At 70.0% G+C, this 57,213-nt stretch carries 46 protein-coding genes and 2 pseudogenes (1 of these 48 only partly in view); 23 read left to right on the top strand and 25 right to left on the bottom strand.

Annotated elements, in window-relative coordinates; genetic code table 11:
- Nucleotides 1–1,040, top strand: the 3' portion of a protein-coding gene (locus AC5Y7V_RS26315; RefSeq protein ID WP_499882984.1) for a glucose-6-phosphate dehydrogenase. Its footprint begins 370 nt before the window's first position; 1,040 of the gene's 1,410 nt are visible here — the last part of the coding sequence; its start codon lies beyond the left edge, outside the window; the stop codon is at nt 1,038–1,040.
- Between the two features lie 13 nt (nt 1,041–1,053).
- Entirely contained in the window at nt 1,054–2,076 is a 1,023-nt protein-coding gene (gene gnd, locus AC5Y7V_RS26310; protein WP_499882983.1) for a phosphogluconate dehydrogenase (NAD(+)-dependent, decarboxylating), read from the top strand.
- On the opposite strand, the gene AC5Y7V_RS26305 is transcribed toward gnd, so the two are convergent.
- Entirely contained in the window at nt 2,069–2,932 is an 864-nt protein-coding gene (locus AC5Y7V_RS26305; protein WP_499882982.1) for an alpha/beta fold hydrolase, read from the bottom strand. The genes gnd and AC5Y7V_RS26305 overlap by 8 nt on opposite strands.
- 143 nt (nt 2,933–3,075) lie before the next feature.
- On the opposite strand from AC5Y7V_RS26305, the gene AC5Y7V_RS26300 reads away from it, so the two are divergent.
- From AC5Y7V_RS26300 to AC5Y7V_RS26290, 3 genes are all read left to right on the top strand, one after another.
- Complete coding sequence (locus tag AC5Y7V_RS26300) at nt 3,076–3,558, top strand: VOC family protein (RefSeq protein ID WP_499882981.1); 483 nt, start codon at nt 3,076–3,078, stop codon at nt 3,556–3,558.
- Nucleotides 3,559–3,663: 105 nt separating this feature from the next.
- Entirely contained in the window at nt 3,664–4,569 is a 906-nt protein-coding gene (locus tag AC5Y7V_RS26295) for an alpha/beta fold hydrolase (protein ID WP_499882980.1), read from the top strand.
- Between the two features lie 4 nt (nt 4,570–4,573).
- A complete protein-coding gene (locus tag AC5Y7V_RS26290; RefSeq protein WP_499882979.1) occupies nt 4,574–5,812 on the top strand; it encodes a WS/DGAT domain-containing protein in 1,239 nt (412 codons plus the stop codon).
- Nucleotides 5,813–5,815: 3 nt separating this feature from the next.
- Here the strand turns inward: AC5Y7V_RS26290 and AC5Y7V_RS26285 are convergent, their stop codons facing one another.
- From AC5Y7V_RS26285 to AC5Y7V_RS26275, 3 genes are all read right to left on the bottom strand, one after another.
- Entirely contained in the window at nt 5,816–6,421 is a 606-nt protein-coding gene (locus AC5Y7V_RS26285) for a winged helix DNA-binding protein (RefSeq protein WP_499882978.1), read from the bottom strand.
- Nucleotides 6,418–7,986, bottom strand: a complete 1,569-nt coding sequence (locus AC5Y7V_RS26280) for a pyruvate, phosphate dikinase (RefSeq protein ID WP_499882977.1) — start codon at nt 7,984–7,986, stop codon at nt 6,418–6,420. The genes AC5Y7V_RS26285 and AC5Y7V_RS26280 overlap by 4 nt, the downstream gene beginning before the upstream one ends.
- An 83-nt stretch (nt 7,987–8,069) precedes the next feature.
- Nucleotides 8,070–8,678 (bottom strand): NADPH-dependent F420 reductase, encoded by a 609-nt coding sequence (locus tag AC5Y7V_RS26275; RefSeq protein WP_499883066.1) that lies wholly within the window; start codon nt 8,676–8,678, stop codon nt 8,070–8,072.
- 54 nt (nt 8,679–8,732) lie between these two features.
- Between AC5Y7V_RS26275 and AC5Y7V_RS26270 the strand changes: the two genes are divergently transcribed.
- Nucleotides 8,733–9,242: a DoxX family protein gene (locus AC5Y7V_RS26270; RefSeq protein ID WP_499882976.1), complete on the top strand. Its 510-nt coding sequence runs from the start codon at nt 8,733–8,735 to the stop codon at nt 9,240–9,242.
- A 1,204-nt stretch (nt 9,243–10,446) separates the two neighbouring features.
- Here the strand turns inward: AC5Y7V_RS26270 and AC5Y7V_RS26265 are convergent.
- From AC5Y7V_RS26265 to AC5Y7V_RS26255, 3 genes and pseudogenes are all read right to left on the bottom strand, one after another.
- A pseudogene (locus AC5Y7V_RS26265) lies at nt 10,447–10,542 on the bottom strand (hypothetical protein); the annotation flags it as partial.
- Nucleotides 10,543–11,592: 1,050 nt separating this feature from the next.
- A pseudogene (locus AC5Y7V_RS26260) lies at nt 11,593–12,102 on the bottom strand (PE family protein); the annotation flags it as partial.
- Between the two features lie 154 nt (nt 12,103–12,256).
- Nucleotides 12,257–15,487: a LuxR C-terminal-related transcriptional regulator gene (locus AC5Y7V_RS26255; RefSeq protein WP_499882975.1), complete on the bottom strand. Its 3,231-nt coding sequence runs from the start codon at nt 15,485–15,487 to the stop codon at nt 12,257–12,259.
- 372 nt (nt 15,488–15,859) lie between these two features.
- Between AC5Y7V_RS26255 and AC5Y7V_RS26250 the strand changes: the two genes are divergently transcribed.
- The 5 genes from AC5Y7V_RS26250 (at nt 15,860) to AC5Y7V_RS26230 (ending at nt 20,932) form a co-directional block, all read left to right on the top strand.
- Complete coding sequence (locus AC5Y7V_RS26250; protein ID WP_499882974.1) at nt 15,860–17,407, top strand: PE domain-containing protein; 1,548 nt, start codon at nt 15,860–15,862, stop codon at nt 17,405–17,407.
- 9 nt (nt 17,408–17,416) lie between these two features.
- Nucleotides 17,417–19,066: a PPE family protein gene (locus tag AC5Y7V_RS26245; RefSeq protein ID WP_499882973.1), complete on the top strand. Its 1,650-nt coding sequence runs from the start codon at nt 17,417–17,419 to the stop codon at nt 19,064–19,066.
- Between the two features lie 94 nt (nt 19,067–19,160).
- Complete coding sequence (locus tag AC5Y7V_RS26240; protein WP_499882972.1) at nt 19,161–20,273, top strand: PPE family protein; 1,113 nt, start codon at nt 19,161–19,163, stop codon at nt 20,271–20,273.
- Between the two features lie 66 nt (nt 20,274–20,339).
- The gene (locus AC5Y7V_RS26235; RefSeq protein WP_499882971.1) at nt 20,340–20,636 is read left to right on the top strand and encodes a WXG100 family type VII secretion target; all 297 of its coding nucleotides are present in this window, start codon (nt 20,340–20,342) and stop codon (nt 20,634–20,636) included.
- An 11-nt stretch (nt 20,637–20,647) separates the two neighbouring features.
- Nucleotides 20,648–20,932 (top strand): WXG100 family type VII secretion target, encoded by a 285-nt coding sequence (locus tag AC5Y7V_RS26230; RefSeq protein WP_068108167.1) that lies wholly within the window; start codon nt 20,648–20,650, stop codon nt 20,930–20,932.
- Nucleotides 20,933–20,996: 64 nt separating this feature from the next.
- Here the strand turns inward: AC5Y7V_RS26230 and AC5Y7V_RS26225 are convergent, their stop codons facing one another.
- From AC5Y7V_RS26225 to AC5Y7V_RS26190, 8 genes are all read right to left on the bottom strand, one after another.
- Nucleotides 20,997–22,367 (bottom strand): flavin monoamine oxidase family protein, encoded by a 1,371-nt coding sequence (locus AC5Y7V_RS26225; RefSeq protein ID WP_499882970.1) that lies wholly within the window; start codon nt 22,365–22,367, stop codon nt 20,997–20,999.
- 124 nt (nt 22,368–22,491) lie between these two features.
- Nucleotides 22,492–23,553 (bottom strand): GGDEF domain-containing protein, encoded by a 1,062-nt coding sequence (locus AC5Y7V_RS26220; protein WP_499882969.1) that lies wholly within the window; start codon nt 23,551–23,553, stop codon nt 22,492–22,494.
- Between the two features lie 83 nt (nt 23,554–23,636).
- Complete coding sequence (locus AC5Y7V_RS26215) at nt 23,637–26,243, bottom strand: LuxR C-terminal-related transcriptional regulator (protein WP_499882968.1); 2,607 nt, start codon at nt 26,241–26,243, stop codon at nt 23,637–23,639.
- A gap of 21 nt (nt 26,244–26,264) precedes the next feature.
- A complete protein-coding gene (locus AC5Y7V_RS26210) occupies nt 26,265–28,886 on the bottom strand; it encodes a LuxR C-terminal-related transcriptional regulator (RefSeq protein ID WP_499882967.1) in 2,622 nt (873 codons plus the stop codon).
- Nucleotides 28,887–28,971: 85 nt separating this feature from the next.
- Entirely contained in the window at nt 28,972–29,484 is a 513-nt protein-coding gene (locus AC5Y7V_RS26205) for a PE family protein (RefSeq protein WP_499882966.1), read from the bottom strand.
- A 2-nt stretch (nt 29,485–29,486) separates the two neighbouring features.
- Nucleotides 29,487–29,921: an ester cyclase gene (locus tag AC5Y7V_RS26200; RefSeq protein ID WP_499882965.1), complete on the bottom strand. Its 435-nt coding sequence runs from the start codon at nt 29,919–29,921 to the stop codon at nt 29,487–29,489.
- Nucleotides 29,918–31,345, bottom strand: a complete 1,428-nt coding sequence (locus AC5Y7V_RS26195; protein WP_499882964.1) for an FAD-dependent oxidoreductase — start codon at nt 31,343–31,345, stop codon at nt 29,918–29,920. The genes AC5Y7V_RS26200 and AC5Y7V_RS26195 overlap by 4 nt, the downstream gene beginning before the upstream one ends.
- Nucleotides 31,329–31,559: a hypothetical protein gene (locus AC5Y7V_RS26190; protein WP_499882963.1), complete on the bottom strand. Its 231-nt coding sequence runs from the start codon at nt 31,557–31,559 to the stop codon at nt 31,329–31,331. The genes AC5Y7V_RS26195 and AC5Y7V_RS26190 overlap by 17 nt, the downstream gene beginning before the upstream one ends.
- Nucleotides 31,560–31,648: 89 nt before the next feature.
- On the opposite strand from AC5Y7V_RS26190, the gene prpD reads away from it, so the two are divergent.
- Nucleotides 31,649–33,148, top strand: a complete 1,500-nt coding sequence (gene prpD / locus AC5Y7V_RS26185) for a 2-methylcitrate dehydratase PrpD (protein WP_499882962.1) — start codon at nt 31,649–31,651, stop codon at nt 33,146–33,148.
- A gap of 8 nt (nt 33,149–33,156) precedes the next feature.
- Here the strand turns inward: prpD and AC5Y7V_RS26180 are convergent, their stop codons facing one another.
- Nucleotides 33,157–33,372: a hypothetical protein gene (locus AC5Y7V_RS26180; RefSeq protein ID WP_499882961.1), complete on the bottom strand. Its 216-nt coding sequence runs from the start codon at nt 33,370–33,372 to the stop codon at nt 33,157–33,159.
- 110 nt (nt 33,373–33,482) lie between these two features.
- Here AC5Y7V_RS26180 and AC5Y7V_RS26175 point away from each other — a divergent pair, with 110 nt between their 5' ends.
- The gene (locus AC5Y7V_RS26175; protein ID WP_499882960.1) at nt 33,483–35,231 is read left to right on the top strand and encodes a DUF3556 domain-containing protein; all 1,749 of its coding nucleotides are present in this window, start codon (nt 33,483–33,485) and stop codon (nt 35,229–35,231) included.
- 131 nt (nt 35,232–35,362) lie between these two features.
- Here the strand turns inward: AC5Y7V_RS26175 and metE are convergent, their stop codons facing one another.
- From metE to AC5Y7V_RS26160, 3 genes are all read right to left on the bottom strand, one after another.
- Nucleotides 35,363–37,636, bottom strand: a complete 2,274-nt coding sequence (gene metE / locus AC5Y7V_RS26170) for a 5-methyltetrahydropteroyltriglutamate--homocysteine S-methyltransferase (RefSeq protein WP_499882959.1) — start codon at nt 37,634–37,636, stop codon at nt 35,363–35,365.
- Nucleotides 37,637–37,871: 235 nt separating this feature from the next.
- A complete protein-coding gene (locus tag AC5Y7V_RS26165; protein ID WP_499882958.1) occupies nt 37,872–38,819 on the bottom strand; it encodes a cytochrome P450 in 948 nt (315 codons plus the stop codon).
- Entirely contained in the window at nt 38,816–39,496 is a 681-nt protein-coding gene (locus AC5Y7V_RS26160) for an SDR family oxidoreductase (RefSeq protein WP_499882957.1), read from the bottom strand. Before AC5Y7V_RS26160 ends, AC5Y7V_RS26165 begins: the two co-directional genes overlap by 4 nt.
- A gap of 209 nt (nt 39,497–39,705) precedes the next feature.
- Between AC5Y7V_RS26160 and AC5Y7V_RS26155 the strand changes: the two genes are divergently transcribed.
- A complete protein-coding gene (locus AC5Y7V_RS26155) occupies nt 39,706–40,032 on the top strand; it encodes a hypothetical protein (protein WP_499882956.1) in 327 nt (108 codons plus the stop codon).
- A gap of 60 nt (nt 40,033–40,092) precedes the next feature.
- Here the strand turns inward: AC5Y7V_RS26155 and AC5Y7V_RS26150 are convergent, their stop codons facing one another.
- From AC5Y7V_RS26150 to AC5Y7V_RS26125, 6 genes are all read right to left on the bottom strand, one after another.
- Nucleotides 40,093–40,935, bottom strand: coding sequence for an SDR family oxidoreductase (locus AC5Y7V_RS26150; protein WP_499882955.1), 843 nt, complete (start codon nt 40,933–40,935; stop codon nt 40,093–40,095).
- Between the two features lie 78 nt (nt 40,936–41,013).
- Complete coding sequence (locus AC5Y7V_RS26145) at nt 41,014–42,318, bottom strand: TetR/AcrR family transcriptional regulator (protein ID WP_499882954.1); 1,305 nt, start codon at nt 42,316–42,318, stop codon at nt 41,014–41,016.
- 99 nt (nt 42,319–42,417) lie between these two features.
- Nucleotides 42,418–43,065, bottom strand: coding sequence for a nitroreductase family protein (locus AC5Y7V_RS26140; RefSeq protein ID WP_499882953.1), 648 nt, complete (start codon nt 43,063–43,065; stop codon nt 42,418–42,420).
- Nucleotides 43,065–44,150: an acyl-CoA dehydrogenase family protein gene (locus AC5Y7V_RS26135; RefSeq protein WP_499882952.1), complete on the bottom strand. Its 1,086-nt coding sequence runs from the start codon at nt 44,148–44,150 to the stop codon at nt 43,065–43,067. Before AC5Y7V_RS26135 ends, AC5Y7V_RS26140 begins: the two co-directional genes overlap by 1 nt.
- The gene (locus AC5Y7V_RS26130) at nt 44,147–45,292 is read right to left on the bottom strand and encodes an acyl-CoA dehydrogenase family protein (RefSeq protein WP_499882951.1); all 1,146 of its coding nucleotides are present in this window, start codon (nt 45,290–45,292) and stop codon (nt 44,147–44,149) included. Before AC5Y7V_RS26130 ends, AC5Y7V_RS26135 begins: the two co-directional genes overlap by 4 nt.
- A 45-nt stretch (nt 45,293–45,337) precedes the next feature.
- Nucleotides 45,338–46,312: an SDR family NAD(P)-dependent oxidoreductase gene (locus AC5Y7V_RS26125; RefSeq protein ID WP_499882950.1), complete on the bottom strand. Its 975-nt coding sequence runs from the start codon at nt 46,310–46,312 to the stop codon at nt 45,338–45,340.
- Between the two features lie 113 nt (nt 46,313–46,425).
- Here AC5Y7V_RS26125 and AC5Y7V_RS26120 point away from each other — a divergent pair, with 113 nt between their 5' ends.
- The 9 genes from AC5Y7V_RS26120 to AC5Y7V_RS26080 form a co-directional block, all read left to right on the top strand.
- The gene (locus tag AC5Y7V_RS26120; RefSeq protein WP_499882949.1) at nt 46,426–48,123 is read left to right on the top strand and encodes a nitric oxide reductase activation protein NorD; all 1,698 of its coding nucleotides are present in this window, start codon (nt 46,426–46,428) and stop codon (nt 48,121–48,123) included.
- A gap of 31 nt (nt 48,124–48,154) precedes the next feature.
- Nucleotides 48,155–49,015 carry a CbbQ/NirQ/NorQ/GpvN family protein gene (locus AC5Y7V_RS26115; RefSeq protein WP_499882948.1) on the top strand — a complete coding sequence of 287 codons (861 nt, stop codon included), beginning with the start codon at nt 48,155–48,157 and terminating at the stop codon, nt 49,013–49,015.
- An 82-nt stretch (nt 49,016–49,097) separates the two neighbouring features.
- A complete protein-coding gene (locus tag AC5Y7V_RS26110; RefSeq protein ID WP_499882947.1) occupies nt 49,098–50,216 on the top strand; it encodes an ABC transporter substrate-binding protein in 1,119 nt (372 codons plus the stop codon).
- Nucleotides 50,216–51,352, top strand: coding sequence for a spirocyclase AveC family protein (locus AC5Y7V_RS26105; protein WP_499882946.1), 1,137 nt, complete (start codon nt 50,216–50,218; stop codon nt 51,350–51,352). The genes AC5Y7V_RS26110 and AC5Y7V_RS26105 overlap by 1 nt, the downstream gene beginning before the upstream one ends.
- On the top strand, nt 51,345–52,283 hold the full coding sequence (locus AC5Y7V_RS26100) for an SDR family oxidoreductase (protein ID WP_499882945.1): 939 nt from the start codon (nt 51,345–51,347) through the stop codon (nt 52,281–52,283). The genes AC5Y7V_RS26105 and AC5Y7V_RS26100 overlap by 8 nt, the downstream gene beginning before the upstream one ends.
- Nucleotides 52,283–53,500 (top strand): cytochrome P450, encoded by a 1,218-nt coding sequence (locus tag AC5Y7V_RS26095; RefSeq protein WP_499882944.1) that lies wholly within the window; start codon nt 52,283–52,285, stop codon nt 53,498–53,500. Before AC5Y7V_RS26100 ends, AC5Y7V_RS26095 begins: the two co-directional genes overlap by 1 nt.
- Nucleotides 53,501–53,591: 91 nt before the next feature.
- Nucleotides 53,592–55,076 carry an aldehyde dehydrogenase family protein gene (locus tag AC5Y7V_RS26090; protein WP_499882943.1) on the top strand — a complete coding sequence of 495 codons (1,485 nt, stop codon included), beginning with the start codon at nt 53,592–53,594 and terminating at the stop codon, nt 55,074–55,076.
- Nucleotides 55,077–55,263: 187 nt separating this feature from the next.
- Complete coding sequence (locus AC5Y7V_RS26085; protein ID WP_499882942.1) at nt 55,264–56,409, top strand: thiolase family protein; 1,146 nt, start codon at nt 55,264–55,266, stop codon at nt 56,407–56,409.
- Nucleotides 56,406–57,213 (top strand): crotonase/enoyl-CoA hydratase family protein (locus AC5Y7V_RS26080; protein WP_499882941.1); only part of this gene is annotated, 808 nt, incomplete at its 3' end. The genes AC5Y7V_RS26085 and AC5Y7V_RS26080, both read left to right, overlap by 4 nt.

Below are 57,213 nucleotides of genomic sequence, written 5' to 3'. Positions count from 1 at the left end.
TCGAGAACCTGGCAAAGGTCGACCTGCTGGAGTCCGCGCGCGTCGCGGTGGAAAAGCCGTTCGGCCACGACCTGGCCTCCGCGCGCGACCTGAACGCCCGGCTGCGCGCGGTGCTCGACGAGGACCAAATCCTGCGCGTGGACCACTTTTTGGGCAAACAGCCCGTCGAGGAGCTGCAGTACCTGCGCTTCGCGAACAACGCCCTGGCCAAGGTGTGGGATCGCGACAGCATTTCCGAAATCCACATCACCATGGCCGAGAACTTCGGGATCGAGGACCGCGGCAAGTTCTACGACGCGGTGGGCGCCTTGCGCGACGTCGTGCAGAACCACCTGCTGCAGGTGCTCGCGCTGGTCGCGATGGAACCCCCGGTCGGCCCCACCGCCGACGACCTGAACGACAAGAAGGCCGAGGTGTTCCGCGCGATGCCGGCGCTGGATCCGGAGCGCTGCGTGCGGGGCCAGTATCGCGGCTATGCCGACGTCGCCGGGGTGGCGAAGGACTCGCAAACCGAGACCTACATCGCGCTGCGGACCGAGATCGACAACTGGCGCTGGGCCGGGGTGCCGATCTTCCTGCGCGCCGGCAAGGCGCTGCCGGAAAGGGTCACCGAGGTCCGGATGTTCCTGCACCACGTTCCCGGGTTTTCCTTCCTGCCCAACCGCCGGCCGCCCGAGCCCAACCAGATCGTGCTGCGCATCGACCCCGACCCGGGGATGCGCCTGCAGTTGTCCGCCCAGGCCGGCGACTCCTGGCACGACGTCCACATGGACTCCTCGTTCGCCGAGGATCTCGGTGAAGCCGTGCGGCCCTACGAACGGCTCATCTACGCCGCATTCAACGGCGATCGCCAACTTTTCGCCCGCGAGGACGCCATCGAAGAGACGTGGCGGATCGTGCAGCCGGTGCTCGACAGGCCGGGCCGCATCCACCACTACGAACCCGGTTCCTGGGGGCCCGAGGCGGCGCGGTCGCTGCTGCACGGTCACCACAGCTGGCAGGAGCCATGGCTACCCCGCAACACGCAGGCAACCAACTAAGGAGACGGGACAGATGCAGCTAGGGATGATCGGCCTGGGCCGCATGGGCGCGAACATCGTTCGGCGCGTGGCCAAGGGAGGCCACGAATGCGTGGTGTACGACCACAGCCCCGACGCGGTGCAGGCGATGGCCGGCGAGGACAACACCACCGGGGTGTCCTCGCTGGCGGAGCTGGCCGAGAAGCTCAGCGCCCCGCGGGTGGTCTGGGTGATGGTGCCGGCCGGGACGATCACCACGGGGGTGATCGAGGAGCTGGCCAAGACGCTGGACTCCGGGGACATCGTGATCGACGGCGGCAACTCCTACTACCGCGACGACATCCGCCACGCGAAGACGTTGGGTGAGAAGGGCATTCGCTTGCTCGACTGCGGCACCAGCGGCGGCGTGTGGGGCCGCGAGCGCGGCTACTGCCTGATGATCGGTGGCGACGACGACGCGTTCGAGATTGCCGAGCCGATCTTCGCCACCGTCGCACCCGGGGTGGACGCGGCGCCGCGCACACCCGGCCGCGACGGCGCGATCGCCCAGGCGGAGAAGGGCTATCTGCACTGCGGCCCGTCCGGGGCGGGGCACTTCGTCAAGATGGTGCACAACGGCATCGAGTACGGGATGATGGCCTCGCTCGCCGAGGGGCTGAACATCCTGCGCAACGCCGACATCGGCAAGCAGATACAGCAAGGGGACGCCGAAACCGCGCCGCTGTCGAATCCCGAGTTCTACCAATACGATTTCGACATCCCGGATGTCGCCGAGGTGTGGCGCCGGGGCAGCGTCATCGGCTCGTGGCTGCTGGACCTGACCGCGATCGCGTTGCACGAATCGCCCGAGCTGAAGGAGTTCTCGGGGCGGGTCTCGGACTCGGGGGAAGGCCGGTGGACCGCCATCGCGGCGATCGACGAGGGGGTGCCGTCGCCGGTCTTGACGACGGCCCTGCAGTCCCGCTTCGCCAGCCGCCAGCTCGACGACTTCGCCAACAAGGCGCTATCGGCGATGCGCAAGCAGTTCGGCGGGCACGCGGAAAAGCCGGCTAACTAGCTCGCTCGACGAAGGCGACGACGGCGTCGCTGAAGGCGTCGTTGTCATCGCCGGCCGCGGTGTGTCCGGCGTTGGACAGTTCCACGAACTCGGCGCGGGGCACCTGGGTCAGGAAGTGCTGGACGCCCTCGGGGCTGACGACGTCGGACAGCTTGCCGCGGATCAACAGGACGGGGATCGACAGGTTGGTCGCGGCGTGCTCGAACTTCTCGGTGCGCAGTTCGGGGTCGTCGCCGGGCTTGGTCATGAACGCCGGGTCCCAGTGCCAGTACCAGCGCCCGTCGCGCAGGCGCAGGTTCTTCTTGAGCCCCTCGGGGCTGCGCGGCTTCTCGCGGTAGGGCAGGTAGGCGGCGACCGCGTCGGCGGCCTGCTCGAGCGACTCGAACCCGTCGAGGCCGCTGAACATGAAGTCGCGGATGCGGGCGCTGCCGCCCTTCTCGAATCGGGGCACCACGTCGACGAGCACCAGCTTGGTCACCCGGTCGGGGCCGGCTCGGTCGGCGGCCAGGATGCCGGTCAGCCCGCCCATGCTCGCCCCGATGATCACGACGGGCCGGCCGATGGCGTCCAGCACGTGCATCACGTCGGCCGTCAGCGTCTCCACGTCGTAGTCGGCGTCCGGTGCGCGGTCGCTGTCACCGTGGCCCCGGGAATCCAGCGCCACGACGTGAAATCCGTCGTCGGCCAGGATCTGGCCGGTGTTTTTCCACGAGAACCGGTTCTGGCCGCCGCCGTGCAACATCAGAATCGTGGGCCGGTCGGCCGCCGAGCCGCGGTTCCATTCGTCGGCGACGAGGGTGATCCCCTGGTGGCCGGTGAACTCGACCGTCTGAAAACTGCTGCTCACGGCGCTCATGGGCGTCCTCTCGGTAGATCGCCCCTCGACGTTACCTAGGCAATCTATTGACCACGGCGTTGGCCCCTCGGGACCGATGAGTTCTCGTCGTCGCCGCGGTCTATGAAGAGGACACACCTTCGACGAATGCAAGGAGAACGGCCATGCCATCGATTACGCCCTCGCTGTGGTTCGACAACAACCTGGAAGAGGCGGCGGAGTTTTACACCTCGGTGTTCCCCAACTCGCGTATCGAGGGCTTCAACCGGACCACCGAGGCCGGGCCCGGGGAGCCGGGGACGGTCCTGTCGGGCAGCTTCGTGCTGGACGGCGCCCGGTTCATCGGCATCAACGGCGGGCCCCACTTCACGTTCAGCGAGGCGGTGTCCTTCACGATCCATTGCAAGGACCAGGACGAGGTGGACTACTACTGGGAGCGGTTGACCGACGGCGGCGAGGAATCCCAGTGCGGCTGGTGCAAGGACCGGTTCGGCCTGAGCTGGCAGGTCATCCCCGACCGGCTCTACGAGCTGATCGGCGACCCGGATCGGACGCGCGCGGCGGCGGCCACTTCGGCGATGTATGGCATGCGCAAGATCATCGTCGCCGACCTCGAGCGCGCGGCGGCGGGGGCACCCGCCCGGTAGGCCGGTCGATCCCTCCCCGCCGGGCCGGCAGGCGTTAGGTTGGTCGGTGCGGACGCGCGCCGACCAGGGGAGTGAAAATGGCTGACGACACCGAGCGAGCCTGCGGTGGGTGAACCGGGCTGGATCGACGTGCCCGGACCGGCCGGGGACCTGAAGGCGCTGACCTGGGGGCCGCCGGACGCCCCGATCGCGTTGTGCCTGCACGGCTTCCCCGACACCGCCTACGGCTGGCGCAACTTCGCGCCGCGGCTGGCTGAGGCGGGGTGGCGGGTCGTCGCGCCGTTCATGCGCGGGTACGCGCCGTCGTCGATCCCGACCGACGGCGATTTTCACATCGGCGCGCTGATGGACGACGCCCTGCGGGTGCGTGCGGCCGCGGGTGGCACCGAGCGTGACGTCGTGATCGGCCACGACTGGGGGGCCATCGCCGCGACCGGCCTCGCCGCGATGCCCGACAGCCCGTTCGCCAAGGCCGTGATCATGTCGGTGCCGGTCTCGGCGGGCTTCCGTCGCCGGGGCGGGGTGGCCGAGCGGGCGCGGCTCATCGGCCACCTACCGCCGCAGCTGCTGCGCAGCTGGTACATCCTCTACTTCCAATTGCCTTGGCTGCCTGAGCGTTCCGCGTCCTGGGTGCTGCCGCTGCTGTGGCGGCGGTGGTCGCCGGGCTATCACGCCGACGAGGACCTGCGGCACGTCGACGCCGCGATCGGCACACCGGAGAGCTGGCGGGCCGCGCTGGGACCGTACCGCGCCACCATCCGCGCGCCGCGACCGCCGGCGAAGTACGCCGAATTGAACCGGTTGTGGACCGAGGCGCCGCTGCTACCGTGTTTGTACCTGCACGGCCGCGACGACGGTTGCATGACATCGGCTTTCACCCGGTGGACGGAAAAGGCCCTGCCCGCGGGCAGCGAGGCCGCCATCGTCGACCACGCGGGACATTTCCTGCAGCTCGAACAGCCGGACAAGGTCGCCAACCTGGTGCTCACCTTCATCGGCTCGCCCGGCTGAGGCCATGGCGGCGCGGCGGATGGCGGCCGTCGATGCGCAGTTCTACTGGATGTCGGCCAAGATACCCAACGACGAGTTCCTGCTGTACGCGTTCGACGGCGAGCCCGCGGATCTCGGGCGCGCGATAGAGGGGGTGTGCCGGCGGGCGCGCGAGTGCGCCGGCCTGACGGTTCGGGTCGCCGAGCGCGGGCGGCTGGCCTATCCGCGGTGGGTGCCCGCGGTGGTCGGGCCGGAATGGGTGGTCCGCCACGACGCCGTAGGCGGCTGGAGCGATTGCCTGACCGCGGTCGTCGGCCTCGCCGCCGACCAGCTGGACGCGCGCCGGATGCCGTGGCGGCTGCACGTGTTCGGCCCGGTGCACGGCATTGCGGGGGTGCCCGGGGCGGGCACCGTCGCGGTCCTGCAGGTCACGCACGCGCTGGCGGACGGCGCGCGCGCCGCGGCGATGGCGGCGTGGCTCTTCGGGCGCGATGCGCCGGTGCCGGAGGTGGCGCGGCCGCCGGCGGGTTTCTTGCCCCGGCGGGCGTTCGACGCGGCGCGCGCCCACCGCCGGCTGGTTCGCGACATCGATGCCGGGGTGGTGGCGCCGCCGCTCGGGCCGCGGCCGCTGCAGGCCACCAACGCTCGTCCGGGCGCCGCCCGATCGGTGCGCACCCTGGTGCGGCGCCGCTCGCAACTGCGCGGGCCGACGGTCACCGTCGGGGTGCTGGCCGCGGTGTCCACCGCGCTGTCCGCACTGCTCGGCGAGGAGGCCGACTCGCTGGGCGCCGAAGTGCCGATGACCAAACCCGGTGTGCCGCATGCGCATAACCACTTCGGGAACGTCGTCGTCGGGCTCTACCCGAAGCTGGGTCTGGATGCCCGGGTCGAGCGGATCGCCGAGGATCTGGCCAACGGCCGGCGCCGCTTCGAGCATCCGGCCACCCGTGCCTCCGACCGGGCGTTCGCCGCGGTTCCCGCGGCGCTATTGCGTTGGGGCATAGCGCAGTTCGACGCCGACATCCGCCCAACCCAGGTGGCCGGCAACACCGTGGTATCCAGCGTTAACCGCGGGGCCGCCGATCTGAGCTTCGGCGGCGCCCGGGTGGTGCTGACGGCCGGATACCCGGCGCTGTCCCCGGTGATGGGGCTGACTCACGGCGTGCACGGCATCGGCGACACTGTCGCGATCAGTGTGCACGCCGCCGCGTCGGCGATCCCGGACATCGACGGCTACGTCCGGCTGCTGGATGCCGCGCTGTGAGAGCTATTGCGCGTCACCGGATCGCGCCGCTTCCTCGCGGGTCATGCCCATGGCGCCGATCAGTTCCTCGTGCAGCTCGAACCACACGGTGTGATACGAGTCGATGAGCGGACGGGAGAGCCAGGCGATGTCGCCCGCTTTGACCTTGTCCAGCGCCGCGCGCAGTTTCGTCGAGTAGGCGCTCAACCGCGGCAATTGCACCGCGGCCGCCCCGATGATCGGCCGCACCCGCGCGTGCACCCGGTCGAGGCGGGCCAGCACCGCGGCGTCGTATTCGGCGTCGTCGTGGGTGTTGGGCGCGCCTTCGGCCCCGCCTTTGAGCTGCCAGTCGGTGACCAGGGCCTTGAAATCGGCGTTCACGGAGCGGAATTCGTCGTAGGCGGCGGCCATCGCGGCCGGGTCGACGCCCTTGCGCTCCTCGGCCAGCAACGCCTCCAACCGGGCGCGGCCGCTGGGGGTGAGCCGCACCGTCGCGCCGTCGACCAGCAGGCCCGACGCGGTCAGCCGCTCGACGATGTCGGCCGGGTCCCGGCCCAGGGTCGCGGCGAGTTCGGCGGGACGCACCCGACCCTTCAGCCGAACCGCTTGCAGCACCGCCAATTCGCTCACGGGGCGACCCCGGCGGTCAGCCGCAGCGCGGTCAGCATGACGACCAACGGGGTGGTCGCCACCACGTCGGTCCACCCGGCCTCGATGGCGGCGCGAACGGCGGCCTCGGAGGTGTCGTCGAGCCTGGGGTGGTCGCCGGTGGCGTGCGCGCGCAGCGGGCTGACCCGCCGCGCGATGTCGGCCAGCTCGCGCAGTTCCGGCGTATCGTTCTCCGACCACGCCGAGGTGCTCAGATCGCCTTCGCGCACTTCGCCTTCGGAGCCGTCGACGGTGATCTGCCGGCCGGCCAGGGCCGCCGCGGCGCCACGGCCGCAGCCCACCACGGCCACCCGGCCGAGTTCGCGGCTGACCACCGCGGCGTGGCTGGCGGCGCCGCCCACCTCGGTGACGATTCCCTGCGCCGCCAGCATGCCCAGGACGTCCTCGGGCCTGGTGTGATCGCGAACCAGGATGACCCGTTCGCCCCGATCGGCCGCGTCCAGCGCCTCGTCGACGTCGGTGTATGCCTTGCCCGATGCCACGCCCGGGCACGCCGGCAGGCCCGTCGCCAAAAGCTTCGCGGCCAAACGTGTTTCGGGCTGCAACGACGGCTGCAGCACAGTCTCGACGTGCGCCGGGGTGACGCGGCGAAGCGCCTCGGCGTCGTCGATGAGCCCGTCGTGGCGCAGCCGGATGGCCAGTCGCACCGCCGCCTGCGCGGAGCGCTCGGCCGCCCGCGTCTGCAGCAGCCACAGCTTGCCGTCCTCGACGGTGAATTCGATCTCCTGGACGTCGGACGCGAGCCGCTCCAGGCGCCGGGCGGCGTCCGTCAGCTCGCGGTAGACGGCCGGTTGCTCGTCGCGCAGGGCCGTGATCGGTCCCACGTCGACCAGCCCCGACACCACGTCGTCGCCCTGGCCGCCGGGCACCCACTCGCCGAACGGTTCGTCGGCGCCGGTTATCGGGTTACGCGAAAAGAATGCCCCGGCACCGGAATTGGAGCCCCGGTTGCCGAACACCATCGCCTGCACGACGACGGCGGTGCCGCCCCGATCGTCGAGCCCGTAGTGCGAGCGGTAGGCGACCGCGCGGGGCGAATCCCAGGAGGCGAACACCGCCTCGATCGCGGCGCGCAGCTGCGCGTGGGGGTCGGCGGGCACCGGCTGGCCCACGACGCGCCGGTACATGCGGGTGAAACGCCGCCGGGTGTCACCGGCGAACTGCGGGCCGCCCTCCGCGGCGAGCGCCTGCTCGACGCCGTCGGTCATCCCGACGTCCAGGATCGTGTCCATCATCCCGGGCATGGACTGCGTGGCGCCCGAGCGCACACTGACCAACAGCGGCCGCGGACTCCGCCCAAAGGTGCGTGAGGTTTCCGCTTCCAGCCAGCGCATCCGGTCGAGCACGTCGGCCCAGATCGCGTCCAGCGTCGCCGCCGGGTCCGCGAGGCAGTCGAGGCCCACCTCGGTCGTGAGGCAGAACGCGGGCGGCACGGGCAGGTTCTGCCGGCGCATCGCGTCGATGCCGTGGCCCTTGTTGCCGAGAAGCTCCCTCGGGTGACGCGCGGTGCCGTCCAGTTCGACCACGGCGGTGCTGGGAGTCGTGGTGCACCCCCCTCGTCGTGCGGCCCGCTCCGCCGGGACCGTCCCGGCGGGCCTCGACGAGTATGTCAGGACTGTCCGCGCAGCAACCCGAAGCCGAAGTTGGTGCCCAACCCGCGGCGCAGCGCCAGGTGGATCCACAGCAGCCCGTAAGGCTCGAGCAGGCGCGCCAAGGTCAGGTCGCCGACGTCGACGGTCTCGAAGCCGAGTTCGCCGACCAGCCCGGCGGTCACCGCCTTGGCGTCGTCATCGTCGCCGCAGACGAACATCACCGGCCGGCCGGGCAGTCGGGGGGCGTCCATCATTGCGGCGCCGATTTGGTTCATCGCCTTGCAGACGCGGGCGCCCGGCGCCCACTTCGCGACTTCCTCGGCCCCGGAGTTGTCGAACCCGACCTCGAGCGCCGCGACGTCGGCGGTCAGCGGGTTGGTGCAATCGATGAGGACCTTGCCCGTCAGATCGCCGCAGCCCTGCACCGCGGCCCGGGTGTTGCGCCATGGCGTGCACAGCACCACGACGTCGGCTGCGGCGGTGGCGAATTCGTTCGTCTCGACCGCGTCGAGCGACGCGTACTTGGGGTCGTCGGGGTTGCGGACCCCGAACATGACCCGGTGGCCCCGGTTGCGCCACGCGGTGCCCAAGGCGTGCCCGACATTGCCCGCCCCGATGATCGCGATCTTGATGTCGCGCTCCTTTCCGGTTCGCGAGGGCCACCCGCTAGGTTTGCACCTATGAATGTGTATGACGCCGGGTTACTGCTCCTGCGGCTGGTGCTGGGACTGACGCTCGCCGCGCATGGCTTCAACAAGTTTTTCGGCGGCGGCCGCATACCGGGCACCGCGCGCTGGTTCGAGAGCATCGGCATGAAGCCCGGCAAGTTCCATGCCACCGTGGCCGCGACCACGGAGATGGCCGCCGGGCTGGGCCTGGCGGCCGGGCTGCTCACGCCGATCCCGGCCGCGGGCTTCGTGTCGCTGATGCTGGTCGCGGCGTGGACAGTGCACCGCGCCAACGGCTTCTTCATCGTCAAGGAGGGCTGGGAGTACAACCTGGTGCTGGCCGTCAGCGCCGTCGTGGTCGCCACGCTGGGCGCCGGGCGGCTCAGCCTGGACTGGGTGATCTTCGGCAAGAACTGGTACGACGGCTGGCCCGGCCTGGCGATCTCGGCGGGGCTCGGCCTCGCCGGCGCGGTCGGCCAGCTGGTCATCTTCTACCGGCCGCCGGTCAAACAGGCGGGTTAGTCGCCGGCGCCGCGAACCGAACGCCACTGCGAGAATCGGCCCGATTTTTCGCAGCCAGGTCCGGCTCGCGCGGAGCTCGCGCAGGCTAGGGCGTCCCGTTCTTCCCGTTCTGACCCAGCAGCAGCCCGGCGTTGCCGCCGGCGCCCGCCGTGCCGGGCGGGGTCCCGGTCCCGCCGTTGCCGCCGTTACCGCCGTCGCCGATTACGACGGCGTTGCCGCCGGTCCCGCCGTTGCCGCCGGTGTTGCCCTCACCGGCGCCGCCGTTGCCGCCGTTGCCGCCGTCGCCGATCACCCCGCCGTTGCCGCCGGTCCCGCCGCGGCCGCCGGTGGTGAGCGCGCTGTCGCCGCCGTTTCCGCCGGCGCCGCCGGCTCCGCCGGAGCCGCTGAGCATGCCGGCGTTGCCGCCGGCCCCGCCGGTCGCGCCGGTTGACCCGCCGCCGCCACCCTGGCCGCCGGCGCCGCCGTCGCCGAAGAACATGCCGGCGTTGCCGCCGGCCCCGCCCGCTCCGCCGGTGCCGGTGCCGGTGTTGTTCCCGCCGCCGCCGCCGGCGCCACCGGCGCCCATGCTCAGGATGCCGGCGTTGCCCCCGTGCCCGCCGGCGCCCGCGGTGGTCTGGCTGGTTCCGCCGGTACCGCCGTTGCCGCCGCCGCCGAACAGCCCGCCGTTGCCGCCGGCCCCGCCGGCCCCGCTGGTGCCGTTGAGGTTGCCGAACCCGCCGGCGCCGCCGGCCCCGCCGTCGCCGGACAGCATGCCGCCGTTGCCGCCCGCCCCGCCGGCCCCGCTGTTCTGCCCGAACCCGCCGTCCCCGCCGATCCCACCGGTGGAGAACAAGCCGCCAGTGCCGCCGGCGCCGCCGGCCCCGCCGGTGCTGTTGGTGTTTACACCCGGTTGGAAGGCCACGCCGCCGGCGCCGCCGTTCCCGGCGGCGCCCGCCATCAGCCCGGCGTTGCCGCCCACCCCACCGGCCCCGGCGGTGGTGCCGGTGGCCGCTGTTCTTCCGCCGGCCCCGCCGGCGCCACCGGATCCGAACAGCGTCGCGGCCCCGCCGGCGCCGCCGGCACCGCCGTTGCCGGCCGCCGAGTTTCCGCCCGCCCCGCCGGCGCCGCCGGCGCCGAACAGACCGCCGCCGGCACCGCCGTTGCCGCCGGCCGCGCCGCTGCCGATCGCGGCGGCCCCGCCGGACCCGCCGTTGCCGAACAGGAGTCCGCCGGCCCCGCCGGCGGCGCCGGTTCCCGCGGCCCCGTTGGCGCCGTTGCCGATCAGCGGGTGGCCGGTCACGGCCTGGATGGGCGCGTTGATCGCGTTAAGCGTTTGCTGTTGCAGTGTGTGCAGCGGGTTGGTGCTGGCGGCCGCGTTGAAGCCGTCCAGGCCCAACAGCTGACCGGCGACGCCGCCGGTGCCCGTCGTGCCCCGCACGATGCCCAGGCCCCCGTTGCCGCCGTTACCGCCGTCGCCGATCAGCAGGCCGTTGCCGCCCGCCCCACCCGCGCCGCCGACGCCGGCGCCGGCCTCGCCGGCGCCCCCGCTGCCGCCGTTGCCGCCGTTGCCGATCAGGCCGGACCTGCCGCCGGCGCCGCCGGCCCCGCCCTGAGAGGTCGCGCCGTCACCGCCGGCGCCGCCCGCTCCCCCCGAGCCGGTCAGCATGCCGGCGACGCCACCGGCCCCGCCACGACCACCGGTCTGGGGGCCGAACCCGCCGTTGCCGCCGGCGCCGCCGTCGCCGAAGAGCAGGCCGCCGTTGCCGCCCGCCCCGCCGGCCCCGCCGATGCCTCCGACGGGGGTGATGCTTTCCCCGCCGGCCCCGCCCGCGCCGCCGGCGGCCATGCTGAGCATGCCGGCGTTGCCGCCGGCCCCGCCCGCCCCGCCGAAGGTTGAGCCGTGCCCACCGGTGCCGCCGGCCCCGCCGCCACCGAACAACCCGCCGGTCCCGCCGGCCCCGCCGAGCCCGCCGCTGCCGCCCACGGTGGCCCCGCCACCGCCGCCGGTGCCGCCGGCGCCGAACATTCCGCCGGCCCCGCCGGCCCCACCGGTGCCGCCGGTGCCGCCCTCGCTGGTCCCGCCGAGCCCGCCGGTGCCGCCGCTGGAGAACAGCCCGCCGGCCCCGCCGGCGCCGCCGTCGCCGCCCGGCAACGTGACGCTGCCGGAATGCCCGCCGGCGCCGCCGGTTCCGGCCGCGCCATAGAGCATCCCGGCGTTGCCGCCGGCCCCACCGTTCCCTGCGGAGGCAAACGCGTTCCCGCCGGCCCCGCCGGCCCCGCCGGAGCCGAACAACCCGGCGGACCCGCCGTTGCCGCCGGTCCCGCCGGTGCCGGCGAAGGCCAGGGGGGCTCCGCCGGAGCCGCCGGCCCCGCCGTTGCCGATCAGCCCGGCGGCCCCGCCGTTGCCGCCGTTGCCGCCGTTGGCACCGCCGGCGGTGCCGGATCCGCCGTTGCCGCCGTTGCCGATCAACCACCCGCCGTTCCCGCCGCTTTGTCCGGTCCCCGCGGCGCCGTTGGCGCCGTTGCCGATCAGCGGGCGCCCGGTCAGCGCCTGGACTTCGCCGTTGACCCCGTCGAACAGGGTCTGCAGCGGCGACACGTTGGCGGCTTCGGCGGCCGCGAACATCGCGCCGCTGGTGCTCATCGTCTGCGTGAATTGCTGATGAAACAGCGCCGCCTCGGCGCCGAGCGCCTGAAACGCCTGGCCGTGGCCGGAGAACAGCGTCGCCAACGCGGCCGACACCTCGTCGGCGCCGGCTGCCAGCACGGCGGTCGTCGGGCCGGCCGCCGCCGCGTGGGCGGCGCTGAGCGCGGATCCGATGTTCTCCACATCGGCAGCCGCGGCAGCCACCAACTCGGGGTCCACTATTACGAACGACATCGCTTTCCTCCCGATCGTCATCAAGCAATCGACTCAAGGATGCGAATCATCGGGGCGACGAACGTCGGTCAAAGCTCGTAAATAGCGCGCGGTAGGGGGTCGTAGATCTGCCCGTCAGCGGTGCTTAGGCATATTTGGCTATGCCGTGCGGCGCTCAGCCTCGGCCGGCCACTTCCTGGGCGAGCTGCACGCGAGAGTTGATGCCCAGCTTGGCGTACACGTGCGTGAGATGGGTTTGCACCGTGCGCCGGGAGATGAAGAGCCGCGCGGCGATCTCGTTGTTGGCCAGCCCGTCAGCGACCAGCCGCGCGACGTCGCGTTCGGTCGGGGTCAGGGAGGCCCAGCCGCTGGTCGGGCGCTTGCGCTCCCCGCGGCCGCGGCGCGCGTAGGCCACGGCCTCGTCGAGCGAGAGCCCGGCGCCCTCCGCCCACGCGCCGTCGAAGTCCTGCTCGCCCATGGCGTCGCGCAGCGCCGCGAGCGTGCGCGCGTGGTCCGCGTCGTAGACGCGGAACCGGACCGCGGCGAGCTGCCGCCGGATCGTGTCCGCGGCCCCCATGAGCCGCGCCGCGTCGCGATGGCTCATGCCGTCGGCGGCCAGCTGGCCGAGACATTCGAGGATGTCGGGGACGGCCAGGTGCGCCCCGCACTCCGCCGCGCAGCCGAGCGCCTTGTGGGCGTCGCGCTCCGCCTGATCCGGCTCGCCCTTGGCGATCGCGACGCGCGCGCGCCTGGTCAGCGCCCGGGCCAGGTGCCAGCCCGCCGACGACGCGACCTGGTGATCGGCCCAGCGTCCGGCCTCGATCAGATCGCCGCGCGCCAGGGCGACCTCGACGATCGGGTTGGCGATCGCCGCTCCCAGCTCGCCCTCCACCGTCACCCGCTGCTGCGCCGCCTCGGTGGCCGCGGCGGCGGCGTCGACATCGCCGGCGGCCAGCGCCGCGGTGGCCAGCACCGCGTAGCTGAATCCCTCGTTGTACGGCCACAAGTCGGACGCCGCCTCCAGCGACGCGGAAGCCGCGGCGGCGGCCGCCTCAACCCGGCCCTGGAACGACAGCACGAGGCTGAGGCTCAGCCGCGCGCCCCACCGGAACAGGACGTCGTGCGCCGCGTCGGCATCGGCGGTCACCGCGCCGAACTGCTCGACGGCCTCGCCCAACTCGCCCTTCATCATGTGCGCCAGACCGAGGGTCCAATGGCACGAGCGCGCATGGAACCGGTCGCCGAGCGAGGCGGCGAGCTCGCAGCCTTCGCGGGACGTCGCCTCCGCGGCGAGGGGATCCCCCGCGTAGAACGCGCCGTTCGCCTGCCAGGTCAGGATTTGGGTCAGCCGCCACTGGTCGCCCAGCGCGCGCGCGATGCCGATGGCCTCGGCCAGGTACGGCCGGGCCGCGTCGGCGCTGTAGGAAGCGATCGCCCCACAGGCGGTGAGTGCCCGCGCCAGCAGCGCGGGATCGTCGATCTCGCGTGCGATCGCCACGGCCTGTTGGGCCTGCTCGAGGTTGTCCCCGATGCTGCGCGACGCGTCCAGCGCCGCCTTGTCCGCCAGGGCGCGCCCGCGCACCACCGCCGAGATCCCCGCGCTGTCCTCGGGGAGGGTGGCGTCGAACCACGCCAGCCCCTCCTGGATGCGGCCCCGGGTCTGCCACAGCGGTTGCAGCGACGACGTCAGCTCCAGCGCCCGTTCGATGTCGCCGGTTCGGCGGCTCCACTCGAACGCCGCCCGCAGGTTGTCGATCTCGGTCTCGACCTGTTCGATGCGCCGCTGATGGTCGGGGTCCGCGGGGCTGTCCAGCAGGGCCGCCAGCGCCGCGTAGTAATCGCGGTGGCGCGCGTGCACCTCGTCGGATTCACCGGATTCGAGCAGCTTGGCCAGCGCGTAGTGGCGCACCGTGTCGAGCAGCCGGAAGCGCGTCCGGTCACTCGCGTTTTCCGCCACGACAAGCGACTTGTCCACCAACTGGGCGAGCCGATCGAAAATGTGGAGTTGCTGCGCGGGGTCGCCGTCGCCGATGACCCGCGCGGCGTCCAGGTCGAACCCGGCCCGGAACACCGCCAGCCGGCGAAACAGGATGCGCTCGGGCTCGCTCAGCAGCTCGTGGGACCAGTCGACCGATTCACCCAGCGTCCGTTTGCGACGGGTTCCGGGACGGACGCCGGTGACCAGCCGGAAGCGGTTGCGCAGCCCGTCGAGGATCTCGGTCAGCGACATCATCCGCACCCGCGCCGCCGCCAGCTCGATCCCCAGCGGCAGCCCGTCCAGGCGGTCGCAGATCTCCCGCACCGCGGCGGTGTCGTCGACGGCGATGCCGAAGTCGGGCCGGGCCAGGCGCGCACGGTCGACGAACAGTTCGATCGCCTCGTCGGCGAGCGACAGCGACGGCACCCGCCACGTCACCTCGCCGGCGACCCCGATCGGCTCGCGGCTGGTGGCCAGGATCGTCAGCTGCGGGCAGGCCCCCAGCAGCGCCACCGCCAGGTCGGCGCACGCGTCGACCAGGTGCTCGCAGTTGTCCAGCACCAGCAACACCTGGCGATCGCCGAGGAACCGCACCAGCGTGTCCGCCGCCGAGCGGCCCGGCTGGTCCGGCAGGCCGAGCGCCCGCAGCGCCGCGACCGCCACCACCTCAGGGTCGGTGACCGCCGTCAGATCGACAAACCACACGTTGCCGTCGAATTCGGCCGCCGCCTGCGCCGCGACCTGAACCGCCAGGCGGGTCTTGCCGACGCCGCCCGCGCCGGCCAGGGTCACCAGCCGGTTCTCCGACAGCGCCTTGGCGACGTCGTTGGTCAGGGTCACTCGACCCACGAACCGGGTCAGCTGCACCGGGAGGCCGTGCGGAACGACGCTGCCGGTGGTGCGCAGCGGCGGGAATTCGACGTCCAGGTCCGAGTGGCACAGCTGCGCCACCCGCTCGGGGCGCGGCAGGTCGCCGAGCTGATGCGTACCGAGATCGGTCAGCCAGGCGTCGGCCGGCAGCTGGTCGACGACCAGGTCGCGGGAGATGCCCGAGAGCAGGATCTGGCCGCCGTGGGCCAGCTCGCGCAGGCGCGCCGCCCGCTCGGGCGTCGCCCCGATGTAGTCGCCGGCGTCGTCCAGCTGGACCTCGCCCGTGTGCACGCCGACCCGCAGCCGAATCGGCGCCAGCGGCGCGCGCTGCAACTCCAGAGCACACGCCACCGCGTCGGTCGCGTGCGCGAAAGCGGCCATGAAGCTGTCGCCGGCGCCCGGCGCGATCGCCAGCACGCCGTCGTGGGCGGGGACGAGCTGCGCGGCGGCGCGATCCAGCCGCGCGAGCGCGGCCGTCATTTGCTCCGGCCGGGACTGCCACAGTCGCTCGGAGCCCTCGAAATCGGCGACAAGCAAGGTCACCGTCCCTGTGGGCATAAACTCCCTGACGCCAGGGTCACTCCTGTTCCATGACCGTATGCCCCCGCGCACATCAGTTTCGCTCATGCCACCCACCGCGTATTTCAAGGGTCCGACACCCACCGAAAACTATGGAGGTCATCGCGGCGGCGGTGCCTGACACGGCCGGCCCGCGCACACGGGCTGCCGCTTTGCCGTGGGCGGTCCTACGACCCCGGGCCTCGCCGCATTTACGACCCCTCATGTTCTGTATCTACGCGATTAGACCGACGTTAGTTCGACGCAATCCCCCGCATATTTGACTCGTTTCCAACACACGTCGGGGGCCGGGATCGCGATTCGCTGCGTTTTCACCCTTCGCCCGACGGCAAGCGAGCGGGAGGGACGGCAATGTCGTACTTGGTAGCGGCCCCGGAGATGCTGGCGGCCGCATCGGCGGATCTGGAGGGCATCCGCTCGGCGTTGAGCGCGGCAAACGCGGCGGCGGCGGCTCCGACCTCCGCGGTGGCGGCGGCCGGCGCCGACGAAATCTCGGCGGCGGTGGCGGCCCTGTTTTCCGGGCATGCCGAGCTGTATCAGGCGCTGAGCGCGCAGGCGGCAAGCTTTCATCAGCAGTTCGTACAGGCGATGAGCGCGGGCGGGGCGCTCTACGCCGAAGCCGAGGCGGCCAACGCGTCGATGATCGGGGCGCCCGCGCAGGCGGCGGCGCAGAACGTCCTGGCCAACTTGGGCATCGGCAACGTCGGCGCCGGCAATGTGGGCGGCGGCAACCACGGCAACCAGAACCTGGGCAGCGGCAACAGCGGTAACCAGAACCTGGGCAGCGGCAACATCGGCAACGGCAACGTCGGCAATGGAAACAGCGGCATCGGCAACATCGGTGACGGCAACCGGGGCAGCCAAAACCTGGGCAGCGGGAACGCCGGCAACAACAACACCGGCTTCGGGAACAACGGCGTCGGCAACCTCGGCGCCGGAAACCTCGGCAACACCAACATGGGCAACGGGAACCTGGGCGCCGGAAACATCGGCAGCGGGAACCGCGGCGACTCGAACATGGGCTTCGGGAACCGTGGCAGCAACAACGTCGGCGCCGCCAACACCGGTAACCACAACATCGGCTTCGGCAACACCGGCAACAACGACATCGGCTTCGGATTGACGGGCGACAACCAGATCGGTTTCGGCGCACTGAATTCCGGCAGCGGCAACCTGGGCTTCGGCAACTCGGGCACGGGGAACATCGGCTTCTTCAACTCGGGCACCGGAAACGTCGGCATCTTCAACTCCGGCAACCACAGCTTCGGCTTCGAGAACTCGGGCAGCCTCAACACCGGGTTCGCCAACTCCGGCCTGGGCAATACCGGCTTCCTGAACAGCGGATTCAGCAACTTCGGTGCGGGCAACGGCGGCTCCAACAACATGGGGATGTTCAACGGCGGCTCCCAGAACTTCGGGATGGGCGATTCCGGCTTCCAGAACACGGGCAACGGGAACGCCGGCTCGCTCAACACCGGCGACTTCAACGCGGGCAACATCAACACCGGGTGGGGAAACTCGGGCGCGAGCAACACCGGCGGCTTCGACTCGGGCAACCTGAACACCGGCTTCGGCAGCGCGATCACCCCGGCCGGGGTGAAGAACTCGGGCTTCGGCACCACCGGCCTGGACAGCTCCGGCTTCTTCAACTCGGGCGGCGACACGTCCGGCTTCCAGAACAGGGGCCTGGCCTTCGAATCGGGCTTCGGCAACTCGGGCAACGGCAACAACGTCGGCATCGACAACTCGGGCAGTTTCCTGGCCGGCATCGGAAACACCGGTTTCGACAACATCGGCATCGGCAACTCGAACGTCTTCAACTCCGGCATCGGCAATTCCGGCAACAGCGACTCGGGCTTCTTCAACAAGCGCGACGCGCAGTCGGGCTTCTTCAACTAAGGACATCTGATGAACTTTTTGGTATTGCCGCCGGAGATCAATTCGGCGCATTTGTACTTGAGCGGTGCGGGGCCGGGGTCGACGTTGGCGGCGGCGGCGGCGTGGGAGGGGTTGGCGGGCGAGTTGGGTTCGGCGGCTTCATCTTTCGGGTCGGTGACGGCGGGGTTGGCGGAGGCGGTGTGGCAGGGTCCGGCCGCGGTGGCGATGGCGGATGCGGCGGCGCCGTATGCGGGGTGGTTGTCGGCGGCGGCGGCCCGGGCGCAGGAGGCGGCCGGGCAGGCGCGGGCGGCGGCGTCGGCGTTTGAGGCGGCGGTGTCGGCGACGGTCCATCCGGCGGTTGTGGCGGCCAATCGGCAGCAGGTGGTGTCGTTGGTGCGCTCAAACTTGTTGGGGCTCAACGCTCCGGCGATCGCGGCGGCCGAGGCGCAGTACGAGGCGATGTGGGCGGCCGACGTGTCGGCGATGGTGGGCTATCACGGCGGGGCGTCGGCGGTGGCAGCCCAGCTCACGCAGGCCGCCGCCCTGCCGGGTATCAATCTGGGCCTGGGCAACATCGGCAACCTCAACCTGGGCGGCGGCAACGTCGGCAACGCCAACGTGGGCGCGGGCAACGTCGGCAACACCAACGTGGGCATGGGAAACCTCGGCAGCGGAAACGTGGGCAGCGGCAACGCCGGCAACAACAACTTCGGCAACGGCAATAGCGGCGCCGGAAACGTCGGCAGCGGAAACCTCGGCGGCGGAAACGTCGGCTCCGGAAATCTCGGCAGCTTCAACATGGGCTCCGGGAACCGCGGCAGCAACGACGTCGGCTTCGGCAACACGGGCAGCCATGACTTCGGCTTCGGCAACACCGGCAGCAACGACATCGGCTTCGGGCTGACGGGTGACAACCAGGTCGGCTTCGGCGCACTGAATTCCGGCAGCGGCAACCTCGGCTTCGGCAACTCGGGGACCGGCAACGTCGGCTTCTTCAACTCGGGCACCGGCAACGTGGGCTTCTTCAACTCGGGCACCGGCAATTTCGGCTTCGGCAACGCGGGCGACACCAACACCGGATTCTGGAACGCGGGCGCCACGAACACGGGATTCGGGAATGCCGGCGAAGTCAACTTCGGCTTCGGCAACGGGGCGTCCTTCAACTTCGGTGCCGGCAACGCGGGCTCCTCCAACTTCGGCTTCGGAAATTCCGGCGGCGACAACACGGGCAGCTTCAACGCGGGCGGTGACAACACGGGGGACTTCAACACCGGCATGTTGAACACCGGATGGGCGAACGGGGGGAACACCAACACGGGCGCCTTCAACACCGGCGACCTCAACACCGGCTTCTTCAGCGCGATCACTCCGGCCGGTATTACCAGCTCCGGTTTCGGTAACACCGGCGCCGGGAGTTCGGGGTTCTTCAACGGGGGTTTCGACAACTCCGGCTTCATGAACACCGGCGCGGGCTTCAACTCCGGCTTCCACAACACGGGCGGCGGGGTCGACGCGGGCATCAACAACTCGGGCGTCTTCGCCGTCGGCATCGGCAACGCGGGTTCCGACGTCACCGGCATCGGGCTCGCGGGCCTGCTCTCGTCGGGCATCCAAAACCTGGGCAACTTCAGCTCCGGCGGCTTCAACCACGGCAGCTCCCAGGCCGGGTTCTTCCACTAAGGGTGCGCCCGAATGACGATCTACGACCCCGCGCCCCGCGAATCTACGAGTTCTGGCCGACGTTGTTCGGTCCACCGCTTCGCATAGTTGGATTGTGATGTCGGACTTTTCGTTGTTGCCGCCGGAGATCAATTCGGCGCGAATGTTCACCGGCGCGGGCGCGGGCCCGCTGTTCGTGGCGGCGGCGGCCTGGGACGGCCTGGCCGCCGACCTGCACTCGTCGGCGTCGTCGTTCGAGTCGGTCGTCTCGGCGCTGATCGGCGGCCCGTGGACGGGCCCGGCGTCGGAGGCGATGGCGGGCGCGGCGGCGCCCTACGTGGCGTGGTTGGCCGGATCGGCGGCGCAGGCCGAAGGCGCGGCCGCACAGGCCCGGGCGGCCGCGACGGCGTTCGAGGCGGCGCAGGCGGCCACCGTGCACCCCGTCGCCGTCGCCGCCAACCGGGTGCAGCTGATGGCGTTGGTGGCGACCAACTTTCTCGGCCAGAACAGCCCGGCGATCGCGGCGACGGAATTCCACTACGGCCAGATGTGGGCGCAGGACGTCGCCGCGATGGCCGGCTACCACGCCGGGGCGATGTCGGTGGCGTCGTCCTTGGCGCCGTTCGCGGCGCCGCCGGTCGAATTGGCCGCCGCGGCGGCGCAGGGCGGCGGAGCCGCCGATCCTCTTTCGGCCCTGGTGGCCGTCCTGCAATCCCTGGTCTCCGGGGCGCCGCTGCAGTCGCTGTCGTCGTTGGCGCAGGTCGCGACGCTGCCCGTGAGCATGCTGATGTCGCCGATCATGTCGCTGGCGCAAGGGGCGAACGCCGGCACGGCGGGATTGGCCAACGCCGCGGCGGTGGGGGCTGATGCCCCGAAGTTAGTCGGCAGCTCCGCTCCGGCGATGACGTCGCTCGGCGGCGGAGGCCTGGGTTCTCCCGTGGCCGCGGGTTTGGGCAAGGCGCGGCTGGTGGGGTCGATGTCGGTGCCTCCCACCTGGCAGGGGTCGACGCCGGCGCGGATGGTCAGTGCGGCGATGTCGGGACTGGGCGGCGAAATGCCCGGCGGCGCCGGGGGAGTCGGCCCCGCGGCGGGCGGCATGCCGATGATGCCGATGCCGATGGGCGGCATGGGCGGCGCCGCGCCTAACGGGATGTTGGGTCGGGGCGGGGCCAGCCCGCATGTGGTGCAGTCGCGGCCCAGCGTGGTGCCGCGGGCCGGGGTCGGATAGGGCGGGGGTGATCGACTTCTACCAAGCGTTCTCGGCAACAAGAACTTTCATGAAAGGAGCAAAGTGATGACTAGTCGGTTTATGACCGATCCGTACGCGATGCGGGAAATGGCGAGCCGTTTCTCGGTGCATGCGCAGACGGTCGAGGACGAGGCGCGACGCATGTGGGCGTCGTCGCAAAGCATTTCGGGTGCGGGCTGGAGCGGGGCGGCCCAGGCGACGTCCTACGACACGATGGGACAGATGAATCAGGCGTTCCGCAACATCGTGAGCATGCTGCACGGCGTGCGCGACGGGCTGGTCCGCGACGCCAACAACTACGAGCAGCAAGAGCAGGCTTCGCAGCAAGCGTTGAGCAGCTAGGAGATTCGGCAATGACGATCAATTACCAATTCGGCGACGTGGACTCGCACGGCGCGCTGATCCGCGCCCAGGCGGCATCGCTGGAGGCCGAGCACCAGGCGATCGTGCGGGACGTGCTGGCGGCGGGCGATTTCTGGGGCGGCGCCGGGTCGGTGGCCTGCCAGGAATTCATCACCCAGTTGGGCCGCAACTTCCAGGTGATCTACGAGCAGGCCAACGCCCACGGCGCCAAGGTTCAGTCCGCGGGCAGCAACATGGCCAGCACCGATTCGGCGGTGGGTTCCGGCTGGGCCTGACCGACGTCCCGGGCGCGGGTCGCACACAACGGCGTGTCGACCCGCGCCCGTGTCATGTCAGAGGCTAAGTGACTGCGGCGGCGGCGGTTTCGGTCGCCATCACCTCGGCGGCCGCCCGCTCACCCGAGCGGATCGCGCCGTCTATCCACCCGCACATGATCGCCGAGCTCTCCGTGCCGGCCCAGTGCACGCGACCGCAGGGCTGCCGCAGGGTGTAACCGAATTCGGTCAGCACGCCGGTCGGGGCGTGGCTGATCATGCCGCCACCGGAGTAGCGCTCGGTAGTCCAGTTCTGTTCGTGGAATTCCAGCGGCGACTTGGCCTTGCTGCCGAACCGATCGACCAGTTCGGCGATGACCGCCGCCTTCCGATCGGCCTCGTCCATGTTCGTCAGCCGGCGTGCGGCCGGCCCCTCGGTGATGACGCACATGATCCCGAGGTCCGCGGTGTCCGTGCAGGCGTCGATGGTGAGTGTGGCCAGGGACCCGGGCGCGGCCGACTGGCCGCACAATCCGTCCGCGCGCCAGAACGGCTCGTCGTAGATGATCGATATCTTGAGGACGGCACCACTTGGCATGCGCTGGTGCAGCAGTGCCCGGTCCACCGGCAGCATCGGCTCGTACACAATCGAACTGGCGATGGCAAGCGGGATCGCGACGATGGCCCGCCGCGCCCGCACCGCCAGGCCGTCCGCGGCGACGGTCACGCCGTCGGCGTCCTGCGTGATCTGTCGGACGGGGCGCGAAAGGTGCAGCGCGTCACCGAGTTCGGCGGCGATCTGCCGGTAGATGGCGCCCATGCCCCCGACGGGCCGCGCGTCCTGGGCGCCGCCCTTGCCCGAGATGACGAAGGTGGGCCCGCCGCCCGACCCCATCTGGGTCAGCGCCCACAGCAGCGACGTCTCCGAGCCGGCCGAGGTGTATACGCCGGACAGCGCCATGTCCAGCATCTCGCGGGCCTGCTTGGACATGGTGTTCTTGTCGATCCATTCGCCGAGGCTGATGCGGTCCCACTCGGCCGCGTTCTTTGCCTCCCACGGGGTTTCGCGCGGGACCGCTTTGCACATGTTCTCGATCGAGAGCAAACCGACGCCGAGGTTGGCGACCGCCCACGGGCTCATCGACCAGGGGATGGTGCCGCCGTAGCGGTGCTTCTTTCCGTCGACGATCATCATCGCGTCGCCGTCGTTGTGCTGCTTGTATTCCGGCACGCCGAACTCGGCCATCATCGCGTAGATGCGATCCTGGCCCGGTCCGACCCAGGCGCCACCGCGGTCGATCCAGGTGCCGTCGTCGCGAGTGACCGTGAACGTGCGGCCGCCGACGCGCTCGCGCGCCTCCAGCAAGGCCACCGAGCGACCGGCCTGCTTGAGCCGCAGGGCGGCCGTCAAACCCGCGAACCCGGCCCCGACCACGCAGTAATCGACATCCGACACGACTGGCTCCTTCACTGGTCAAGCCCGGGCCCGCCCCAAAGCAGCAAACTACACCGATCGGGAGGCCGGTAGTAGCGTGTTCACCCCGATTTCTCGGGCGCTTCAAATCCCTTGACGCGACGGGTCAGAGGTGATGGGCCTGATTGCCGCCGCGGCGTTTGGCGGTGTACATCGCGCTGTCCGCGACGTCGATGAGTTTCTCGATGAGCCCGGGAATGTCGGACGTGCCCATCGGGGACAGTTCGGCGGTGGCCGTACCGATGCTGGCCGTCAGCCCCTGCGGCAGGGCGGCGATGGCGGAGGCCAGCCGCGCCGAGACCGCCTCGGCGTCCTGCGCGGGGCCGATGGTGGCGATGAGGAACTCTTCGCCGCCCGCGCGGCACAGCACCGCCGTCGGCGCGGCTTGCTGCTCGAGCACCTCGGCGACCGCGATCAGCGCGCGATCGCCCGCGGCGTGGCCGTGGGTGTCGTTGATGCGCTTGAACGCGTCCAGGTCGACCATGGTCATGGTCAGGTGGGTGTCGTCGGCGCGCGGATCGCGGAGTCTGCGGCTGAGGGCGGCGGCGAACGCTCGGCGGTTGAACAGCCCCGTCAGCGAGTCTTCGTCGGCGCGCTCCGCGTAAGTCCCCATGGCCCGCGACATCCCGCGCATCGCCACGGGGAACGACACGTTGAGCATCGCGATCACCCAAAACGCGGCGAGCCCGGTTCCCACGTCGACCTCACGCGCCAGGTGCACCGCGGTCGCGACGGTGACGATGCCCGCCAGGGTGGCGCTGAACGCCAGAAATCTGTTGTTGTGGAACAGCGCGACGTACCCGCTGTTCGTGGCCATGGCGCAGCAGCCGACGGCGGCCAGGGCGGCGGTCGGTTGGGTCAGGCTCCACCCCGCGATGCATGTCGCGGCGATGACTCCGAAAACTTCCGATTGGATCCGGGTCGGCCAGCGCGTCAACCAGTAGACGCTTACCGCGACGACGAAGACCGCCGCGCCCGCGTCGACGAGCACCACTTCGGCCGTCGGGCGACGCGTGCTGAGCATGGTGGCCACCGGTACCAGCGCCGATACCGAGGAGATGACGGCCAGGGTCACCTGTGCCGCGCGAAGCAGTCCGCGCTCGCGCAAGGTAGCCGTGATCCAGTCGAAATGATCGGGCTGGCCCAGCCACGACTTGACCGCGGACACGCTGCACACCTCCCTTCAGGGGATAGCTCAGCACCAAACCGCGCCCGGCGTTGCAAATCCAACGAAACGGCGATCCCGACCCGTCAACTCGGTCGATCGTGGCGCAACAGTGCCGCGAGCTCGTCGCGGCTGGTCACGCCCGTTTTGGCCATGGCCCGATAGATATGGCCCTCGACCGTACGGAGGGATAGCGTCAGCCGCTCGGCGACGGCGCGGCCGGACAACCCCTGTCCGAGCAGCATCACGATCTCGCGCTCGCGATCCGTGAACGGCACCCGTTCGGTGCCATGGCGTTGCGCCGGAGTGCGGGCGCCGCCGCACCTTTCGGCCAGCGCGTCCGCTCGGGCCGAGCACTTCAACGCCGATCCGCGCAAGGCGTCGCGGCGATAGGCGATGGCCGCGTGCGCGGCCGCGTCGACCGCGGCGACCATGTCCCCGATCTCCTCGAATTGCTCCGACACCGAGGCCAACTCGGCGCCGTCGCCAGCCTGCAGGGCCGTCGCGAACCGCGCCGCGATGCCGGCGCGCGGTCCCTCCACGATGGTGTCCAGCTCGCGCAGTCGCGGCGCGCGCGTGGTGTCACCGAACTGGGTGGCGGTCTGTAGGCACATCACTTCGGCGGCGAATTGTTTATTGGCACAGGCAGTTTCGGCCGCCGACCCCGCGATGTCGATCGCTTCGCTGATCGCCCCCTGGCACGCGGCCACCCAGGCGTGTGCCAATTGGCGCTCGTATTCGACGAATCCATAGCTGCGATGGTGTTCCGCTTCGACAGCGTTGAGCGCGGCCACCGCGTCGGCGGTCGAGCCGGACATCGCCAGCGCCGTGGTGAGCGGAACCAGGTATCGGTACCGAAAACCGTTGGAATCGCCGGCGAAGAACTCCACGACGGTCGTCAAGAGTGTCCTGGCTTGGTCTAAGCGGCCCGAGCCGAGCGCGACCCGCCCCGCGATCGCGGTGCTGATCAGCCGAGCGACGCCGGGGACGTCCACTGTCTCCGCACGCGCGCGCTGGGCCAACGAATTCGCCTCGCCCATCCGGCCGCACTGCAGCAGCGCGCCGACATGGCGGTCCACGATGAGGAGTCTCATGTGGGCGGCGACGCCGCTGCGCTGCGCGCATGCATAACCGATTGCTGCGGTGCGGTCGGCCTCGGCGGCGCGCCCCGCATCCCCGTTGGCCACGACCAGCGCCCACGCCGCCGCCGAGCTGATGACCCCGGGCAGCCGCTCCAGATCGACGCCTTCGCCGGAATCCCGTGCCCTTTCCGGCTGGCCCATCGATGCCCAGTAGACGGCCAGGTAGGCGGCGCTCCAGCTACGGGTGGAGGTCGTCGCGACGCGCGCGGCTTCGTCGAGAAGCTCCTTCGCCCCATCGGGATCGGCGAGCCCCCACAGCTTGTTGAACCCGCGGTTGCCGAGCAGGAACACCCGGTCGGCCTCGGTCAGACCCTCGGTTGGCGTCGCGGCGACCATCGCGTCGGCCTCCTCGCCACGGCCCTGCCATGCCAGCGCGAAGGAACGAATGTTGTACGCCTGCACGCCCGCGCCCGCCCGAATGGCCTCGGCCGCGAGCCGGTCGGCCAGGGGGGCGTCCGCCAGGAACATGGCCCCCTCGGCGGCCCTGACGAGCAAGTCCGGGTCTGGGCTGCGATCGGACTCAGCGGTTAACACCGCTCGCCGCACCAGGGTTCGAACCTCGTCGCGCTCCTCGGACTCGGCGAGCTGCGCGGCGACCCGGCCGCGCAACCTGCGCAGCCTGGTCGACGGGACCCGCTTCCGGCGCAGCTCGCCATAAAGGGGATGCGCGAGCCGAACTTCGAGGCGGCCGTCGACTTTGCCCAGGGTGATCAAGCCACGCACGTCGGCGTCTTCGATCGCGGCCGGGTCGACGATCCGCTCCAGCGATGCCAGTTCGATCGGCTCCCCGACCGCGAGCGCGTCCACGACGTCGCCGACCGCATCGGGCAGCATTCCTATCCGCGACTCGATCAGTTCGGCCAGGCTGGGCGGCACGATCGGATCGCCGCTCCACCTCCAATGGCCGTGCCGTTGCGCCAGCCGCCCGTCAGACACCTCCTGCTCGACGATGTTGCGGAGGTACAGCGCATTGCCGCGCGTGAGCTTCCACAAGCGCTGGACGGCGTCCGGATCCACCGGGCCCTCCAGCGCCGCCGACAACAGCGTTGTCGTTTCATCCGCCGAAAGGGGCTGCAAGTCAAGGCGTTCGAACTGTGCGCCGCGCCACACGTCCTGTACCGCGGCGGGTACGGGCTCGCCGCTGCGGATCGTCAACACCACCGTGGCCGCTTGCCGCTGGACGATCTGATGCAGGACGAAGGCCGACAGGTCGTCGAGCAGATGCGCGTCGTCGACGGCGACGGCAACCGGGATGTGCGGAGGAGCGGCGGTCACCGACTCGATCACGTCGCGGACGAGGTGAACCAACTGGCTGCCTTCGGGTGGCGGCGAGCTCATCCAGGCGGCGAACGGCCCCAGTGGCAGCGACTGCGCCGACGCGGTGCCCCCGGCCCAGCGGGTTTCCCACCCTCGCGAGGCCGCGGCCGAGAGCGCTTCGCGCGCAACGCGACTCTTTCCGACGCCGGCCGCGCCGGAGACGACGATCCCGGGCGTCGCCGGCTCGGCGATGGCGGCGTCGATCACCGCCATTTCCTGCGATCGGCCGGTCAACGGCCACGATAAGCGCAACCGTCAACTCGATCGATCTTGGCGCAACAGCTCCGCGAGTTCGTCGCGGCTCGTCACCCCGGTTTTGGCCATGGCCCGGTAGATATGGCCCTCGACGGTACGAAGGGACAACGTCAACCGCTCGGAAACCGCGCGGCCGGACAACCCCTGTCCGAGCAGCATGACGATCTCGCGCTCGCGATCGGTGAGCGGCAGCCGCTCACTGGCTCGGCGCAGCGCCGGAGTGCGCGCGCCGCCGCACCTTTCGGCCAGCGCGTCCGCTCGGGCCGAGCACTTCAACGCCGAGCCCCGCAGGTCGCCGCGGCGATAGGCGATGGCCGCGTGCGCGGCCGCGTCGACCGCGGCGACCATGTCCCCGATCTCCTCGAATTGCTCCGACACCGAGGCCAACTCGGCGCCGTCGCCAGCCTGCAGGGCCGTCGCGAACCGCGCCGCGACGCCAACGCGCGGGCCCTCCACGATCGTCTCCAGCTCGCGCAGTCGCGGCGCGCGCGTGGTGTCACCGAACTGGGTGGCGGTCTGCAGGCACATCACTTCGGCAGCGAATTGTCCATTGACACAGGCGGTTTCGGCCGCCGATCCCGCGATGCCGATCGCTTCGCTGACCGCGCCCTGGCACGCGGCGACCCAGGCCCTGGCGATGCCGTGCTCGTAGTCCAGGTAGAGCCAGCTGGGATGGCGGTGGCGCTCGAGCGCGGCGAGCGCGGCGGCGGACTCGTCGCCGAGCCCTTGTACGGCCAGCGCGGTGACGATCGGCAACCTATACCGGTAGGCGAAGCCGTTGCGCTCGCCGGTGGCGACTAAGACGTCGACGGCCGGCTGCAACAGCGCGGCGGCCTCGTCGAGGCGACCGGCGCCGGCGGCGGCGCGGCCCGCCAGCGCGGTGCTGACCAGCGATGCGGCGCCGGGCAGGGTGGCGGCCTCCTGCCGCAGGCGTTCGGCCAGGCAGATCGCGTCGCCTATCCGACCGCCCAGCAGGAGCGCTCCCAGGTGGGCGTCGGCGAGCACGAACCGCATGTGGGCGGCGTCGAACGAGCGGACCGCGATGCTGTACGCGCGCTCGGCGGCCGCCACCGCGTCGGAGACGCGACCGGCGTCGCCCGCGGCGACGACAATCCCCCAACTTGCCACCGTGTCGACGATCGCGTGTAGGAGATCGACGTCGAGTTCCCGCGCCGATGCCATTGCCGCGTCCGGTTGCCCCATCGCCGCCCAGTACATGGCGCGGGCCGCGTGCAGACTGCCCCGGGCGCGCGGCGATGTTTTTGCCACGGCGTCGTCGATGTGCTGTTTGGCACCGCGGCCGTCCGCCAGTGACCACAACATGTTGACGGCGCGCAGGCAGGCGCGGCGGGCCTCGTTGGCTTCGTCGAGCTGGGCCGCAGGTATGTCGGCAAGGGCATCGTCCGCCTCCTGGCCGCGGCTGAGCCATGAAAGTGCATGCGCCCGAACAAAGTTCGCTTCCGCGCCGGCGCCGGCACGGATCGCGGCTTCCGCCAGCCGGTCCGCCAGGGGAAGGTCGGCCAGCCAGACGGCGCCCTGCGCGGCGCGCAGGAGCAGCTCGGGATCGAGCGGCAGGTCGGAGTCCAGGCTCAATGCCGCCCGCCGCACCACGGTCCGCATGTCATCGCGCCGGTCGGATGACGCGAGTTCGGCGGCGACGAGCCCGCGCAGGCGACGAAGCCTCGTCGGCGCGGCGCGTTGCCTGCGCACCTCGGCGTAGAGGGGATGGGCCAGCCGCACCTGCGTCTGATCTTCCGCGGTCTCCAGGGTGACGAGGCTGCGGAGGTCGGCCTCTTCGACCGCCGCGGCATCCGTGATCCGCGTGAGTGACTCCAGCTCGATGGGTTCACCGACCGCGAGGAGGTCGACGACGTCGCCGACCGCGGGCGGCACGGCGCCGATCCGGGAGTCGATCAACTCGAGCAGGCTCGGCGGTAGAACCGGTTCGCCGGTCCAGCGCCAGCAACCGTGCTCGGCCACCAGGCGGCCGTCGGTGAATTCCCGCTCGACGATGTTGCGCACATACAACGGGTTGCCGCGGGTCAGCGTCCACAGCCATTCGGCCGCATTCCGATCCAGCCGGCCGCCGAGGGCGGTCGACACCAGCGCCGTCGTCTCGTCCCCGGACAACGGCTGGACGTCGAGCCGGTCGAACGCGCTTCCCGCCCACAGCTCCTGCGTCGCGGATGGGATCGGTTCACCGCTGCGTGTCGTGAGGACGAGCTTCGCCGCGGCCCGCTGGACGATTTGCTGCAGCGCGAATACCGATAGGTCGTCGAGGAGATGCGCGTCGTCGACACCGACGACTACCGGAGCGCCGTCCGGGGACGCGGTGAGCTCCTCGATCACCGCGCGGACCAGTTGCAGGCTGTCGACGCCGGCCGGCGCAGTCCACGACGAGAGCGCGCCGAATGGCAGTAGTCGGCCCGCGGTGGTGCCTACCACCCAACGGACGACGCAGCCTTGCGAGGTGGCCACCGCAAGCGCCTCCCGGGCGAGTCGGCTCTTGCCGACGCCCGCAACGCCGCACACGAGGATGCCTGCCGAGTCGGGATCCGCAATCGCGGACCCGATGCTCCGCAGCTCCTCCGCGCGCCCAGTCAGGGGCCACGACAAACGCATCGGGACAGCATAGGAACCACCGGGCATGGCCGCGGCAAATTTCAACCATTCGCTTTAAAACTGGTGAAGAGAGGCGCCCGCAGTGTCACAAACCGATCAAACCGAGAAGATAGGTAAACCCCGCCCCATTGAGTAGCTGCAGGATCAGGACGGCCGCCACGATTATCGCGATAATCGCTATGAATGCGACAACTGCCAAAACGGGCGTCAATGCGGTGACCAACGCACCTCGGAAGGTGGCAACCGTATTGAGTAGCTGGCTCCCCACGGTGCCGATCGAACCCGCAATATCGCCGAACGGCTGCAGCAACGCGGCGTTGGCGGCCTCGGCGCCGGCATACGCGCCCGCGCCCGCGGTTAGGTGCTGCGCAAATTGCTCCTGAAAGTCCGCCGCCTTCCCGGCCAGCCGTTGGTAGTCCTCGGCGTACCGGGAGAACAGGTGCGCGACGCCCGTCGAGATCTCGTCCGCGGCGGCCGGTAGCACCGCCAGCGTCGGGGGAGCCGCCATCAGGTGTGCGGCGTTGAGATTCGAAGTGATCGTTGCCAAATCCGTTGCGGTCGAGGATATTGCCTCGGGAAGGGCCATTACCGCCGACATCGCTATCCTCCTTCAAGCACGCCGATCTGCGTCAGCACCGCCGCGAAGTCCATGTAGACCTTTTCGCATAGCAGCTTGTCCCCGTCGAACTCGAAAATGCCGGCGAGCGGAACCGCTATCCGGCGCCCCGTCGCCGGGATGCCCGCCCATTCCCCGTCATGGGTGCCCGTGATGAGCGACTCGCCGAATACCGCGTCGTCGGCATGGCGCAGCCGGCCGACCTCGACGTGCAGATCCGAAAAGGCATTCATCAAGCCCTGCAGCAATTCTCGAACGGCGGACTCGCCATCGCTGAGTTGCCCGTTCACCTCGTAACGCGGGCGGTGGAAGGTGGCGATCGTCGCCTCGACGTCGTGCCGGTTCTCCGCCTCGGCGTGCTGCAGGACGATGTCCTCGCGGCGCTGGCGAAGGGTGGTGATGTCGTCTACCGCGGTCATGATGCCGCTCCGTTCTGGGTTGCGTATCGGGTGTCGGGCTGGTCGCCAATGGCGTGTTCGGATCGCGAATAGCGTTGCCGGTCATGCCGATTGACGGTGGCGACCCGGTAGAGGAACGACGGGCGGATCATCCGGGTCGGGGGATCCAGCAGCCCGGTGACCCGGAAGAACTGGGTGCCGATCACGGCATCGGACTCGGAAGCGGCCAGCACGCGCTCCACGAGTCGATTCGTCATGCGCATCGACGGCGTCCTTCGCCCTTGGACTTCCGGGAATGCCAGGTCGGAAGTGGCACCGGTCCGCCACGCCACACCAATCGTCTTGGCCGTGGCGCGAAAGTAGCACCGGGGCAGGTCCATAACGCCGCGCCGCAGGCAATCCCGTAGCGCCACGGCGTCCAGCGCCGCCACCGACATGCCCTGCCCGTAGATCGGATTGAAGCTGCATATCGCGTCGCCGATGGCCAGCAGGCCGTCGGGCAGTCGCCGCATCTTGTCGTACCGCCGCCACTGGCTGGATGGCATCCGATGCTGCACCACCGGCCCGAGCGGTTCGCCGGCGCGCACCGCCGCCAGCAGGTGCGCCGGGCCGTAACCCTCGGCGTACGACAACATCCCGGCGAGGTCGCGCGGCGGCTCATGCCCGGCCAGCGCGTAGACCGTGAATATCCACGTGTCCCGCTCGTAGCCGACCAGGAACATGCCCGTGGGCCGGCCCGGCGCGGGGCTGATGAGGGCCAACTTTTCCCTCAGCGTGCCGGGCGGGATCCGCAGCGGTTGGCTGACGTAGGTCGTGTGCATGGTGATGTGGTCCTCGGGCGGTCGGCCGTAGCCGAGGTTCTCGAGCAGAGCCGGCGTGTGGGCGCCGCGGCCCATCGCGTCCATGACGAGGTCCGCCGTGATCTCCCGAGGGGCGCCGCCGGCGCGGTCCACCACGCGCACCCCGGTGATGCGGCTGCGGTCCGCGGTCGACGTCAGTTCGCTCACGTCGTGGCCGGCATGGATCGTCACGTTGCCCAGCCGCCGCAGGCGCCGCCGGACGTGGCACTCCAACAGCGGCCGGCTGGGCATGTACAGCGCCATTTCGGTGTAATCCCCAGCGACCACTCCAGACGGCAACACCCGATGACCGTTGTAGGACAGGTACGCCTTGGACAGGTCCCCGTCGTCCCAAACGGGGGCGCCGGCGGCGAGCAGCTCGTCGAGCAGCCCGGGAAAGAGCTCGTCCAGGACACGAGCGCCGCGCGGCAGCAGGGCGTGCACATGCCGGCCCTGTGGCACCCCCCGCCGGTTGACGGGATCGTCGGACAACTCGTCCCGCTCGAATACCGAGACGGTCTCGAAGAAATCGGCCAGCACCCTGGCGGCGAGCAGCCCGCCCATGCTCGCCCCTAACACCACCGCGCGCTCACCCAATACCGGCATTGCGAATCCTTTCGGTGACTTCGCGTTGCTGCTGCAGCGCGGTGAGTTTCTGTTCGGCGATCCGGTAGAAGCCGTCGAGGGAGGAGGCGTCGACGCCGACGTACTCGCCGATCACCTCGTGCGCCACGCCGGCCTCGCGCAGCCGCAGCGCGAGCGAGTACGGCATGGGCAGGCGACGCAGCGCGGCCTCGCGCTCGCTCAGCTCATCGGTCACCTGATCAGCATCCGACGCTGCGGCGGGGCGGGATTGAGTAGCGCCATACTCCATTTGTCGTGGGCTGCGGCGTCACGTACTCATTGATCATGCTGGTGCACACGGTCCGGGCCCGGCGCAGCGCCGACGACTTCCCGCGCTCCGAACACCTAGCCGCCAAGATCGCGGAGGTCGCGGCCGACCCGGTGGCCGTCGAACCGGAAACGGCGCAGATGGTGGCCAACCGGATCATCGACAACGCCGCGGTCAGCGCCGCCGCCGTGCTGCGGCGGCCCGTCACCGTGGCGCGCCGGCAGGCGCTGGCGCATCGCGCCCAGCGGGGGGCGCGCGTTTTCGGTGTCGCGGGCGCCTATTCGGCGGAATGGGCGGCGTGGGCCAACGGCGTCGCGGTGCGCGAACTCGACTTCCACGACACGTTTCTGGCCGCCGAGTATTCCCATCCGGGCGACAACATCCCCCCGCTTGTCGCCGTGGCGCAGCAGCTCGGCGTGCGCGGCGCCGACCTGATCCGCGGGGTGGCCACCGCGTACGAGGTGCAGATCAACCTGGCCCGCGGAATCTGCCTGCACGAGCACAAGATTGACCACGTCGCCCATCTCGGGCCCTCGGTGGCCGCCGGCATCGGCACCATGCTTCGGCTGGACACCGAGACCATCTACCAGGCGATCGGGCAGGCTCTGCACCTGACCACCAGCACCCGCCAATCGCGCAAAGGCGCGATCTCCAGCTGGAAGGCGTTCGCGCCGGCGCACGCCGGAAAGGTCGCGATCGAGGCAATCGACCGGGCGATGCGCGGCGAGCGGTCGCCGGCCCCGATCTGGGAGGGCGAGGACGGGGTGATCGCCCGGCTGCTGGGCGGGCCCGAGCGCGAATACCGCGTGCCGTTGCCCGCTCCCGGCGAACCCAAGCGCGCCATCCTGGACAGCTACACCAAGGAGCACTCGGCGGAGTACCAGAGCCAGGCCCCGATCGACCTGGCCCGGCGGCTGCGCGCACGGATCAGCGACCTCGACCAGGTCGCGGCGATCGTCCTGCGCACCAGCCACCACACCCACGTGGTGATCGGCACGGGATCCGGCGATCCCCAGAAGTTCGACCCCGACGCGTCGCGGGAGACGCTCGACCACTCGCTGCCCTACATCTTCGCCGTCGCGCTGCAGGACGGCGCCTGGCACCACGAACGCTCCTACGCCCCGCAACGGGCCCACCGGCGCGACACCGTCGACCTGTGGCGCAAGATCTCCACCGTCGAGGACCCGGACTGGACCCGCCGCTACCATTCGACCGACCCGGCCGAAAAGGCGTTCGGGGCCCGAGCCGAGGTGACGCTCATGAGCGGCGAGGTGATCTGCGACGAGCTGGCCGTGGCCGACGCCCATCCGCTGGGCGCCCGGCCGTTCGGGCGCCCGCAGTACGTGGACAAGTTCGCCGCGCTCGCCGACGGGGTGGTCGATCCGGCCGAGCAGCGCCGGTTCCTCTCCGCCGTCGACGCCCTGGCCGAGCTCGAGTCGGTGGATGCGCTGAATATCGTGGTCGATCAGCGGGTGCTGGACGGTGCGCCGGCGACGCCGCCGGGGATCTTCGGCTGAGAGCGCGGTTAGGGCGTGGACGGCCCGCCGTACTGCCACACCAACGAATGCGCGCCGGTCATGGTGGGGTTGCACCACATCGTGCGGCCGTTGGCGTCGGTGGTGGTGGCGTGCAGCACCGTGCAGGAGTCACCCGGCCCGGGGGTATCCGCCCGGGCGACGCCCACGGCCACCGGCGCGGCGGCGGCCATCAGCGCCGCGGCGAGGAATCGAAGTCTGTTCATGGTGGAGTTCTCCTAGGGGCTTCACGGTATCCGGGCATTAACTCCCAGGCAAAGGATTCTTTGCCCCTTCCCAAGCCACGCGCCTAGAACGCGTTCTAATCTGTCAAACCATGGGATTTCTCAAGCCCGAGCTGCCGCAGCTCAACATGGAGGAATGGAACAAGGGGACCCGCAGCGAGAAGATCCGTCCGATGGCCCGGCACTGGGCCGAGGTGGGCTTCGGCACGCCGATCGCGCTGCACCTGTTCTACGTCGTCAAGATCCTGCTCTACATCCTCGGCGGATGGCTGTTCGCCTCGGCCACCAAGGGACTCGGCGGGTTCACAGGAGTCGCGCACTGGTGGTCCGAGCCGATCGTCTTCGAAAAGGTCGTGCTCTACACGATGCTGTTCGAGGTGATCGGGCTGGGCTGCGGCTTCGGTCCGCTCAACAACCGGTTCTTCCCGCCCATGGGCTCGATCCTGTACTGGATGCGGTTCGGCACCATCCGGCTGCCACCGTGGCCGGACCGCGTCCCGCTGACCCGAGGGACCACCCGCAAACCGGTGGACGTCTTTTTGTATGCGGCACTTCTGGTGATGACGCTGTGGGCGTTGTTCTCCGACGGCACCGGGCCGGTGCCGGAGCTGGGCACCAAGGTGGGGCTGCTGCCGACGTGGGAGATCGTGTGGATCCTGCTGTTCCTCGCGGCGGCGGGCCTGCGCGACAAGGTGATCTTCCTGGCCGCCCGCGGCGAGGTCTACGCGACCATGGCCGTGACGTTCCTCTTCGGCGGGCCCGACATGATCGTCGGCTCCAAGGTGGTGTTCCTGATCATCTGGATGGGCGCGGCGACGTCGAAGCTCAACAAGCACTTCCCGTTCGTGATCTCGACGATGATGTCGAACAACCCGCTGGTGCGCCCCCGCTGGCTGAAGCGGCAGTTCTTCGAGAAGTTCCCCGACGACCTGCGGCCCGGGCGGCTGTCACGGTTCCTGGCGCACGTGAGCACGGCGATCGAGATGTTGGTGCCGCTGCCGCTGTTCTTCTGCCACGGCGGCTGGCCGACGACGGTGGCCGCGATCGTCATGGTCTGCTTCCACCTGGGCATCCTGCTGTCCATTCCGATGGGGGTGCCGCTGGAGTGGAACGTCTTCATGATCTTCGGTGTGCTGTCGTTGTTCGTCGCGCACGCCCGGCTGGGATTGGCCGACCTGAAGCATCCGGTGGTGGTCGCGATCCTGTTCGTCGTCGTCGCGGGAATCGTGGTGCTGGGCAACATGTTTCCGCGCAAGATCTCGTTCCTGCCGGGCATGCGCTACTACGCCGGCAACTGGGACACCACGCTGTGGTGCATCAAGCCGTCGGCCAACGACAAGATCGGCCGGGGCATCGTGGCGATCGCCAGCATGCCGCAGGCCCAGCTGGAGCGGTTCTACGGCAGCCCGGAAGCGGCGCAGATCCCCATCTACATGGGGTACGCGTTCCGCGGGTTCAACACCCACGGCCGGGCCCTGTTCACGCTGGCGCACCGGGCCATGGCCGGCCAGAACGAGGACGACTACGTCATCACCGACGGCGAGCGGATCTGCAGCACCGCCATCGGCTGGAACTTCGGCGACGGCCACATGCACAACGAGCAGCTCATCACCGCAATGCAGCAGCGCTGCCACTTCGAGCCGGGCGAGGTGCGCATCGTGCTGCTCGACGCGCAGCCGATCCACAAGCAGACCCAGGCTTACCGGCTGGTCGACGCGGCGACGGGCGAGTTCGAGCGCGGCATCGTGCGGGTCGCCGACATGGTGACCCGCCAGCCCTGGGCCGACGACGTGCCGGTCCAGGTGCTGACGGAGGAGGCGCCGAACGTCACGCCAGAGTGACGTTCGGGCCCGGGCGACGCCGAGCCTAACCCCACTGCGAAATTTCGATCCGAAAATCGCAGTGGGGTTAGGCTCGCGAAAATCCAAGGTCCGACGAGGCGCCGAACGACGCGCCAGCGCGACGTTCGCGGTCACGCCCCGGCCCGGACCTCCCGCGCCGCGGCGACCATGTTGCGCAGCGACGCGGTCACCTCGTCGGCGTTGCGGGTCTTCAGCCCGCAGTCGGGGTTGACCCAAAGCCGTTGCGGCGGCACGGCTCTCAGGGCCGCCCGCAGCGACTCGGCCATCTCTCCCGCGCTCGGCACCCGCGGTGAGTGGATGTCGTAGACGCCCGGGCCCACGCTGTTGGCGAAGCCGACCGAGTTCAGGTCGTCCAGCACCTCCATGTGCGAGCGGGCCGCCTCGAGCGACGTGACGTCGGCGTCCAGGTCGGCGATCGCACCGATCACCTCACCGAACTCCGAGTAGCACAGGTGGGTGTGGATCTGCGTCGAGTCGGCGACGCCGGAGGTGGCCAGGCGGAAAGCCGCCACGGCCCAACGCAAGTAGTCCTCCTGCTGGGCGCGGCGCAGCGGCAGCAGCTCGCGCAGCGCGGGCTCGTCGACCTGGATCACCGCGATGTCCGCGGCCTGCAGGTCCACCGTCTCGTCGCGGATCGCCAGCGCCACCTGGTTGGCGGTGTCGGCCAGCGGCTGGTCGTCGCGGACGAACGACCAGGCCAGGATCGTGACCGGCCCGGTCAGCATGCCCTTCACCGGCTTGTCGGTCAGCGACTGCGCGTAGCCGATCCACTCGACGGTCATCGGGCGGGGCCGCGCGACGTCGCCGTAGAGGATCGGCGGCCGCACGCAGCGGCTGCCGTAGGACTGCACCCAGCCGTTCTGCGTGGCGAAGAAGCCCTCCAGCTGCTCGGCGAAGTACTGGACCATGTCGTTGCGCTCGGGCTCCCCGTGCACCAGCACGTCCAGACCCAGTTCTTCCTGCAACGCGATGACGTCGGCGATCTCCTTGCGCATCTTGGCGACGTACTCGGCCTCGTCGATCTCGCCGGCCCGAAAAGCCGCGCGCGCCTTGCGGATCGCCGACGTCTGCGGGTACGAGCCGATCGTGGTGGTCGGCAGCGGCGGCAGGTGCAGCCGCGCCTCCTGGCTGGCGCGGCGTTCGGCCGCGTCGCCGCGGTGCGTGCCCGACGCGATGATCTCCTCGATCCGTTCACGAACCTTGGCGTTGTGCAGCCGTGGATCGCTGCGACGGGAGGCGACGGCCGCGTCGGACGCCGCGATCTCGTCGGCGACGGCCTCGCGCCCGTCCCGCAGGGCGCGCGCGAGAGTGACCACCTCGCTTACCTTTTCGGCCCCGAACGCCAGCCAGCTGCGCAGGTTGTCGTCCAGCCCCGTTTCGGGCTCGAGCGAATACGGCACGTGCATGGTGGAGCACGACGTCGAAACCGCCACGCCGCCAGCCGAACCCAGCAGGGTGGCCAGCTTGGCCAGCGCCGACTCCAGGTCCGTGCGCCAGACGTTGCGTCCGTCGACGACGCCGGCCACCAGCAGCTTGCCGGACAGTTCCGGAACGCCGGCCACCGCGGTGCCGGCACCGGCCACCAGGTCGATGCCGATGGCTTCGACGGGCGTGCGGGCCAGCCCCGCCAGCGCCGCGCCCGGGTCGCCGAAGTAGGTGGCGACGTGGATCGCGGGCCGGTTGCTCACCGCGCCGAGCGCGGCGTAGACGGCCTCGGCCAGCGCGGGCGCGTCGGGGGAGATGTCGGTCACCAGGGCGGGTTCGTCGAACTGCACCCACCTGGCGCCGTGCTCGGCGAGCAGCGAGAGCAGCTCGGAGTAGATCGGCACCAGCTCGCGGAGCCGCTCGATCGGCGCCCCGCCGCCGTTGATACCCTTGCTCAGCAGCAGGAACGTGATCGGGCCGATGACGACGGGCCGGGCGGGAATCCCTTGTTCCAGAGCCTCTTTCAGCTCCGAAAGCACCTTGTCCGGGTGGAGTGCGAACCGCGTCGCGGGCTCGATCTCGGGGACCAGATAGTGGTAGTTGGTGTCGAACCACTTCGTCATCTCGAGCGGCGCGATGTCGTCGTTGCCGCGCGCGAGGGCGAAGTAGCGGTCCAGCTCGTCGGCGACTTCGATGGCGCGCACCGGCAGCGCGCCGAGCATCACGGCCGTGTCGAGCATCTGGTCGTAATAGGAAAACGTGTTCACCGGGACCGAGTCCAGGCCGGCGGACGCCAGGTGGGTCCACGTGTCGCGGCGCAGCGAGGCGGCGACGGACTCCAGTTGGGCGCGGTCGGTGCGCCCGGCCCAGTAGCCCTCGGTGGCGCGCTTGAGTTCCCGGTTCGGGCCGATGCGGGGGGAGCCGGTAACCGTGGCGGTGAATGGTGGCGAGGTGGTCACTTCTTCGTCCTAACACTCGACGGGTGGATCACCGCCGGCGGACGCATACAGCCGAGTCCGTCGCGGCACACAAACCGCAACGGCAACGACCAAACGCCCATTCCACGAGGCGACGAGCGAGCCGGGCCCGGCGGCGCACACCGATCTTTCGATCAGTGCGTGTGACGGCGGTCGTTCCTGCTCACCGCTGCGGGCGGTCCCGAACTCCCACCGGGTTCCCTCTCGCGACGCATGCCTAACATGCCTCGCTCGATGGCCGGGCGACCAGCGGCAGCTCCGGCAGCCACAGAGAGCTCTCGGTCTGGGGGAATCCGGCCGCGGGCAGGAAGCCGGGAACCGGCGCCAACTGCCCGGCCCGGCCGACCCACTCCTCGACCAGCACGCGCAACACCTGCCGGACGATGTGCCCGCCACGGCAACGCATGGACCCTGCACCCAGGCTCCAATGCCGGTGCGCCCTAACGCCAATCACGAGATCGTCGGTGGACATGGCGTCGCTGCCGTCCCGCTGCACCGCGGCGATGCACAACATCACCACCATGCCGGCGGGCAGCTCTACCCCGCCGACGGTCGTCGGCTGGGTGGTAAAGCGTTGGCAGCCCTGCACCATCGGCTCCAACCGGAGGACCTCTTCAACGAATCCGCGGATCAGCTCGGGGTGGCGTCGAAGCGCGTCGCACAATTCGGGGTCGCCCGCCAGCACGAGTAAGTGCCAGCCGGCGTGTTTGAACAGGTTGCGGCACGCCTCGGCGAAGACGTGGCCGGACTGCCCGGCCAGGTGCTCCGCGGGCAACAGCCGCAGGCGCGACACGATGTCGAAAAGCGCGTCCGCCATCGGCGCGGTCACCTCGGCCACCGCGTCCCCGCCACCGGCGGCGGCCAAACGATCGATCAGCGCGGCGGCGGTCGGGCGGAACGCAGCGGCTATGTCGTGAGCGGCTTTCGGCGCGAATAGCCGTTGGTGAACGTCGAGATCGCTCTCGGGAAGGGCGCGGGCGCGATCCAGCCGCGCGTCGTCGAGATGCGCCAACACCTCATCGCGCCCGACGACGAACACCCAGTTACCCGACGGATCCCGCAGAACCGGGCCGGCCTGTCGCGCCAGGCGCCAACCCACGCCGCGGTCCGTGCTCAGGGCCGCTCCCGCCTCGGCGGGAAAGACCGGGCACTCGGCAAGCTTCACGTGCCCTGTCCCTGGTCAGCCAGTGCGTCGGCGATGGGGACGCCGGTCCCGTCGGCGCCGTTGTTGAATTCGATGGTGCGGCCGACGGTCGAGTCGTCGTGCAGCGACGCGGCGACCACGAGCGCGACGTCGGCCCGCGAGACCTCGCCCTTGCCCCTGCCGATGACGATGCGGCCGGTCGCCGGCCCCAGGGTGAGGTGGCCCGGCCCCAGCACCGTCCAATCCAGGTCGCTGGCGCGCAGGTGCGCGTCCGCCGCCGCCTTGGCCTCGGCGTACGGGAAGAACGAATTCTCGCTCGGCACACCGTGATCCGGCCCCGCGCCGAAGTAGGACACCATCACGAACCGCCTGACGCCCGCCGCCGCGGCGGCATCGATCACCCGCATCGCCGCGTCGCGGTCGACGGCGTAGGTGCGCGCCGGGTTGCCGCCGCCCGCGCCGGCGGAGAACACGACGGCGTCGTGACCCGCCAGCACGCCGGCCAGTGCGCCGGTGTCCAGCCGCTCGATGTCGGCCACCACCGGCGCGGCGCCGGTCGCGGTGACGTCGTCGGTGTGGTCGGGGTTGCGGAAGACCGAAGTCACCCGGTCTCTTCCGGGTCGCTCCGCTCCTGTCAGGATGCGGGCCAGCTGCAGGGCGACCTTGCCGTGGCCGCCGATGACGATGACTCGTGCCATGGCCCGACCGTACCCGCCGTGTACTGGGTCACTGTGAGAAAGCGGTCCGTCGTGAAGTCGACGCGAGGTGCGTCGGTCAGAGCGCGACGTTTGGGATCGGTAGCAACGCGCGCGGTGCACCTTTGAGTCAGCAAAAGTGCGGTAACGCCCGATCCGGCGTCGTCCGCCGAGCGCCGGGGAAGGCCGCAATGAAACAAGGAGAACGCGACATGAACAGCACCCGCACGTTACGACGGGGAATCACAGGGCTGGCAACGGCGACGTTGCTGTTTGCCGGCGGCGGGCTGGCCGCGGGCACGGCCCAGGCGCAAGGACCCGGCCCGCATCACTGGTGCCCGGGGGAACCCATCACCTACCCCACGGGGCCGGGCCCCCATTACAACTGGGACTGGAATGTCTGCCACACCTATTACTGGGTCAACGGGAAGGGCAATGTTCCCTATGACGGCAAGCTGCCCAGCGATCTTTACGACGGAACGAATCCCCCACCGCTACCGGACAACCCCACGTGCCGTGTCATCGGGTGCGCCCCCTGACGAGGCGCGGGCAGCCTGGGGGATGGTGAGTCAGCAGCACTGACCCGTCACCTATCGCCACTAGAGTTTGACGCGCCCCATGATCAGATCGATGATCGGCTTGCCCGGCGGGTAGGCGCCGGTCAGCGACGCCATCGTGTGCCCGTAGTCCACCAGCACCGTGATCCCGTTGATGCCGAAGGCCGCGGCGCTGTTCAGGAACGCCATCACGTCGCCCATCTGCTCCGGGGTGTGCACCTTCGAGCCGGTCTCGTCGCGGTAGTCCTGGGCGAAGGTCAGCCACAGGTCGGCGTTGGCCTGGGCCAGCGGGGTGTCGGTCGGGCCCGGGCAGATCGCGTTGATGCGGATGCCTTTTTTCAGAAGGCGAATGCCCTGCGTCGCGACATAGGTGTTGACGATCTTCTTGCTGGTGCCGTAGTGAATGATGCCCTCGGATTCGTGCGCCTTCACCCACTCGACGGCCGCATCGAAGTCGGGCGTCTCGAGGAACTCCAGCAGCAGGTCCAGGTCGTTTTCCCAGCCCATGCCGGCGACCGAGGAGATGAAGCAGATCGCTGAGCCGGACGGCAGCTGATTCTTTTCCAGCAGTCGATCGATGATGTAGCGGTGCCCGATGAAGTTGATCTTCATCAGGTCTACCGTTCCGTCGGCGATCCCGGCGGCCGAGAACAGCGAATGCACGGGCCCGTCGATCTGCGCGAGGGCGGCGTCGATCGAGGCGGGGTCGCGGAGATCGACCTGAATCGCCTGGGCGACGTCATACTTGACCGGCGCGTAGTCCATCACTATTACCTCGGCGCCGAGTTCGGCCGCCGACTTGGCCGCCGCGGCGCCCATGCCGGTCGCGCCGCCAACAACGAGTGCGCGCTTGCCGTCGTAACGCAACCGATCGACGATAGTCATGGAAATCCTCTTCTCGCTCACTGCCAACGCGGTTCTAACTGCCCAACTGTATGGGTAACAGTTATCGGGTTTCAATACCTACTTGCCGCGGACCGCGACGCCACGCAGCACCGTGTCCCGGGCGTGCACCAGTGCGGCGCGTTTGCCGATGGCGCGCAGGATGTTCTCCGGTATCCACTGCAGTCCGATGACGCATCGTGCCAGCATCGCCGTGGACGGGGCGTCGATGCGGATCTGTCCCGCCTGGATGCCCTCCGAGAGCAGCGATTTCATCTGCCGCAGCCGCGTGGCGTACAACCAGCCCGGGTTCGGCGTGTTCGGTGGCGACTGGCGCATCCACGCGAGCTGAATCCGGAACTCGTCGGAAAACCGATCGAGCGCGTTGACGTTGACCCAGCTGAGCGCGTCCAGCTTCTCGACCGCCGTGGCGTCCGAGCGCAGGACGCTCACCCAACCGGCCTCCACCTTCCTGCCGAAGGACTCCATGATCGACGCGAGGAGTTCGTCCTTGGACCCGATCACCCGATAGACGGTCCCGGTGCCCAGCCCCGCCGCGGATGCGATGTCCCGGATGGTGGTGACCTCATACCCCTTGCGGCCGAACTCGGTTCGCGCCACCGCGAGGACGTGGGCCGCCTTGTCGTCGGGATCCGCGTCGCCGTCGTCGGCCCACGTGCCGATGACGCCGTTTGCGGCCGCGAAGGCTTTGGACCGGTTCAACGCCGCGTCGGTGGGCGGCCGGGCCGCCAAGCCCTCCAAGATGATTCGGCACAACAGCCCGGCGACCTGGTCGGCCGGGGAATTGTGGCGCATAACGGCGAGCCCGACCTGCAGCATCGTCTGGCAGATGCGGTCGGCCAGAGTGGGCAGGTCGATGTCGGGTTTGATGTAGCCGCTCCACCTGCCGGCGCGCAGCGTTTGCAGCATCGCCTGCTGGACCGCCGTGGGCGCCTGCTGCGTCAGCTTCATCAGCTCGGGGTCGTCGCCCGGGCCCTCGTAGAACGACATCTGCAGGGCGGCCCCGTGCCGCACGGCGCAGTTGGCGATCGCCGATCCCAGCTCGACGATCTGCTCCGCGGCCGGTCGGGAACCGGGCTCGTCCAGCCGGGCCTGGGCGGCCTGCCCGATCCGGGTCAGGTCCTCCTGATAGCGGCGGGTCAGCTCGACCAGGATCGCCTCTTTGGACTCGAAATGGTGATAGAGGCTGCCGGGGAGGATGCCGGCCGCGTCCGCGATCTCCTGCAGCGAGGTCCGCAACCCCGAGGACGCGATCAACGACGCCGCGGTCTGCAGGATTTCGGTTCGACGGGTGCCGGAGTCGTCGGCGCTCGGCCGCTCGGCCAGAGGCGAGCGGGCTTTGGCCGGATTCGCGGCCCTGCGCATTCGTCCTCCCGCCCGAACCAAATCTTTGTTAGAGGCTATCAGACCGGGCCGAACAAACCCGCTGCACAGAGCGCCGACGCTGCCATCTGGGGGCCCATTCTAAAGCCGCGGGCCGTCCCACGCGTCGCGCGCAACCACCTCGTCGACGGGGCGCCGACGAGCCGGCCGGAAAGTGTGCCCGGCCCGAAGGCGGCCCACCGGCAGCAGGCAGCCCTGCGTGTAGGTCGGGGGAATGCCCAGCAGCCGGCCGATCTCGGCCTCGCGGTGCAGGTGCAGCGTCGTGATGCAGGTTCCGTAACCGCGGGTGTGCAGCGCGAGCTGAAAGTTCCACACGGCCGGGAAGATCGAGCCGTACAGCGTGGCCCGGTGAAACGATTCGTCGCCGTCGATGCGGGGCAGGTAGGGCTCGTAGCACGGGATCACCAGCACCGGCACCCGCGCCATGTTCTCGACCAGCCATTCGGTCGACGACATGATGCGACTCTCCGGGGTGCCGGCGGGCAGCAGGTCGGCCAGCAGCTGCCCGCCGACGCGAAGCAGGTACGACTCGCGGTACAGCTCGGCGATCTTGTCCCGCGTCGCGGGGTCGGTCACCACCAGCCACCGCCAGGACTGCTGATTCGACCCGTTGGCGGCCTGCATGCCGATGCGCAGGCCATCGCGAATGTCCCCCATGTCGACGGGCGCATCGAGGTCGAGCGACTTGCGGGCCGAACGGGTTGCGGTCAGCAGGTATTCGATGTCCATCACATGCCCCGTTTCGCAAGGTGCGCACCGATTTCGGTGAGGTAGCGGTCGGGGCCGCCCAGAAGTTCGCTCCAGCTCAGTAGCCGCTTGAGGTAAAGGTGGGCGTCGTGCTCCCAGGTGTAGCCGATGCCGCCCAACACCTGGATGGCGGTGTCGCCCACGGTGGCCAGTCGCCCGGCGAACGCCTTGGCCCGCAGCGCGGCGAGGTGGCGTACCTCCGCGCCGGCGTTGTCGGCGGCCCACAGCGCGTGGATCACACCGCTGCGGGCCAGCTCGACGGTCTCGTACATGTCGACGCACAGGTGCTGGACCGCCTGGAACGAGCCGATGACCTGACCGAATTGCCTTCTCACCTTTGCATATTCGACGGCCAGCTGCATGACCGCTCGCGCGGCGCCCAGCGCGTCGGCGGCGGCGGCGATGAGGATGTCGTCGATCGCGGCCGCAACGTCGTCCGGCGCGGCCGCGGCCAGCCGGTGCGCGGGCGCCCCGTCGAGCTCGACGCGAAAACGTTTGCGGGTCTGGTCGATACCGCGCTCGGGCGTCACGCAAATCCCGGAGGATTCGGTCCTCAGCGCGAAAAGCCCGACGCCCGAGGGCTCCTCGGCGAGCACCAGCAAGGTGTCGGCCGCCGCCGCATCGGGCACGCCGGCGATCTTGCCCCGCAGGACCTGCCCGGCCGCCGCGACGGGGGCACCCTCGAACGGAAAGCCAACGGTCGCGACGGTGCTGCCGTCGGCGATCCCGGCCAAAATCGTTGCGCCACCGTCGTTGCCGGCGATGCGCGTCAGCGCGCGCGCCGACGCCACCGCGCTGGACAACCACGGCCCCGGGTGCAGGGCCGCGCCGAGCTCCTCGGCGACCACGCCCGCCTCGACCATCGTCATCCCGGCCCCGCCGTGTTCCTCGGGCACCAGCAGCCCGGTCACCCCGAGGTCGGCCAGGCCGCGCCAGACCGCCTCGTCGACACCGGTCGGGTCGTCGAGCAGCGCCCGGACGTGCCCCGAAATCGGGGCCTTCTCGGCGAGAAAGCGCCGCGTGGTGTCGCGCAGCGCGACCTGCTCGTCGGTGAGTTCGAGGTTCATCGGCGCGGCAGTCCCAGCACGCGCTGCGCGGTGATGTTCTTGTTGATCTGGGTCGTTCCGCCCGCGATGGTCAGCGAGCGCGACGTGAGGCGGTAGTTCGCCCACGGGGCGCCGGCGCCGTGGCTGCCGAGCGCGTCGAAAGCCAGGGCGGCCATGTCCTGGCCGATCTCCCCCCACACGGTCTTGGCGAGGCTGGCCGAAGCGAAGGGGTCGCCGCCGTGCAGCGTCGCCGAGATCGACCGCTGGCAGAGCACCTCGAGATACTTGATGCGGACGGCGATTTCGCCGAGGCGGCGCAGTACCAGCGGGTCTTGCAGCGCGTCGCTGTGCGCGGCCAAGTCGTCCACCAGCTCTTCCAGCCGCATCTGCATCTCGGCGTACAGCCGGGCCGCCCCGGCGCGTTCGTGGCTCAGCGTGGTGGTGGCCACCTGCCAGCCGGCGTTCAGCGGCCCGAGCAGTGCATCGGCCGGCACCCGGACGTCGCGAAAGAACACCTCGGCGAAATCGGTGTCGCCGTTGAGCGTTACGAGGGGGCGGACCTCGATGCCGGGCAGCGCCATGTCGACGATGAGGCAGGAGATCCCCTGGTGCTTCGGGGCGTCGGGATCGGTGCGCACGTAGAGTTGACACCAGTGGGCGCGATGCCCGAGCGAGGTCCAGATCTTCTGGCCGTTGACGACGAATTCGTCGCCGTCGCGCACGGCCCGCGTGCGCAGCGCGGCGAGATCGCTTCCGGCCTCGGGCTCCGACATTCCCTGGCACCAGATGTCGTCGGCGCGCATCATGCGGGGGAGCAGCGTCTTCTTCTGCTCTTCGGTGCCGTACTGCATGATCGCGGGGGCGATGTTGTTCATCCCAATGACGTTGAGCGGCATGGGCGCCCGCGCGCGGGTGGTCTCCTCGGTGTAGACGAGCTGCTCGAGGACGGTCGCCCCGCGGCCCCCATATTCGCGCGGCCAGGACACGGCGGCCCACCCCGCGTCGGCCATCGTCGCGCTCCAGGACCGCAACAACTCGATCCCCGCGTCGTCGCGCCCGGCCGGGCGGCGGGCCGCCACCAGCTCGTCGGTCAGGTTCGCCGCCAGCCAGTCCCGCAGCTCGGTGCGGAACCGTTCCACTTCGGCGGGGTAGGAGAAGTCCATTTTTCCGGACACTACGTTGGAGCAGATATTAGGTCAACTATGCAGTCAGCCCTCGCGAGGTTCGGGGAACGCGACGTCGGCGTTGCCGGGCATCGCGCTGATGCCGCGCCGCTCACACACTTCCAGCACCTCGTCGACGATCGACGTGGGCACCATGAACCTCTCCGTGGCCGACATCTGCTCGAGGTGAGCCTCGATGTCCTCGGCGGTCGGCCGGCTCTCGGCATCCGCCAGCCAGCCCTCGCTGAGGCCGACGAACACCCGCGCGTAGCGCCCGGCGGCGGCCGAATAGTTGCGGTGGGTGAACGTGCAGGCGGTGCTGGCGAGGAAGGTCACCAGCGGCACGACGAGTTCGGGCCGGATGGCCCGCATGAAGCCGGACTCGGCGAGGAACTTCTCGTCGCCCACGGTCTCGGTGACCATCCGCGAGAAGCCGGTCGGCATAACGGAATTGGCGAATATTCCGTGCGCTGCGCCCTCGATGGCGATGACGTTGGTCAACCCGACCAGGCCGGCCTTGGCCGCGGCGTAGTGGGCCTCCATCGGCTGACCGAAGATGCCGGCGGAGGACGAGATGAACACGAATCGTCCGCCCCCGTTGTTCTTCATCACCCGATACGCGGGCTGGGACAGGTAGAAGCCGCCGTCGAGGTGCACGCGCAGCATCCGCGTCCACTCCTCGGGGGAAAGGTCTTCGAACGGCACGGTCCCGAAGATTCCCGCGTTGCTGATGACCGTGTCGAGCCGCCCGTACGCGCCCACGGCGGCGTCGATGATCGCCTGCCCACCCGTGGGACTGTCGACCGAGTCATGGGAGGCCACGGCGGTCCCGCCCGCCGCGGTGATCTCTTCGACCACCTCGTCGGCGACCCGCGCGTCGGCCCCGGCACCACCCATCGAGCCGCCGAGGTCGTTGACCACCACCGCGGCGCCGCGCCGTGCCAGGTCGAGCGCGTACAACCGGCCGAGCCCGCGCCCGCCGCCGGTGACCACCGCCACCCGGTCAGTGAAGTCAATCATGGTGCGCTCCTTGATAAGTACGACCGACCGCCCGGCGCGATTGACCGCGGGCGGAACCGGACCCTACGCTGGAACAGATATTTGGTCAACAAGCTGCACCGATGCGGGGGCCGATGAGGAACGACGCGCGTGGCGACCGATCCCGGGCCCTCGGCATGTTCGCTTCCGCACTCGCGGGCCGCCCCGTCGCGGTCGTAGAACTGCGGCCGGGTGAAGCGTCGTGGACGGACGGCCAGACGATCCACGTGGGCGCCATCGGGGCCCTCGCAGCGATCGCCGTGCAGGCCTCGATGATCGCGGCCGGCAGCCTGGAGGCCGACGCGGTACGGCCCCTGGTTCGGCATCCCCGGCTGGCCAGGCGCTATCTGGCCGTCGAGGGCCATCGCGCGCTGGCGGCCAACGGCGCGTTGCTGCCGGGTGCCCTGGCGGCGCTGGGCAGCCGCGAGATCGCGAGCCGCACCGACTCGCCCGCCGCGTCGCTGACGCTCGCCGGGGGACGAGAAGCCATCGACGATCCGCCGCCCGAGTTCGGCGTGCTCCGCCCGGGCAAGCTGCTGGCCATGTCTTCCCGGGCGGCCCAACAACAGGAGGCCAATCCACCGCACGTGCCGCGCGGCCTTGCGCGGCCACTCGCGGAGCTCGACGACGCGCACACCGACGATTCCGACGACCCGGACCTGTTCACCAGCCCGGTCGGCGGGGGCGGCTTCATCGGCAAGTGGCTGAAGAAGATGCTGTCGTCCGCGCGCAAGACCGGCAGCGGCGGCGGACCGCCCGGCGCGGATACCCCGACGCACCGGACGAATTCGGCGAAACGCGGGCCGCACGCCGTCGCCTCGCTGGCGTCCACGTCCGATGACGGCGCCGACCACCGCGCCCCGGCGCCCGGTGGCGGCGTGACGTATCCCGAATGGGACTTCGCCCGCAAGAGCTACCGGCCCGCGTGGTGCACGGTGCGAGAGGTCGAGCCGACGATCAAGGCCTCGGCGACCCAGGCGATCGACGGTGCCATCGGCGTGCGGCGCCCCCTGTCCCGCCTCGGGATGGGCCTGCACCGCCGCCACCGCCAGTCGCAGGGCGACGACATCGACATCGACGCGGCGGTGGAGGCCCGCGTGGAGGTACTGGCCCGGTCGGTGCCCGACGAGGCGGTCTACCTCGACAGCCTGCGCCGCCGGCGCGACCTCTCGGTGTTGCTCCTGCTCGATGTGTCGGGGTCGGCGGCGGAGCCCGGAACGGTCGGGCGGACGGTGCACGAGCAACAGCGATCGGCCGTCGCCAACCTCGCCGTCGCGCTGCACGATCTGGGCGACCGCGTCGCGCTGTACGCCTACTACTCGCAGGGCCGGCGCGCGGTCAGCATGGTGCCCGTCAAACGATTCGACGACCACCTCGACTCCCTGGTGATGCGGCGGCTGAACAGCCTGGAACCCGGTGCCTTCTCCCGCCTCGGCGCGGCCATCCGCCACGGCTCGGCGGTCATCGAGGCCCGCGGGGGCACGTCACGGCGGCTGCTGGTGGTGCTGTCCGACGGGCTCGCGTACGACCACGGATACGAGCGCCCCTACGGCGCCGCGGACGCACGCCGCGCCCTGCTGGAGGCGCGCCGCCGCGGCACCGGCTGCGTGTGCCTGACGATGGGTGCGGGGACCGACATGCGCTCGCTGCGCAGGGTGTTCGGCAGCGCCGCGCACGCGACGATCGCGCGCCCGGATCAACTCGCCGGTGTCATCGGGCCGCTGTTCCGGTCCGCGCTGCGCTCGGCCGAGGTCCGCCGCCGAGTCGTTGAAACAAACATCTGTTCCGGATAGGCTCCGGTCAACGTGGGTGGGAAGGAAGGCTATGGCCAAGGAGTCCGGGCTTGGTTACCGGAACGGCGCGGTTCCCGAGGCTGAGATGGTGCGGCCTTACTACAAGGCGATCGGCGGCGAAGAGGCCACCTTCAAGGCGGCGTACCGCCAGGGGCTGTCCCTCCTGCTGAAGGGGCCGACGGGTTGCGGCAAGACGCGATTCGTCGAGGCGATGGCCCACGACCTCGGCCGGCCGCTGATCACCGTCGCCTGCCACGACGACCTCACCACCGCGGACCTCGTCGGCCGGTACCTGTTGCAGGGCGACGAGACGGTGTGGGTGGACGGACCGCTGACCCGCGCGGTGCGCGAGGGGGCGATCTGCTATCTCGACGAGGTGGTGGAAGCCCGGCAGGACACCACCGTGGTGCTGCATCCGCTCGCCGACCACCGCCGCCAGCTGCCCATCGAGCGGCTCGGGGTCACGCTGGACGCGGCGCCCGGGTTCGGGCTGGTGGTGTCCTACAACCCGGGCTATCAAAGCGTTCTCAAGGACCTCAAGGACTCGACACGCCAGCGGATGGTCGCCATCGAATTCGGCTTTCCCGCAGCCGATGTCGAGGAGTCGATCATCGCGCACGAGGCCGGCGTGGACGGTGCCACCGCGGCCGAGCTGGTGCGTTTCGGACAGGCCATCCGCCGGCTGGAGACCGGCGGGCTGCGCGAGGTCGCGTCGACGCGCGTGCTGATCGCGGCGGCCCGGCTGGTGGTGGAGGGCCTGACGATGCGGGAAGCGGCGCGGGCCGCGATCGCCGGGCCGCTCACCGACGACGTCGCGGTGGGGCAGGGCCTGGCCGAGATGATCGACATCTATCTGGGCGGAACCGGCGGGCCCGGCGGCCCCGCCGATTGACGCTACAAACGACCGTCGCTAGGGTCAGAACAAATATTAGGTTTATAAATCGGGCGCGTAGGTATGCCACCCGGGAGGTCAGATGTCCTACGAAAGCACCGCGGAACCGATCAAGGTCGGCTACCTGATGGACTTCAGGCTGCCACCGGGATTCCCCGAGGAACTGTTGGCGAGTTTCACGCGGTGCTTCGACCTCGTCTTCGAAGAAGCCCGCGAACAGGGCCTGATCGATCGCCCGGTGCAAATGATCTACCGCGAGGTGGAGGGCTTGCCGAAGGGATCGGTCAAGGCGGTCATCGATGCCTTCGGGGAGCTCGTCGACGAGGGCTGCCTGGTGGTGTTCGGCCCGCACATCACCGACAACTGCGTGCCCACCCGTGAAGCGATCGAGGAGCGGTTCAAGGTGCCCGCGATCAGCGTCACCGGCACCGACGACTGGTTGGGCGAATGGACCTTCTCCTTCCCGCAGGGTTCGCTGACCGACGAGCCGATCTTCATCGCGGACCTCGTCGCCAAACGCGGGCTCGCCGAGATCGGGGTGCTCGTCGAGCAGAACCTGATCGGCGAGACCTACCTGAGGAATCTGCGAAGTGCCTGCCGGCGCAAGGGCATCCGCATCGTCGCGGAGGCGGCGATCGCGCAGACCGCGCAGGACATCAACGAGGCCGTGCGCACCCTGCACGACGCCAAGGCCGAAGCGATCGTGCACCTGGGTTTCGGCTTCGGGATCGTGTTCGTCAACCCGGCGCTCGAGGCCGTCGATTGGGACCCGCCGCGCTTCACCACCACGGCTTTCCAGAACGCGTGGGTGAACCCGATCATGTGGAAAGCGTTCATGGGTTGGATCGGGGTCGATCAGTACGACGAGGCGAATCGGGTCGGCCAGGACTTCCTCGATCGCTACGCCGCCAGGTACGAGGGCAGCCGCCCCGAATATTGCGTGCCGGTCGTCAACCGGGATGTCGCCGCCACCCTCGTGCGCGCGTTTTCCGACGCCCACCCGCTCAGCCCGCGCGGCGTCAAGGAGGCGCTGGAGCGGGTGAAGATGCTGCCCGCCGCCTCGGGCGCGCCCGGCACCCGGGTGTCGTTCGGCAAGTGGACGAGGCGGGCGTGGATGGGCGCCGGCTACCTGGTGGCGCGGACCCTCGACGCCGACGGCACCAACTCGCGCCTGGTCGATCGCTTCGGAGAGGACGGCTGATGTCGACGGAACAGTCCACACCACCCGTCGCGGAAGAGAAGTCGGCGGCGCGCCCTGAAAAGCGCGGCTGGGGCGGCTGGATCGCCGGCGCGGCGCTGGCGGCGTTCGCGCTGTTCTTCATCGCGAACTGCCGCGTCGCGCTCGACCCGCGGGTGGCCAACCCGAACGTGCAGGGCCGGCCGCGGCCGGTGCGGTTCGTCTTCGGCCTGGACTACATCACGTTCCTGCACATCTCGACCGTGATCATGCTGCTGGTGCTGCTGGTGGTGTTCGTCCGGGGCTGGCGGCGCAACCCGGGCAGCCCGGTGATGCTGATGTTCCTGTGCACCACGCTGATCGTGTGGCAGGACCCGATCATGAACTGGTCCCCGTTCGCGGTCTACAACCCCGACCTCATCCACTGGCCGGAGTCGTGGCCGCTGGTGTCGCTGTCGCCGACCGTCGAGCCGTTCGTCGTATTCGGTTACGTCACTTTCTATTTCGGGCCCTATTTCCCGGCCGTCTGGATCCTGCGCAAACTGCAGGCCAAGTACGGGCCGACGGCCTTCGTGTCGCGGCACCCGCTGGTCAGCCTGGGCGTGCTGACCTGCGCGATCGGCTTCGTCTTCGATGCCTGGCTGGAGATCCAGCTGGTCCACATGGGCATGTACATCTACTCGCAGGTCATTCCGTGGGGGTCGGTGTTCACGGGCACCACCTTCCAGTTCCCGCTGATCTGGGAGTCGTTCTCGGTGACGTTCGTGATGGTGCCCGCGGCGATCCTTTGCTATCGCGACGACACCGGTAAATCCGTGGCGGAGAAGCTGGCCGCGAAGGCAAGGATCTTCCCCGGCCGTCCGGTGCTCGGCACGTTCCTGGTGATGTTCGCCATCATCAACGTGTCCTACTTCGCCTACGGCGCGTGGTTCTGGGTCATCAAGGCCAGCCACGCCGCGACCTCGGTGGCCTGCCCGTGGCCGTATCCGGAAGCGAAAGTGTATGACCCACAAGGCTATTACGAGAAGGCCGGCGCCCAGGGCCCGTACTCGGTCGGCATCTGGTCGACGTGGGCGAGCGGGGAGCCGAACGGCCGGCCGCGCGTCGACCCGCCACCGCCCGGGCAAGGCGCCTGTGCGACCCCGAGCCAGAATGGCTGAGCCCCGCACCGTCGTCATCACCGGCGCGTCCCGCGGGCTCGGGTTCGCGTCCGCGGTGCGCCTGTACGGCGCGGGGTGGCGCGTCGTCGCGGCCATGCGGACACCCGACAACGGAATGCCGCCGCTGCGCGAGGCAACCGGCGCGACACCCGATGACGATCGGCTGATCGGGGTCCAGCTCGACCTGACTGACGCCGCGTCGATCGCCGCGGCCGCCAAGGCGATCGAGGAAGCCGTCGGCGCCCCCTACGCGCTCGTGCACAACGCCGGGATCTCCGCCGCGGGCGTGGTGGAGGAAACCGATATGGCGTTGTGGCAGAGGATGTTCGCCACCAGCGTCATGGGCCCGGTCGCGCTCACCCAGGCGCTGCTGCCGTCGATGCGGGCCGCGGGCGAGGGCCGCATCGTCCTGGTGTCCAGCGCGGCCGGCGTGCGCGGCCAACCGGGCACCGCGCCCTACGCCGCGGCCAAGGGAGCGCTGGAACGCTGGGGCGAGTCGATGGCGTGCGAGATCGCGCCCTTCGGCCTCGGGGTCACCGTCCTGGTGGCCGGCATGTACGACACCGAGATCATCACCGACGCGGGCACCACCGACAATCGCGACTTCGGCGGCCCGTACGCCCGGCTGCACAACACCATGAACACCCGCGGGCGCTTCGCGATCAGTTTTGCCCGGCCGCCCGAACGCTTCACCGACGGACTGCTCACCGCACTCGACGACCGGCGCCCGTTCCGCCGCCGCGGCGTGGGGCTGGATGCGTCAATGCTGTTGGCCGCCAACAGGATCCTTCCCGCTGCCGGCATGCACCACCTGTCGCGGATCGTGCTGGGCATCCCCAAACAGGGCTCGATGCGGGGCGGGGCGTGGCCGCTGACGGCGAGCCAACGGGTGATGTCGGTGTTGCGGCGCTTCAAATCGAAGGAGCAGTAGTGGAACAGCTTTTCGACGATCTGGAGGACTTCGGCGCCTTCGACGACGCGATCTCCGGTGACGTGCGGGACCCGTACACCGAGTTGGCGCGGCTGCGCCGCGAGGAGCCGGTGCAGCGGCTCGAGACCTCGGGAGCGCTGCCACATGAGGAGTCGCTGCCGATGTTCATCGTGTACCGCCACGAGGATGTCCAGCAGATGCTGCGCGACAACGAGACGTTTTCGTCGTCGGCCGTCATCGCGGCGTTCGGCCCGGTGCTGGGCGAAGGGGTGATGCTCGGGATGGACGAGCCGATCCACGGCCGGCTGCGTTCGCTGGTGTCAAAGGCGTTCTCGCAGAAGTCGTTAGCGCGCTGGCAGGACGAGTTGGTCGGTCGCGTGGCGAACAGCCTGATCGACAACTTCGCCCCGAATGGCAAGGCCGACCTGGTGAAGGAGTTCACCTTCGACTACCCGAGCCAGATCATCGCGGGCCTGCTGGGCCTCCCGGAAAAGGACTACCCACAGTTCCAGCGGTGGTCGATTTCGCTGCTGAGTTGGCTGATGAATCCGGAGCGCGGGCTTGCGGCCTCGGCCGCCCTGTGCGAGTACTTCGCCCCCATCCTCGAGGCCCGCCGGGCCGAACCGAAGGACGATCTGATCAGCGCGCTCGGTGCGGCCGAGATCGACGGCGAGAAGCTGGCGGACGAGGAGATCTTCTCGTTCCTGCGGCTGCTGCTGCCCGCGGGCGTGGAGACCACCTACCGGGCGCTGGGGAGCCTGCTCTTGGGGCTGTTGTCGGATCCCGCGCAGCTGGATGCCATCCGCGCGGACCGGTCGCTGCTGCCGCAGGCCATCGAGGAGGGCGTGCGGTGGGAGCCGCCCCTGCTGACCATCACCAGGGTCGCGACCCGCGACACCGAACTCGGCGGGGTGGCGATCCCGGCCGGCGCGACGGTGATGCCGATGCTGGGCTCGGCCAACCGCCAGGAAGATCGCTATCCCGACCCGGACACGTTCAACATCCACCGGCAGCAAAAGCCGAACCTCGCGTGGGGCCACGGCGTGCACGTGTGCCTCGGCATGCACCTGGCTCGGCTGGAGATGCGGACGGCCGTCAACCTGCTGCTCGACCGGCTGGGAAACCTTCGGCTGGATCCGGACGGGGACGACCCGCACATCCGCGGGCAGGTTTTCCGGTCGCCGACGTCGCTGCCGGTGCTCTTCGACCCCCGGTGACCAGCCCGGCGGCGGTTGCACCTTGTCAATCGGCTAGTTTCCGGTAAGGCTCTCAGTAGCCCCTCAAACGACTCAGAAGAGAGTGACAAACATGACCGAGGCTGTAAAGGTCCGCTTCGAGCCCAAGATGATGATCGACGGCCAGCTCGTCGACGGCCGCGCCGGCACCTTCACCAACATCAACCCCGCGACCGAGGAGCCGCTCGGTGAGGTCGCGGACGCGTCGAAGGAGGACATGCACCGGGCCATCGACGCCGCCCGGCGCGCCTTCGACGAGTCCGACTGGTCGACCAACCGGGAGCTGCGCAAGCGCTGCCTGCTGCAGCTGCACGAGGCGATCGAATCCGAGAAGGAGGAGCTGCGCGAGGAGCTGATCCTGGAGGTCGGCTCGCCGCGGGCCATCACGTTCGGCCCGCAGCTGGACGCCCCGCTCCAGGACGGATTGAAGTACCCCGCCCGGCTGATCGACGAGTACGCGTGGGAAACCGACCTCGGAGACCGGGTGATCAGCCTCACCGGCACGAACACCACCGTCAAGGTCTGGCGGGAGCCGGTGGGCGTGGTCGGCGCGATCGTGCCGTGGAATTTCCCGTTCGAGGTCACCATCAACAAGCTCGGCCAGGCGCTGGGCACCGGCAACACCGTGGTGCTCAAGCCGGCGCCAAACACGCCGTTCAACGCGACCCGGCTGGGCCGGCTGATCGCCGAGAAGACCGACATCCCGGCGGGTGTCGTCAACGTCGTCACGGCGTCGGATCACTTTGTGGGCGAGGAGCTCACGCTGTCGCCCAAGGTCGACCTGATCTCGTTCACCGGCTCCACCGTGGTCGGCCAGCGGATCATGGAAAAGGGTGCGGCCACCATGAAGCGGCTGTTCCTGGAGCTCGGCGGCAAGTCGGCAACGATCGTCCTGGAGGACGCCGACTTCGGGATGGCCTGTGCGATCGGCATCGCGCCGTGCATGCACGCGGGCCAGGGTTGCGCGAACCCCACCCGGATGCTGCTGCCGCGGTCCCGCTACGACGAGGGTGTCGAGATCCTCAAGAGCATCTACGAGAACGTCACGTGCGGTGACCCGCAGGACCCGGGGACCCTGTGCGGCCCGGTGATCTCCGAGGTGCAGCGCAACCGGGTGATGGGCTACATCCGGAAGGGAGTCGAGGAGGGCGCCACCGCGCTGGTCGGCGGGCCCGACGCACCCACCGGCTTCGACAAGGGATTCTTCGTCCGCCCAACGCTTTTCACCAACGTGGACAACTCCATGACGATCGCCCAGGAGGAGATCTTCGGGCCGGTGCTGTCCGTCATCCCGTTCGACGACGAGGAGGACGCGATCCGGATCGCCAACGACAGCAAGTACGGGTTGGCCGGCAACGTGATGTCGGGCTCGCTGGAGCGCTCGCTGGCGGTGGCCCGCCGGATCCGGGCCGGCTTCATGGGCGTCAACGGCGGAGCGCCCTACGGCGCCGACACCCCGTTCGGCGGGTACAAGTACAGCGGGGTGGGCCGCCAGAACGGCGTCGCCGGGTTCGACCAGTACACCGAGGTGAAGTCGGTCGGGTATCCCGCCGGTTAGGCCGGGGCCGGCCAAGATACCGAGATTGCCGTCAGGGCCGTAGTTTTCGCGCATTCGCGACCATGGCGGCAATCTCGGCGCTCTGGGGCCCCGGGGGTCGGCCTCACTTCGACCACCCCCGGCCTCGGCCCGTCCAACCCCTTGGTTGACAATCGTCGGAAGGGACCCAGTCAAAGGAGACATCACCATGCCTGAAGCCGTCATCGTCGAGGCCGTCCGTTCCCCGCTCGGGAAGCGCAACGGAGGCCTGGCTGGGGTGCACCCGGCCGACCTGTCCGCGCAGGTCCTCAACGGGCTGGTCGACAAGGCCGGCATCGACCCGGGAATCGTCGACGACGTCATCTGGGGCTGCGTGATGCAGGCCGGTGAGCAGTCCCTCGACATCGGCCGCACCGCGGTACTGGCGGCCGGTTGGCCCGAGACGGTCCCGGGCGTGACCGTCGACCGCCAGTGCGGGTCGAGCCAGCAGTCCATCCATTTCGCCGCCGCGGGCGTGGTGGCCGGGCACTACGACGTCGTCGTCGCCGGCGGCGTCGAGTCGATGTCGCGGACCCCGATGGGATCGTCGCTCGCCAACGGCGGCAACCCGTACCCGCAGGCCTTCAAGGCCCGCTACGACCGCACGCCGAACCAGGGCATCGGCGCGGAGATGATCGCCGAGCAGTGGGGCTTCGACCGCCTCGCGCTCGACGAGTTCTCCCTGGGATCGCACGAAAAGGCCGCCGCCGCACAGGATTCCGGCGCGTTCGACGACCAGATCGTCGGCATCAAGGACCAGGACGGAAACGTCATCCTCAAGGACGAGGGCATTCGCCGCGGCACCCCGATGGAAAAGATGGCGTCGCTGAAGCCCGCCTTCAAGGAGGACGGCGTGATCCACGCCGGGAACTCCTCGCAGATCACCGACGGCTCGGCCGCACTGCTGTTCATGTCCGCCGAGAAGGCCAAGGAACTGGGCCTCACGCCGATCGCCAAGGTGCACACCGCGGTGCTCGCCGGCGCCGACCCGGTGATCATGCTGACAGCGCCCATCCCGGCGACCCAGAAGGCGCTGAAGAAATCCGGGCTGTCCATCGGCGACATCGGCGCCTACGAAGTCAACGAGGCGTTCGCGCCCGTCCCGCTGGCGTGGCTGAAAGACATTGGGGCCGACGAGAAGAAGCTCAACCCCAACGGCGGCGCCATCGCCCTCGGCCACCCGCTGGGCGGCTCGGGTGCGCGGTTGATGACCACGCTGCTGTACCACATGCGGGACAAGGGAATTCGCTACGGCCTGCAGACCATGTGTGAGGGCGGCGGCCAGGCCAACGCCACCATCGTCGAACTCCTGTGACCGACGGCGCCGAAGTTACTAGCGGCCAGCCGGGGGCCCTCGCCGAGCTTCGCGGCAACGTGCTGGTGATAACGATCAACCGGCCGGAGGCCCGCAACGCGGTCAACGGGGCCGTGAGCATCGGCGTCGGGGACGCCCTGGAGCAGGCGCAGCACGACCCGGACGTGCGGGCGGTGGTCATCACCGGCGCCGGCGACAAGTCGTTCTGCGCCGGGGCCGACCTCAAGGCGATCTCGCGCCGGGAGAACCTGTATCACCCCGACCACCCCGAGTGGGGCTTCGCGGGCTACGTGCACCACTTCATCGACAAGCCCACGATCGCCGCGGTCAACGGCACCGCGTTCGGCGGCGGCACCGAGCTCGCGTTGGCCAGCGACCTGGTGGTGGCCGACGAGCGGGCCCAATTCGGGTTGCCGGAGGTCAAGCGCGGGCTCATCGCGGCCGCCGGCGGCGTCTTCCGGATCATGGACCAGCTGCCCCGCAAGGTGGCGATGGAGCTGCTGCTGACCGGCGAACCGATCACCGCGGCCGACGCATTTGGATGGGGCCTGATCAACCAGGTGGTCGCCGAGGGCACGGTGTTGCAGGCCGCGCTGGCCCTGGCGGCGCGGGTGACCGCCAACGCGCCGCTGTCCGTGCAGGCCAGCAAGCGCATCGCCTACGGGGTCGACGACGGCGTCATCGTCGGCGACGAACCCGGTTGGGAGCGCACCGTGCGCGAGATGCGGACCCTGATCCGGTCCGAGGACGCCAAGGAAGGCCCCCTGGCGTTCGCCGAGAAGCGGGAGCCGGTCTGGAAGGCGC

Source organism: Mycobacterium sp. NGS34, from assembly GCF_059812845.1.
This window is presented reverse-complemented; position numbering and strand designations above follow the sequence as displayed.

What these genes read in the sequence shown, in the direction of transcription:
- AC5Y7V_RS26205 (WP_499882966.1), bottom strand. Translation starts at nt 29,484, where the DNA reads ATGTCGGCGGTAATGGCCCTTCCCGAGGCAATATCCTCGACCGCAACG.
- gnd (WP_499882983.1), top strand. Translation starts at nt 1,054, where the DNA reads ATGCAGCTAGGGATGATCGGCCTGGGCCGCATGGGCGCGAACATCGTT.
- AC5Y7V_RS26115 (WP_499882948.1), top strand. Translation starts at nt 48,155, where the DNA reads ATGGCCAAGGAGTCCGGGCTTGGTTACCGGAACGGCGCGGTTCCCGAG.
- AC5Y7V_RS26100 (WP_499882945.1), top strand. Translation starts at nt 51,345, where the DNA reads ATGGCTGAGCCCCGCACCGTCGTCATCACCGGCGCGTCCCGCGGGCTC.
- AC5Y7V_RS26090 (WP_499882943.1), top strand. Translation starts at nt 53,592, where the DNA reads ATGACCGAGGCTGTAAAGGTCCGCTTCGAGCCCAAGATGATGATCGAC.
- AC5Y7V_RS26145 (WP_499882954.1), bottom strand. Translation starts at nt 42,318, where the DNA reads ATGCGCAGGGCCGCGAATCCGGCCAAAGCCCGCTCGCCTCTGGCCGAG.
- prpD (WP_499882962.1), top strand. Translation starts at nt 31,649, where the DNA reads ATGCTGGTGCACACGGTCCGGGCCCGGCGCAGCGCCGACGACTTCCCG.
- AC5Y7V_RS26235 (WP_499882971.1), top strand. Translation starts at nt 20,340, where the DNA reads ATGACTAGTCGGTTTATGACCGATCCGTACGCGATGCGGGAAATGGCG.
- AC5Y7V_RS26180 (WP_499882961.1), bottom strand. Translation starts at nt 33,372, where the DNA reads ATGAACAGACTTCGATTCCTCGCCGCGGCGCTGATGGCCGCCGCCGCG.
- AC5Y7V_RS26105 (WP_499882946.1), top strand. Translation starts at nt 50,216, where the DNA reads ATGTCGACGGAACAGTCCACACCACCCGTCGCGGAAGAGAAGTCGGCG.
- AC5Y7V_RS26210 (WP_499882967.1), bottom strand. Translation starts at nt 28,886, where the DNA reads ATGCGTTTGTCGTGGCCCCTGACTGGGCGCGCGGAGGAGCTGCGGAGC.
- AC5Y7V_RS26255 (WP_499882975.1), bottom strand. Translation starts at nt 15,487, where the DNA reads ATGCCCACAGGGACGGTGACCTTGCTTGTCGCCGATTTCGAGGGCTCC.
- AC5Y7V_RS26175 (WP_499882960.1), top strand. Translation starts at nt 33,483, where the DNA reads ATGGGATTTCTCAAGCCCGAGCTGCCGCAGCTCAACATGGAGGAATGG.
- AC5Y7V_RS26150 (WP_499882955.1), bottom strand. Translation starts at nt 40,935, where the DNA reads ATGACTATCGTCGATCGGTTGCGTTACGACGGCAAGCGCGCACTCGTT.
- AC5Y7V_RS26195 (WP_499882964.1), bottom strand. Translation starts at nt 31,345, where the DNA reads ATGCCGGTATTGGGTGAGCGCGCGGTGGTGTTAGGGGCGAGCATGGGC.
- AC5Y7V_RS26250 (WP_499882974.1), top strand. Translation starts at nt 15,860, where the DNA reads ATGTCGTACTTGGTAGCGGCCCCGGAGATGCTGGCGGCCGCATCGGCG.
- AC5Y7V_RS26130 (WP_499882951.1), bottom strand. Translation starts at nt 45,292, where the DNA reads ATGGACTTCTCCTACCCCGCCGAAGTGGAACGGTTCCGCACCGAGCTG.
- AC5Y7V_RS26230 (WP_068108167.1), top strand. Translation starts at nt 20,648, where the DNA reads ATGACGATCAATTACCAATTCGGCGACGTGGACTCGCACGGCGCGCTG.
- AC5Y7V_RS26290 (WP_499882979.1), top strand. Translation starts at nt 4,574, where the DNA reads ATGGCGGCGCGGCGGATGGCGGCCGTCGATGCGCAGTTCTACTGGATG.
- AC5Y7V_RS26270 (WP_499882976.1), top strand. Translation starts at nt 8,733, where the DNA reads ATGAATGTGTATGACGCCGGGTTACTGCTCCTGCGGCTGGTGCTGGGA.
- AC5Y7V_RS26305 (WP_499882982.1), bottom strand. Translation starts at nt 2,932, where the DNA reads ATGAGCGCCGTGAGCAGCAGTTTTCAGACGGTCGAGTTCACCGGCCAC.
- AC5Y7V_RS26245 (WP_499882973.1), top strand. Translation starts at nt 17,417, where the DNA reads ATGAACTTTTTGGTATTGCCGCCGGAGATCAATTCGGCGCATTTGTAC.
- AC5Y7V_RS26300 (WP_499882981.1), top strand. Translation starts at nt 3,076, where the DNA reads ATGCCATCGATTACGCCCTCGCTGTGGTTCGACAACAACCTGGAAGAG.
- AC5Y7V_RS26160 (WP_499882957.1), bottom strand. Translation starts at nt 39,496, where the DNA reads ATGGCACGAGTCATCGTCATCGGCGGCCACGGCAAGGTCGCCCTGCAG.
- AC5Y7V_RS26155 (WP_499882956.1), top strand. Translation starts at nt 39,706, where the DNA reads ATGAACAGCACCCGCACGTTACGACGGGGAATCACAGGGCTGGCAACG.
- AC5Y7V_RS26085 (WP_499882942.1), top strand. Translation starts at nt 55,264, where the DNA reads ATGCCTGAAGCCGTCATCGTCGAGGCCGTCCGTTCCCCGCTCGGGAAG.
- AC5Y7V_RS26140 (WP_499882953.1), bottom strand. Translation starts at nt 43,065, where the DNA reads ATGGACATCGAATACCTGCTGACCGCAACCCGTTCGGCCCGCAAGTCG.
- AC5Y7V_RS26135 (WP_499882952.1), bottom strand. Translation starts at nt 44,150, where the DNA reads ATGAACCTCGAACTCACCGACGAGCAGGTCGCGCTGCGCGACACCACG.
- AC5Y7V_RS26110 (WP_499882947.1), top strand. Translation starts at nt 49,098, where the DNA reads ATGTCCTACGAAAGCACCGCGGAACCGATCAAGGTCGGCTACCTGATG.
- AC5Y7V_RS26120 (WP_499882949.1), top strand. Translation starts at nt 46,426, where the DNA reads ATGAGGAACGACGCGCGTGGCGACCGATCCCGGGCCCTCGGCATGTTC.
- AC5Y7V_RS26200 (WP_499882965.1), bottom strand. Translation starts at nt 29,921, where the DNA reads ATGACCGCGGTAGACGACATCACCACCCTTCGCCAGCGCCGCGAGGAC.
- AC5Y7V_RS26125 (WP_499882950.1), bottom strand. Translation starts at nt 46,312, where the DNA reads ATGATTGACTTCACTGACCGGGTGGCGGTGGTCACCGGCGGCGGGCGC.